This is a genomic window from Hydrococcus rivularis NIES-593 (assembly GCF_001904635.1).
GTDB classification, from domain to species: Bacteria; Cyanobacteriota; Cyanobacteriia; order Cyanobacteriales; family Microcystaceae; genus Hydrococcus; species Hydrococcus rivularis.
The window spans coordinates 1-57,671 of the sequence record NZ_MRCB01000026.1 but is presented as its reverse complement, the minus strand read 5'-3'; the positions used below and the strand labels follow the sequence as shown (position 1 = coordinate 57,671).

At 46.2% G+C, this 57,671-nt stretch carries 43 protein-coding genes and 1 tRNA gene (1 of these 44 running past the window's edge); 24 read left to right on the top strand and 20 right to left on the bottom strand.

The window, feature by feature from the left end; translation table 11 throughout:
* The 4 genes from cdf31 to NIES593_RS17660 all read left to right on the top strand — a co-directional run.
* Positions 1-525, top strand: partial view of a CDF family zinc efflux transporter Cdf31 gene (gene cdf31, locus NIES593_RS17675; RefSeq protein WP_073600831.1) — the 3' portion only. The gene continues 399 nt to the left of window position 1, outside the view; the window shows 525 of its 924 coding nt (coding positions 400-924); the start codon falls outside the window, past its left edge; it ends in the stop codon at positions 523-525.
* A 456-nt stretch (positions 526-981) separates the two neighbouring features.
* Positions 982-1,638, top strand: coding sequence for a GTP cyclohydrolase I FolE (gene folE / locus NIES593_RS17670; protein WP_073600830.1), 657 nt, complete (start codon positions 982-984; stop codon positions 1,636-1,638).
* Between the two features lie 76 nt (positions 1,639-1,714).
* Complete coding sequence (gene hisI, locus NIES593_RS17665) at positions 1,715-2,071, top strand: phosphoribosyl-AMP cyclohydrolase (RefSeq protein WP_073600829.1); 357 nt, start codon at positions 1,715-1,717, stop codon at positions 2,069-2,071.
* A 38-nt stretch (positions 2,072-2,109) separates the two neighbouring features.
* The gene (locus NIES593_RS17660) at positions 2,110-3,123 is read left to right on the top strand and encodes a CobW family GTP-binding protein (RefSeq protein ID WP_073600828.1); all 1,014 of its coding nucleotides are present in this window, start codon (positions 2,110-2,112) and stop codon (positions 3,121-3,123) included.
* Between the two features lie 201 nt (positions 3,124-3,324).
* On the opposite strand, the gene NIES593_RS17655 is transcribed toward NIES593_RS17660, so the two are convergent.
* Positions 3,325-3,396 (bottom strand) — tRNA-Thr (locus NIES593_RS17655).
* Between the two features lie 116 nt (positions 3,397-3,512).
* Between NIES593_RS17655 and NIES593_RS17650 the strand changes: the two genes are divergently transcribed.
* The 3 genes from NIES593_RS17650 (at position 3,513) to NIES593_RS17640 (ending at position 7,553) form a co-directional block, all read left to right on the top strand.
* Positions 3,513-3,800: a DUF3493 domain-containing protein gene (locus NIES593_RS17650; protein WP_073600827.1), complete on the top strand. Its 288-nt coding sequence runs from the start codon at positions 3,513-3,515 to the stop codon at positions 3,798-3,800.
* Positions 3,801-3,849: 49 nt separating this feature from the next.
* A complete protein-coding gene (argS, locus tag NIES593_RS17645) occupies positions 3,850-5,610 on the top strand; it encodes an arginine--tRNA ligase (protein WP_073600826.1) in 1,761 nt (586 codons plus the stop codon).
* 902 nt (positions 5,611-6,512) lie between these two features.
* A complete protein-coding gene (locus tag NIES593_RS17640; RefSeq protein WP_073600825.1) occupies positions 6,513-7,553 on the top strand; it encodes a cysteine hydrolase family protein in 1,041 nt (346 codons plus the stop codon).
* Here NIES593_RS17640 and queA read toward each other — a convergent pair.
* Positions 7,546-8,685 carry a tRNA preQ1(34) S-adenosylmethionine ribosyltransferase-isomerase QueA gene (gene queA / locus NIES593_RS17635; RefSeq protein WP_073600824.1) on the bottom strand — a complete coding sequence of 380 codons (1,140 nt, stop codon included), beginning with the start codon at positions 8,683-8,685 and terminating at the stop codon, positions 7,546-7,548. The two genes, NIES593_RS17640 and queA, sit on opposite strands and share 8 nt — an antisense overlap.
* 169 nt (positions 8,686-8,854) lie before the next feature.
* Here queA and NIES593_RS17630 point away from each other — a divergent pair, with 169 nt between their 5' ends.
* From NIES593_RS17630 to psaC, 4 genes are all read left to right on the top strand, one after another.
* Positions 8,855-9,244, top strand: coding sequence for a hypothetical protein (locus tag NIES593_RS17630; protein WP_073600823.1), 390 nt, complete (start codon positions 8,855-8,857; stop codon positions 9,242-9,244).
* 427 nt (positions 9,245-9,671) lie between these two features.
* Positions 9,672-10,889: an ABC transporter permease gene (locus NIES593_RS17625; protein ID WP_073600844.1), complete on the top strand. Its 1,218-nt coding sequence runs from the start codon at positions 9,672-9,674 to the stop codon at positions 10,887-10,889.
* A 52-nt stretch (positions 10,890-10,941) separates the two neighbouring features.
* On the top strand, positions 10,942-11,322 hold the full coding sequence (locus tag NIES593_RS17620) for a hypothetical protein (protein ID WP_073600822.1): 381 nt from the start codon (positions 10,942-10,944) through the stop codon (positions 11,320-11,322).
* A gap of 360 nt (positions 11,323-11,682) precedes the next feature.
* On the top strand, positions 11,683-11,928 hold the full coding sequence (gene psaC / locus NIES593_RS17615) for a photosystem I iron-sulfur center protein PsaC (RefSeq protein ID WP_012307203.1): 246 nt from the start codon (positions 11,683-11,685) through the stop codon (positions 11,926-11,928).
* A 109-nt stretch (positions 11,929-12,037) separates the two neighbouring features.
* Here psaC and NIES593_RS17610 read toward each other — a convergent pair whose 3' ends face one another.
* Positions 12,038-13,213: a transaldolase gene (locus NIES593_RS17610; protein ID WP_073600821.1), complete on the bottom strand. Its 1,176-nt coding sequence runs from the start codon at positions 13,211-13,213 to the stop codon at positions 12,038-12,040.
* Between the two features lie 35 nt (positions 13,214-13,248).
* The gene (locus tag NIES593_RS17605; protein ID WP_073600843.1) at positions 13,249-14,466 is read right to left on the bottom strand and encodes an acetate kinase; all 1,218 of its coding nucleotides are present in this window, start codon (positions 14,464-14,466) and stop codon (positions 13,249-13,251) included.
* Positions 14,467-14,877: 411 nt separating this feature from the next.
* On the opposite strand from NIES593_RS17605, the gene NIES593_RS17600 reads away from it, so the two are divergent.
* Both NIES593_RS17600 and NIES593_RS17595 read left to right on the top strand, forming a co-directional pair.
* On the top strand, positions 14,878-17,250 hold the full coding sequence (locus tag NIES593_RS17600) for a right-handed parallel beta-helix repeat-containing protein (RefSeq protein WP_073600820.1): 2,373 nt from the start codon (positions 14,878-14,880) through the stop codon (positions 17,248-17,250).
* 99 nt (positions 17,251-17,349) lie between these two features.
* The gene (locus NIES593_RS17595) at positions 17,350-18,108 is read left to right on the top strand and encodes an amino acid ABC transporter ATP-binding protein (RefSeq protein WP_073600819.1); all 759 of its coding nucleotides are present in this window, start codon (positions 17,350-17,352) and stop codon (positions 18,106-18,108) included.
* Between the two features lie 157 nt (positions 18,109-18,265).
* On the opposite strand, the gene NIES593_RS17590 is transcribed toward NIES593_RS17595, so the two are convergent.
* The 7 genes from NIES593_RS17590 to NIES593_RS17560 form a co-directional block, all read right to left on the bottom strand.
* Positions 18,266-18,547 (bottom strand): acylphosphatase, encoded by a 282-nt coding sequence (locus NIES593_RS17590; protein WP_073600818.1) that lies wholly within the window; start codon positions 18,545-18,547, stop codon positions 18,266-18,268.
* Positions 18,548-18,550: 3 nt separating this feature from the next.
* On the bottom strand, positions 18,551-19,444 hold the full coding sequence (locus NIES593_RS17585) for a CoB--CoM heterodisulfide reductase iron-sulfur subunit B family protein (RefSeq protein WP_073600817.1): 894 nt from the start codon (positions 19,442-19,444) through the stop codon (positions 18,551-18,553).
* Between the two features lie 343 nt (positions 19,445-19,787).
* Positions 19,788-20,840 (bottom strand): adenosine deaminase, encoded by a 1,053-nt coding sequence (locus NIES593_RS17580; protein ID WP_073600816.1) that lies wholly within the window; start codon positions 20,838-20,840, stop codon positions 19,788-19,790.
* Between the two features lie 250 nt (positions 20,841-21,090).
* Positions 21,091-24,531 carry a hybrid sensor histidine kinase/response regulator gene (locus tag NIES593_RS17575; RefSeq protein WP_073600815.1) on the bottom strand — a complete coding sequence of 1,147 codons (3,441 nt, stop codon included), beginning with the start codon at positions 24,529-24,531 and terminating at the stop codon, positions 21,091-21,093.
* A 30-nt stretch (positions 24,532-24,561) separates the two neighbouring features.
* Positions 24,562-24,813: a hypothetical protein gene (locus NIES593_RS17570; protein WP_139253737.1), complete on the bottom strand. Its 252-nt coding sequence runs from the start codon at positions 24,811-24,813 to the stop codon at positions 24,562-24,564.
* A 228-nt stretch (positions 24,814-25,041) separates the two neighbouring features.
* Positions 25,042-25,992, bottom strand: coding sequence for a GTPase Era (era, locus tag NIES593_RS17565; protein ID WP_073600813.1), 951 nt, complete (start codon positions 25,990-25,992; stop codon positions 25,042-25,044).
* Positions 25,989-27,128 carry a M14 family zinc carboxypeptidase gene (locus NIES593_RS17560; protein ID WP_073600812.1) on the bottom strand — a complete coding sequence of 380 codons (1,140 nt, stop codon included), beginning with the start codon at positions 27,126-27,128 and terminating at the stop codon, positions 25,989-25,991. Before NIES593_RS17560 ends, era begins: the two co-directional genes overlap by 4 nt.
* Before the next feature lie 407 nt (positions 27,129-27,535).
* On the opposite strand from NIES593_RS17560, the gene NIES593_RS17555 reads away from it, so the two are divergent.
* The gene (locus tag NIES593_RS17555) at positions 27,536-28,159 is read left to right on the top strand and encodes a vWA domain-containing protein (RefSeq protein WP_073600842.1); all 624 of its coding nucleotides are present in this window, start codon (positions 27,536-27,538) and stop codon (positions 28,157-28,159) included.
* Positions 28,160-28,177: 18 nt separating this feature from the next.
* Here the strand turns inward: NIES593_RS17555 and NIES593_RS17550 are convergent, their stop codons facing one another.
* Both NIES593_RS17550 and NIES593_RS17545 read right to left on the bottom strand, forming a co-directional pair.
* Positions 28,178-29,608 (bottom strand): oligosaccharide flippase family protein, encoded by a 1,431-nt coding sequence (locus NIES593_RS17550; RefSeq protein ID WP_073600811.1) that lies wholly within the window; start codon positions 29,606-29,608, stop codon positions 28,178-28,180.
* Positions 29,609-29,727: 119 nt separating this feature from the next.
* Complete coding sequence (locus NIES593_RS17545; protein WP_073600810.1) at positions 29,728-32,298, bottom strand: EAL domain-containing protein; 2,571 nt, start codon at positions 32,296-32,298, stop codon at positions 29,728-29,730.
* Between the two features lie 522 nt (positions 32,299-32,820).
* Here NIES593_RS17545 and NIES593_RS17540 point away from each other — a divergent pair.
* The 3 genes from NIES593_RS17540 (at position 32,821) to NIES593_RS17530 (ending at position 36,723) form a co-directional block, all read left to right on the top strand.
* Entirely contained in the window at positions 32,821-34,434 is a 1,614-nt protein-coding gene (locus NIES593_RS17540) for a hypothetical protein (RefSeq protein ID WP_073600809.1), read from the top strand.
* Between the two features lie 115 nt (positions 34,435-34,549).
* Positions 34,550-35,140 (top strand): DUF3038 domain-containing protein, encoded by a 591-nt coding sequence (locus tag NIES593_RS17535; protein ID WP_073600808.1) that lies wholly within the window; start codon positions 34,550-34,552, stop codon positions 35,138-35,140.
* A gap of 89 nt (positions 35,141-35,229) precedes the next feature.
* A complete protein-coding gene (locus tag NIES593_RS17530) occupies positions 35,230-36,723 on the top strand; it encodes a DUF4335 domain-containing protein (protein ID WP_073600807.1) in 1,494 nt (497 codons plus the stop codon).
* A gap of 13 nt (positions 36,724-36,736) precedes the next feature.
* Here the strand turns inward: NIES593_RS17530 and NIES593_RS17525 are convergent, their stop codons facing one another.
* The 3 genes from NIES593_RS17525 to NIES593_RS17515 all read right to left on the bottom strand — a co-directional run bounded on the left by NIES593_RS17525 (position 36,737) and on the right by NIES593_RS17515 (position 38,502).
* Complete coding sequence (locus NIES593_RS17525) at positions 36,737-37,513, bottom strand: heavy-metal-associated domain-containing protein (RefSeq protein WP_073600806.1); 777 nt, start codon at positions 37,511-37,513, stop codon at positions 36,737-36,739.
* A 122-nt stretch (positions 37,514-37,635) separates the two neighbouring features.
* Positions 37,636-38,166 (bottom strand): tetratricopeptide repeat protein, encoded by a 531-nt coding sequence (locus tag NIES593_RS17520; RefSeq protein ID WP_073600805.1) that lies wholly within the window; start codon positions 38,164-38,166, stop codon positions 37,636-37,638.
* 3 nt (positions 38,167-38,169) lie between these two features.
* The gene (locus NIES593_RS17515; RefSeq protein ID WP_073600804.1) at positions 38,170-38,502 is read right to left on the bottom strand and encodes a tetratricopeptide repeat protein; all 333 of its coding nucleotides are present in this window, start codon (positions 38,500-38,502) and stop codon (positions 38,170-38,172) included.
* Between the two features lie 313 nt (positions 38,503-38,815).
* Between NIES593_RS17515 and NIES593_RS17510 the strand changes: the two genes are divergently transcribed.
* From NIES593_RS17510 to NIES593_RS17495, 4 genes are all read left to right on the top strand, one after another.
* Complete coding sequence (locus NIES593_RS17510) at positions 38,816-44,548, top strand: translocation/assembly module TamB domain-containing protein (protein WP_073600803.1); 5,733 nt, start codon at positions 38,816-38,818, stop codon at positions 44,546-44,548.
* 107 nt (positions 44,549-44,655) lie between these two features.
* Positions 44,656-45,186: a hypothetical protein gene (locus NIES593_RS17505; protein ID WP_073600802.1), complete on the top strand. Its 531-nt coding sequence runs from the start codon at positions 44,656-44,658 to the stop codon at positions 45,184-45,186.
* 89 nt (positions 45,187-45,275) lie between these two features.
* The gene (locus NIES593_RS17500) at positions 45,276-46,265 is read left to right on the top strand and encodes a cysteine synthase A (RefSeq protein WP_073600801.1); all 990 of its coding nucleotides are present in this window, start codon (positions 45,276-45,278) and stop codon (positions 46,263-46,265) included.
* A 269-nt stretch (positions 46,266-46,534) separates the two neighbouring features.
* Positions 46,535-47,512: a glycosyltransferase family 2 protein gene (locus tag NIES593_RS17495; protein ID WP_073600800.1), complete on the top strand. Its 978-nt coding sequence runs from the start codon at positions 46,535-46,537 to the stop codon at positions 47,510-47,512.
* On the opposite strand, the gene NIES593_RS17490 is transcribed toward NIES593_RS17495, so the two are convergent.
* The 3 genes from NIES593_RS17490 to NIES593_RS17480 form a co-directional block, all read right to left on the bottom strand.
* Positions 47,509-48,588, bottom strand: coding sequence for a tetratricopeptide repeat protein (locus NIES593_RS17490; RefSeq protein ID WP_425432545.1), 1,080 nt, complete (start codon positions 48,586-48,588; stop codon positions 47,509-47,511). The genes NIES593_RS17495 and NIES593_RS17490 overlap by 4 nt on opposite strands.
* A gap of 181 nt (positions 48,589-48,769) precedes the next feature.
* The gene (nblB, locus tag NIES593_RS17485) at positions 48,770-49,432 is read right to left on the bottom strand and encodes a phycobilisome degradation protein NblB (RefSeq protein WP_073600799.1); all 663 of its coding nucleotides are present in this window, start codon (positions 49,430-49,432) and stop codon (positions 48,770-48,772) included.
* Between the two features lie 95 nt (positions 49,433-49,527).
* On the bottom strand, positions 49,528-51,618 hold the full coding sequence (locus NIES593_RS17480; protein WP_073600798.1) for an acylase: 2,091 nt from the start codon (positions 51,616-51,618) through the stop codon (positions 49,528-49,530).
* A 327-nt stretch (positions 51,619-51,945) separates the two neighbouring features.
* Here NIES593_RS17480 and NIES593_RS17475 point away from each other — a divergent pair, with 327 nt between their 5' ends.
* Both NIES593_RS17475 and NIES593_RS17470 read left to right on the top strand, forming a co-directional pair.
* Positions 51,946-53,082, top strand: coding sequence for a HetZ-related protein 2 (locus tag NIES593_RS17475; RefSeq protein ID WP_073600840.1), 1,137 nt, complete (start codon positions 51,946-51,948; stop codon positions 53,080-53,082).
* Positions 53,083-53,199: 117 nt separating this feature from the next.
* On the top strand, positions 53,200-54,531 hold the full coding sequence (locus tag NIES593_RS17470) for a PrsW family glutamic-type intramembrane protease (protein ID WP_073600797.1): 1,332 nt from the start codon (positions 53,200-53,202) through the stop codon (positions 54,529-54,531).
* A gap of 202 nt (positions 54,532-54,733) precedes the next feature.
* Here the strand turns inward: NIES593_RS17470 and NIES593_RS17465 are convergent, their stop codons facing one another.
* The gene (locus tag NIES593_RS17465) at positions 54,734-57,421 is read right to left on the bottom strand and encodes a bifunctional acetate--CoA ligase family protein/GNAT family N-acetyltransferase (RefSeq protein ID WP_073600839.1); all 2,688 of its coding nucleotides are present in this window, start codon (positions 57,419-57,421) and stop codon (positions 54,734-54,736) included.
* A 36-nt stretch (positions 57,422-57,457) separates the two neighbouring features.
* Between NIES593_RS17465 and NIES593_RS24660 the strand changes: the two genes are divergently transcribed.
* Positions 57,458-57,671, top strand: a 214-nt coding sequence (locus tag NIES593_RS24660; RefSeq protein ID WP_217651950.1) for a calponin homology domain-containing protein, incomplete at its 3' end; no start/stop codon positions are given.

Genomic DNA, 57,671 nt, shown 5'->3' with positions numbered 1-57,671 from the left:
TTTTACGAACGGAAAGTTGGCAGGAAAGTTGGAAGTCCGATTTTGATTGCCGATGCTTACCACACCATGAGCGACATCTGGGTGACGATTGCGGTTATGGCTGGATTGGTTGGCGTTTGGCAAGGACGGGTGTTAAATTTACCGCAACTGCAATGGCTAGACGTAATTTTGTCTTTCCCCGTTGCTTTGTTGGTATTTTACAGCGGTTGGACGGTATTAAAGGCCAACGTGCCTTGGTTGGTAGATGAAATGGCGATCGCGCCCGAAGCAATCCATCAAATCGTCATGGAGGTTCCCGGCGTTATCAATTGCCATGATATAGCCTCTAGGGGATTGCTGGGACGACAAATATTTATAGAAATGCACTTAGTTGTAGAGGCAACCGATGTGGAAAACGCCCATAAAATTACAGAAGAAGTAGAAATTCGCTTGGCAGAACAATTCAGTCCCGTACGAGTAATCATCCATGTAGAACCTCCCGATTATCAACACGATCGCATTACTTTTGAGTCAGGAGACTCTTAATTGCGCGATCGTTTTTTCCACAGATAAGTGCAATTTTCCACAGATTGCCGCTAAGTTTTCCACAGAAAATCAAGAAACGATTATTACCGAGTTATCTCAATTTAAAATAACGCGTAGGTTCTGGGGTTCAGTGTCTGATTACCTTTGACTATTGGGCAGACGATTGCGATCGCTTCACGCCAGTATGGGATACAGCGATGGAATCGCTTACCTTGGGTTTGTACATCCGCGATCCTCGAACGGGATTCGCCCTGCCCGATTAGTCAGTAGGCTTAAGCCAGCTAACATTCCCAATCGCCCGTCCCAGATAATCTTGTGTCGCACTGTATAATAATGATTATCATTATTATAAAGGGAGTACCGATCGCGTCGGTACAAACCACTTGTCAAAAATTAGCTCTCTAAGCACTTATTGCTCCGTATTCCTACCTGATTTTTTGTTGTTGAGATTCATCTATGACCTTATCTAAGTCCGAACCTACTGCAATCAAATCGACTAAAAGTTCCTTCCCCAATCTGACTACCGAACATCAATCTCTTGTTTCACAAGAGGATATGATCCAGGCGGTACGGACTTTACTGTTAGGATTAGGAGAAGATCCAGATCGCGAAGGGTTAAAAGATACTCCCAAACGAGTTGTTAAAGCCTTACAATTCTTGACGTCAGGGTATCATCAATCTCTCGATGAATTGCTCAACGGGGCAGTTTTTCACGAAGATACCGACGAGATGGTATTGGTGCGAGATATCGATCTTTTCAGTTCCTGCGAACATCATATTTTACCCATTTTAGGCCGCGCTCACGTCGCCTATATTCCTGATGGAAAAGTAATGGGACTCTCAAAAATCGCGCGCATTTGTGAAATGTATGCCAGACGCTTGCAAGTGCAAGAAAGATTAACCGCACAAATTGCCGATGCCATACAAGGATTATTAAAACCAAAAGGCGTGGCGGTTGTTATCGAAGCAACTCATATGTGTATGGTGATGCGGGGAGTACAAAAACCCGGTTCTTGGACTTCTACCAGTGCCGTGAGGGGAGTCTTTGCAGAAGATGCGAAAACTCGTCAAGAATTTATGAGTTTAATTTGTCATAATCCTACCTTTCATTAACTAAATTCCAAGTTAAACAGCGTGCCATAAGTAGAGGTGAGTTATTTCTCATCTCTACTTTTCCGGAGATAGAAACATGAATCAAGATTTTCTTTGGATTGAACAATTAAAATTTAACGAGCAAGGATTAATTCCTGCCATTGCTCAAGATTATCGGGATGGCGCTATCTTGATGATGGCATGGATGAATAGAGAATCAATTCAGCAAACTTTGATGACGGGAGAAGTATATTATTGGAGCCGCTCTCGACAAGAATTATGGCACAAAGGGGCAACTTCCGGACATATTCAGAAAGTAAAAGAATTGTATTATGATTGCGATGCTGATACCTTGTTATTAAAAATCGAACAGGTTGGAGATATTGCCTGTCATACGGGTAAAAGAAGTTGTTTTTTTAATTTTGTTCCTCTCAATTATTTTCATCAGATCTAGGTTAATTTTTATGAGCTAACTTTTTCAAATCTAATAATATGAATTGTCCCAATATTTCTCTTTCCGATTCTCTGCCTACTCTTCCCAAAAGAGGAATGCCAGTAACTATTATCACTGGTTTCTTGGGCAGTGGCAAAACAACTTTGCTCAATCATATTCTAGAGAATCGACAAGGGTTGAAAGTGGCTGTTTTAGTCAATGAATTTGGCGATATCAATATCGATTCCCAACTTCTAGTTTCAACGGAAGAAGATATGTTTGAGTTAAGCAATGGTTGTATCTGCTGTACGATTAATGATAGTTTAATCGAGGCAGTTTATCAGATTTTAGAAAGAGAAGATAAAATCGATTATTTGATTATTGAAACAACAGGATTAGCCGATCCTTTTCCGATTATTTTGACTTTTATAGCTACTGAGTTAAAGTTTTTAACCCATCTGGATTCGATTATTACGTTAGTCGATTCAGAAAATTTTACTCCCGAACATTTTGATAGTGATATCGCTCTTCGTCAGATTAAATATGGCGACATTATAATTCTCAATAAAATAGATAGAGTTGATGAGAGAAAAATCAAAGAGTTAGAAGATTTTATTCAAGGCAATAAAGAAGGGGTGAGGATTTTTCATGGTCAATATGGGAAAGTCCCGCTAACATTACTTTTGGGATTAGGATTAACTCAAGAAGATATTTATATCAGTCAAATTAGAAAATTTCGGCGCGATCGCGAATCTTCTGGTTATCATATAGAAAATGATGGATTTGTGGCTGTTTCTTTTGAGAGCGATCGCCCTTTTGATTTACAGAAATTCGAGAACTTTATTGTCGAGCAAATGCCCTATACTGTCTTTCGAGCTAAGGGAATTCTTTGGTTTGAAGAAAGCAAATTGAGACATATTTTTCAGCTTAGCGGCAATCGTTACGAACTCGAAGCAGATGAATGGCAAACGCAACCTAAAAATCAGCTGGTTTTGATCGGTCGGAATTTAGATACTACGCTCATCCACGAGCAACTAAAAACCTGCTTAATTTCTCATTCTACTGACAATTAAACTTTTTCTGCTCGGAACCTAATACCAATTTTCAGGTTTTCGCGATAGACATTCTTCTCACCTCTCCCTATTTGGGAGAGGGGTTAGGGGTGAGGGCGATCGACTATCTCTCTGTTATTAATGAATGAAAAATGATATAGTCTTTGATTTCGCTTTTTTTTGCTGTTGGAATAAATTTTTTGAATTTTTCGATCTCCAAAAAGCCAGTTGCGGGATTTGAACCCGCGACCCTCGCATTACGAGTGCGATGCTCTACCACTGAGCTAAACTGGCATAGGGCACAGTGAAAATTATAAATTAATGCTCTATCACCGAGCTACTTCGGCACTGCCAAGGTTATAGTATAACGCAGAAGTTAAACAATATACTATTCGGCGAACTAAAAAAACATGAAAAATTCACAGCTAAACCAGCGCAGTAGCAATGGGACAAACTCCCTTAAGCAGCGCGATCCTCAAAAATATGCACGATTGATGGCTGAAGCGCAAGCTCCCTACAAAGGGCTAAGATCGTTTATCTATCTAGCTTTTGGGGCTTCTGGTTCGATCGGCGCTCTAGTTTTTCTCGCTCAGTTAGCAGCAGGAAAGGATGTGACTTCAGCTTTACCTAATTTTGCTTTGCAAGTTGGTTTAGTTGTTTTGATGGTCCGGTTATTTCGCTGGGAAAAAGATAACTGAGGTTTGTTATTCGTCCTTTTAGCTTTGTGTAGTATAATATAGCACTAATATGAATTCTATTATCGAACAGCTAAATAATCGTTTTAGCGAAGCATTGGTCGCGGTTTTTGGTTCTGATTTGGCAGAAGTCGATCCACTGATTTTTCCTGCCAGCAATCCTAAATTTGGCGATTATCAGTCTAATATTGCACTATCTATAGCCAAACAATTAGGTCAACAACCGCGAGCGATCGCGCAACAATTAGTCGATAATTTAAAACTTGCCGATCTCTGCGAAAACCCAACAATTGCAGGTCCTGGTTTTATTAATCTTACCCTCAAACCAGCTTACTTAGAAACTCAGCTTAATTCTCTTCAAAAAGACTTTCGTTTAGGAGTAGAAAAAGCAAAACATTTCCAGCGAGTTATTGTTGATTTCTCCAGTCCAAATATTGCCAAAGAAATGCACGTCGGACACCTGCGTTCTACGATTATTGGAGACTGTATCGCTCGCATTCTCGAATTTCGAGGACATGAGGTATTGCGTCTCAACCATGTAGGCGATTGGGGAACCCAATTTGGCATGTTGATTGCTTATTTAAGAGAAGTTTTTCCCGATGCTTTAACGACGGCAGACGTACTAGATATAGGAGACTTGGTAACGTTTTACAAACAAGCCAAAATTCGCTTTGATGAGGATGAAAATTTTCGGGAAATAGCTAGACAAGAAGTTGTCAAGTTACAAGCAGGCGCAGAAGATAGCCGACATGCATGGCAATTGCTATGCGATCAATCTCGTCGCGAATTTCAAGTTATCTACGATCTCCTAGATATTAAACTAACCGAACGAGGAGAATCTTTTTATAATCCTTTGCTACCTGAAGTTATTGAAGATTTAGACAAGCAAGGTTTGTTAAAAGAAGATGCAGGAGCAAAGTGCGTTTTTCTCGAAGGATTTACTAATAAAGAAGGTCAGCCATTACCTTTAATCGTCCAGAAATCCGATGGTGGTTACAATTATGCAACCACTGATTTAGCAGCCATTAAATATCGCGTGCAACAAGATGGTGCGGAAAGAATTATTTATGTTACCGATGCCGGACAATCCCATCACTTTTCTCAAGTTTTTCAAGTAGCAAAACGTGCTGGATTTCTGCCGGATAATGTAGAAGTCGTTCACGTTCCTTTTGGCTTAGTTTTAGGAGAAGATGGGAGAAAGCTAAAAACTCGTTCCGGAGATACGATCAAATTAAAAGATTTATTAGATGAAGCAGTCGATCGCGCTCGTAAAGATTTGGAACAAAGATTAGAACAAGAAAATCGAAGAGAATCAAAAGAATTTATCGATCGCGTTGCTCGAGTAGTCGGAATTAGTGCGGTAAAATATGCTGATTTAAGCCAGAATCGCACGAGCAATTATATCTTTAGTTATGACAAAATGCTTTCCCTTCAAGGAAATACAGCTCCTTATATGCTTTATGCCTATGCTAGAGTAAAAAGTATCGGTCGCGAGGGAAATATTGATTTTGAAAGCATAGCAGAAGATTCTAAAGCGATCTTAGAACATGAAACCGAGTTAGCTTTAGCCAAAGCAATTCTACAGTTAAGCGAAGTTATTAAGCATGTAGAAAGAGATTTGATGCCCAATCGTCTGTGTGAATATTTGTATGAGGAAGTGAGTAAAAAATTCAACAGATTTTATGAGAATTGTCCCGTTCTCAAAGCAGAAGAACCCCTCCGGACATCTCGATTGATTTTGTGCGATTTAACGGCGCGAACTTTGAAATTAGGGTTATCTTTATTGGGAATTCCAGTATTGGAACGGATGTAACATAAAAATCCTATAAGACGGACTTTAGCATCTTAGCTACTTACAGCTTATCCCAGAAGTATATAATGCCATGTTGAGCGTAGCGATCGCGAAGCGAAACATTTTCTACCAATTCACAATTCACAATTTGCAACAATCGGTTCGCAATTAGTCAGACGTTCTGTGTGTGGCGAGTTTTTGACAATAGAAGTAAGGCATCAAGTAAAAATAAGTAGTGCGAGCGTCTTGCTCGCGCTTCTCATGATGCCCGCACTACGAATTCAAAATTGTTCAACTTATTATTGCAAAACTCCTAAGGGCGCGTTTTTAGATAAACCCGCTTTTACTTCTCAATTCAAAATCCGCCGTTCTCCTTGAAGAGGTTCAAGGAGCGTGCGGCGGCTTTGCCAAAATGGGATTGTATACCAACTCCAATCCTAGATTCTTCGTTACGTTCTCCTGCACTGGGAATCACAAAATGGACTGTTGGAATGCCCTGTTAGCTATAGTTTCGTGAGTAGGTTTACAGACTTACAGACAAAGCTGTTTGCCTTCCCGCAACTTTTGCGAAATGGCATCAGCTCTAGTGTAAGGTAATTAACAGTTTGCTCGGATGGTTTTGAACTAACGGTCGGTCTGCCGATTTGTAATGACAGATAAAGCAAAGCAGTAGACGTAAAAGCAAGTAATAATCTTTCCCACATCTCACACCACCAAAATTAGAAGACTTGCTTAGTTCGCTCTTCGTTGCGTTTCGCCTCTCTTTGAAGAGGGGAATTTAAACTTTAGAATAAATCTAGGTCTGCCAAACGGTAAACGTCTCTGTGACAGTATTTAAATTGGCGCAGATGCGCTCTCCATACTACAAAAAAAACACTTTGTCAAGTGTTCGTAATAGTCTCTTCGGTAAATCTTGTAGACCTATGACGACTACAACTCCCACTCAACTCCCCATCCCTTCTTTTTTCGATCGCAAAAAAGTCGGTGAAGTTTGGCGAGTTCCCTACCAACAGAGGGCAGCAGAAGCTAAAGCTTGGGCAAAACAGCACAATATTAAACCGGCTGCGGAGGATAAAACTCGTGTTGGTTTAGTATTAATTGACGTACAAAATACCTTTTGTATTCCGGAATTCGAACTATTTGTCGGCGGACAATCCGGTAAAGGTGCAGTTGAGGATAATATCCGTTTGTGCGAGTTTATTTATCACAATCTAGATGTCATTACAGAAATTGCTGCGACGATGGATACGCATACCGCTATGCAAATTTTCCATCCGATTTTTTGGATAAATGATGCGGGAGAACATCCGATTCCGGCGGCAACGACGATAAGTCTTGAAGATCTTGAAAAAGGCTTGTGGAAAGTTAATCCAGCTGTCGCGGCTAGTCTTGCTGGCAGCAATTATTCAGCATTACAAAAACACGCACTGCATTATGTTAAAAAACTGAGCGAAGCCGGAAAATATCTCCTGACGGTATGGCCCTACCACTCCATGTTAGGAGGGATCGGTCACGCCTTAGTTTCTGCTGTAGAAGAAGCCATTTTTTTCCACAATATTGCTAGAAACAGTCAAACTATTTTTGAGATCAAAGGAAACAATCCTCTAACAGAAAATTATTCGGTATTGCGTCCAGAAGTTTTAGAAGGTGCAGACGGAGTCGCGATCGCGTTCAAAAATACTCGTTTTCTAGAAAAATTACTCGAATATGAGGCAATTATCATTGCAGGGCAAGCCAAAAGTCACTGCGTCGCTTGGACGATTGACGACCTATTAACGGAAATTTTGGCACGAGATCCCAGCTTAGCTAAAAAAGTTTACTTACTAGAAGATTGTACCTCTCCCGTCGTCGTTCCCGGTGTTATCGATTTTACCGAACAAGCCGATGCTGCCTTCCAACGCTTTGCCAAGGCAGGAATGAAAATTGTCAATTCTACAGACGCGATCGCGAATTTCCTTAATTAATAGCATCAAATGACTGATTACTGATAGTAGCTGCTGGCAAAATTAACATAGCATCGCCAAAGGAATAAAATCGATACCTTTGCTGTACGGCTTCGCGATATAAAGCCAAAACGCGATCGCGGCCGATTAGCGCACTCAGTAAAATTAATAAACTAGAACGAGGCAGATGGAAATTAGTAATCATTCCCTCTACTACTCGCCAGCGATAGCCGGGATAAATAAATAAATCCGTCTTCCCGCGAAATGGACGTAAAAACTCTTCGCCAGCTTTTTCGGTTTCCTGGGCAGCGCCTTCTAACGCTCGTGCTACTGTTGTCCCGACAGCAATAATTCTCCCACCCTTGGCTTTGGTTCCCTTTATCTTCTCCACCGTCGCTTCGGGAACCTCCAGCCATTCCTGATGCATGACGTGTTGGGTAATATCTTCGACTTCTATAGGACGAAACGTGCCAACGCCGACGTGAAGTGTTATATGAGCTTTTTGAATGCCTTTCTCTTCCAGGCGTTGAAACAGTTCTTCAGTAAAATGCAATCCCGCCGTCGGTGCTGCAACCGAACCAGCTTGTTGGGCATAAATTGTTTGATATTGGTCGGGTAGAGCTTGAGAGTGTGTCACGTAGGGAGGAAAAGGAATTTGACCGAATTTATCTAATAAATCCCACAAAGATTGACCGGAGGGCAGCTCAAATTCTAACAATCTTCCGCTCGTCGCTTCATCCCTAGCGATGACCGTTGCCTTGAGAAAAACCCCTTCTGGTAGCTCTCCTGAGGCAGGATGAAACAAAATTTTCGTTCCTATTTTGAACCGCTTGCCCGGTTTGACTAGCGCCAGCCAGCAGTTCTCTTGTTTCTCCTCTAAGAGTAGGATCTCGACAGGAGAGCCAGTCGATTTGTGTCCATAGAGTCGTGCGGGGATGACGCGAGTGTTGTTGAGAACCAGTAAATCTCCGGGTTGCAGCCAGTCTGGTAAATCGCGAAAAATGCTGTGAACGTGGGTTGTAGGGGAGTTAACCACTAACAAGCGCGAATTATCTCTAGGCACTACTGGATTTTGGGCGATTAACTCCGTTGGTAGCTCGTAATCATAGTTTGACAATAACTGATTGGCGGTTTTTTCTGGGGGATCGGTCATTGCTTCTCGTTCATTGTTGACTAACAATCAATAATTAACAATAAATAATCAAATTGGGTAATTTCCCCCATTGTAAATCGAGTAGATCGGGGGCTTTTCCCCTAGAAAGTAGAAGATGTTTCTTGCCACACTAAAAATAAGGCATCTACAAAGGGAACTGGCGGCAAGTATGGATTATGTCTATTTTTTAGCCAATGCTAGCCTGACATTGCGAGTGATAGAGTATCTTCGCATGATGAATTATCAGTCTGCGTGTTCGATGACAGTGATTCATCAGATTAATGGCTGGATTGTCAGAGTTAAGTTCAAGCAACCTCTTTCGCCCTACGAACACGGAAATTTTCGGGCGTTTATGAATGAATTGGGCATTCCCTATCAACCAGAAATTCGGATCCAAATGGTCTTTTGGAGTTTAGATACCGCCCAATCGACCGTTGATGTAATGCGTCGCTATCAAGTCGCGATCGTTTCCCACGGTACTCCAGATACGAGCGATATCGAAGCGTTTCGCGAACAGTTTACCAATGGTTTGGGGTATTGCCCAGAAACATTGGCTTAGGAAGTCAACCCAATTATTAATTTTATCTGCGATCGCGCTGCTAGAGGAGATCTTTCTTTCGGCAATTCCTCTGGCAATAAATTGGTAGGTGGGTTATTAACTACTTGAGGGAAACCGGAGTTACATCGATAGGAAGATGAGAGCTACTGTAGGGCGGTTAGCGAAGGTCTTTGCCATTGTGAGCGATTGCAAGCCATCGCGGCTGATGAGAATCTTATCTGCACCGAAAGAAAGGGACTTGGAGGCGGAAAAACAGTAAAATAAGGAGCGATCGGCGCAATTGTAAACTTTATACGGAGGCGACGTTTCCTAAGCGTCCGATGCCAAGATCGATAGATGCATTTCAGTGCGCGTCCCCACGGTACAGACTAACGTCTGTGCCGTGGCTTTCCATGCCAAAATTAGATGATTAATGACCGGCGCTCAGATGAATATTTTAGAAAGTCTCAAAATGGCATCCTCGACGCTAGTTGCGAATAAACTTCGTAGCGGCTTGACGATGCTTGGAATTGTGATTGGCAACGCTTCGGTTATTGCGATGATAGGCGTGGGACAGGGAGCACAAAAACTGGCAGCCGAACAATTTGAATCGCTCGGACCCAACGTGCTTTTCATCGTTCCAGGTTCCGAACAAGCGCGTCGCACGCAATTTAATTTGCCAAAAACGCTAGTATTGGCGGATGCAGAAGCGATCGCCACTCAAGTGCCGACAGTCAAAGAAGTCGCCCCCCAAATCAATCAGACAGCGGTAATGAGCTATCGAAATCGCAATGCCAACGATACGGTTATTGGCACGACCCCCGAATTTTTAAGCGTCAGAAGCTTCAAAATCGATCGCGGACGATTTATTAATGACATCGATATTAAGCGCAACACTCGCGTCGTTGTTCTGGGTTCGGAATTGTCTGAAAAACTTTTTGGCAATCGCGATCCGATTGGCAAACGGATCAGAATCAGAAATGTTACGTTTGAAGTCATCGGTTTGATGAAAGCCAAAGGATCTTTCATTGGAGACAATCAGGATAGAAAAGCCTTTATTCCTCTCACGACCATGGCAAATCAAATTGTCGGACAGACATCTCCCTACGGCCTAGAAGTGAGTTGGATTAACGTAACGGCTAAAGACGAACAAAGCATTCGCGCAGCTAAGTTTCAGATCGAAAATTTACTGCGATTGCGCCATAAAATTACCGACGAGGACGATTTCGGCGTTCAAACCCAAAAAGATATTTTAACCATCGTCGGTACGATAACGACCGGACTAACGTTCCTGTTGGCAGCGATCGCGGGAATTTCTCTAATCGTCGGCGGCATCGGCGTGATGAATATCATGCTGGTTTCCGTGACGGAACGAACTCAAGAAATCGGACTGCGCAAAGCGATCGGAGCTAGGGAAGGAGATATTCTCGTCCAGTTCCTCATCGAAGCAGTGATTGTCTCGGCAGTTGGAGGAATTTTAGGAATCTTGATTGGCATTGGCGCAGTTACGCTGACAGGAGCCTTATCTCCTCTCAAACCTAGCGTCTCGCCAACCGCTATTTTGCTATCAGTTGGGGTTTCTGGCGGCATTGGTCTATTCTTTGGCGTGGTTCCCGCCCAAAGAGCAGCAAAACTCGATCCCATCGTGGCATTGAGAAGCATTTGATAGATTAGCATAGAAATATTGACGCTAGCGATTAGCGACCCAGGAGACTACCGTGAATGACAATTTTCCAAAACTATTATGGTTAAATGATTCGGGGTTAAGCTGCTTGCTGACTCTACTGCTATTGGGTTTGTTGTTAGGGTCAGTCGGATTGGGCTGGATAGTCAATAGCTTTTTGATTCTGTTAGCCCTGCTGCTGTTTTTGCCCATTGTTGCTTTTTGGGGGTTTCGTTGGTGGGTAAAAAGCAATCTGGTTGAAGACAAATGCCCGGTATGCAATTATGAATTTACTGGATTCAATCGCACCGAATGTCGATGCCCCAACTGCGGCGAACCCCTCAAAGTCGAAGCGGGTCGCTTTCAGCGCTTGACTCCGCCGGGAACGATCGATGTAGAAGCTATAGAAGTCTCGGCGAAGCAGCTAGAAGATTAGGAGAGGGAAAGTCGGAAGTCGGAAGTAGAGGGAGCGTGGGGAGTTGAGGGACAAGGGAGACTGGGGAACTGGGAGACAAGGAAGAGTGGGGAGATGGGGAGACGATTAACGACTAACCACGGTACGGGCGTTTTTTTTTGACTAAATATAGGTAAATCTCTAGGGTTTTTAGATAAACTCGCCCCTACTAACCAATGACCAATCCCCAATCCAAAATCCAAAATAAAATAACTGCTTTCTGTTACAGAATTTGAAGTTCTACTATCTTTTGTATGAGGAAATTCAGTCCCTAGGGTAAACTAGCCCATAATCCGGAATCTTGATAACAAGGAGAACACTCGGTTAAGGAGCCGATATTCAATGTCTCATAGCGTTAAAATTTACGATACCTGCATCGGTTGCACCCAGTGCGTTCGGGCTTGTCCCCTAGACGTTTTGGAGATGGTGCCTTGGGATGGCTGTAAAGCTGGTCAAATTGCCTCTTCTCCGCGTACTGAAGACTGCGTTGGCTGCAAGCGATGCGAAACGGCTTGTCCTACAGACTTTTTGAGCATCCGCGTTTATTTGGGAGCGGAAACCACTCGAAGCATGGGACTGGCTTATTAAGAAAAACGCGGTTTAAGCGTGTAGATTCTCAGTACATTGCAAATGCCTTTAACATCCTAAAAAAAAGAGAGAGCGTTTGGCTCTCTCTTTTGTGTTAGTCAAATCTCTACTAACTGACCAAACAAACTGCCGCACCCAGTCCTGCCATCATTTCTTCTGCGGTGATCTGACCGTCGCGATCGACATCTAACGCATCGAATACGACATCGGTTCCCGCCCATTCTTCGCGGGTGATATATCCATCCCCATCCAAATCGTAGATGCGGAAAAGATCGGCGGTGGTCGTACAAATATCGGCTTGACCTTCAAGGCGGGCTAGGCGATCGGCTAGTAGGGTCTCTAAGACTTCTAACGCCTTGGTAAATCCTGCAATGCCTTCGGTTAGTTTTTCTGATGCCATACGGTCTTCGGCGTGCATCTTGTCAAAGGTTTCTTTGTCCATAGAAATCTTCTCGATGTCTGCTTTCGCCGCCAGTTGGGGGTCTAACTTGCGAGGCAATTCTCCTTGAGTCGATTGCAATTCATTTAATAAAGCTGGAGAAATGGTCAGCAAATCGCAACCGGCTAGTTCGGTAATCTCGCCAAGATTGCGGAAGCTTGCTCCCATGACCTCGGTATGGTAACCGAATTTTTTGTAGTAGTTATAAATTTTGGTGACGGATAGCACGCCGGGATCTTCGGCGGGGGGATAGCTATCGCGTCCCGTTTCTTTTTTGTACCAGTCTAAAATTCGTCCGACAAAGGGAGAGATTAAAGTAACTCCTGCTTCCGCACAAGCGATCGCCTGATGGATGCCGAACAGCAGCGTTAAATTGCAGTGAATTCCCTCTTTTTCTAAGATTTCAGCCGCTTTGATGCCTTCCCAAGTGGAGGCAATTTTAATCAAAACGCGATCGCGCTTGATGCCCGCTGCTTCGTACTGAGAGATGAGGTAGCGAGCCTTGGCGATAGTTGCCTCTGTGTCATAGGATAATCTTGCGTCTACCTCCGTGGATACCCGTCCGGGAATAATCTGCAAAATCTTTAAGCCAAAGGAAATTGCCAGGCGATCGACTGCCAATCTCACCACTTCGGAAGCGTCGGCACCCTTGCCGAGTTCCTTCCTTGCCTTTTTGAGCGTCTCATCGACAATGCCTTGATACTGGGGCATTTGTGCGGCAGCGGTGATGAGAGAGGGATTAGTCGTCGCATCGCGAGGCTTAAATGTTTCGATCGCTTGGATATCCCCCGTATCCGCTACTACGATCGTCATTTCCCGCAGTTGTTCGAGTAAATTCCTTGCCATTGGTTTTCTCCGATCGAATTAACTTTGAGAATTTATCATTCATCATTCATCATTCCCCAACATTGTTGGGCGATCGCCCAATCTTCTTCAGTATGAATGACTAACACCCCCACAGTCGAATCTCGTGTTGCTATATTCGCATCTACCGGGCGATTGTCGTTCTTTTCTTTATCTAACTTTAATCCCAAAAACTCGAAGGCTTGACAGGCTTTTTCCCTCACGCTGGCTGCATTTTCTCCCACGCCTGCGGTAAACACTATGGCATCTAAACCGCCAAGGGAGGCAAGCATCGACCCGATACAGGCTCTCAGTCTATGAATATAAATATCAACAGCAAGTTGGGCGCGTTGATTTCCTTGAGCGATCGCGGCTTCTATTGCCCGCCAATCGGACGAAACTCCCGATACGCCCTTTAAACCCGATTCTTGGTTAAGCATTTCATTGATGCGATCAGCATCAAAATCGTATTCCCGCATCAGGTAAATGAGAATTGCCGGATCGATGGAACCGCTGCGACTTCCCATCATCAACCCCTCTAGGGGCGTAAATCCCATCGTGGTATCGATGCTGATGCCGTTTTTAATGGCAGCCAAGGAACAGCCATTCCCCAAATGACAGGTGATGAGTTTTAGCGATTCTAGCGGTTTGCCGAGGAGTTGGGCTGCTCGTCGGGCACAATATTGATGGCTGATGCCGTGAAAACCATAGCGACGAATTCCCCTCTCAAACCACTCGTAGGGAATGGGATAAACGGCTGCTTGAGGTGGCATTTGACCGTGAAAGGCGGTATCGAAAACGGCGACTTGAGGAATATCGCCCAATACCTGGGCGATCGCGTCAATTCCTTCTAAATGCGCGGGGTTGTGTGCGGGTGCTAGCGGGATGAGGTGAGCGATCGCCGCTTTGACGGCTGGCGTGATTCGGGTGGCTTGAGTATAGTCGATTCCACCGTGTACGACGCGATGACCGACGACATCGATTTCTGACAACTGTTCTATGACTTTAGTTTTTCCCCGCACTAGAGTTTCTAGCATTCGTGCGATTCCTTGGGGGCGATCGCTCGATTCTAATTCGATCTCTATTGTCGATCCCTGAGCTTTTACGCTTAAAACGCCTCCATCTGTCGTTGCCGTCCAATCGATACTCGCTTTCCATAAGGGTTCACTTGCTTGCTCTGGCAAGGTTTCTCCTGCGATTTCGTACAAGCTACTTTTGTGAGTGCTAGAACCCGCATTCAAGATTAAAACTTTCATGAGACTGGGGGGTAAATTGGGGCTATCTACTACTAATTTATTTTTATTAACAGCTTTGTTGGCAGGGGACACAATTTAAAACTTCATTTTCTTTAGCTTGGCAAGAGAAAACCAAGAAAGTACTTCGAGATTTAAAGTCAATAAATTCTTAAATTTTTACAGGATTTACTGAGTAAGCGATCGCAATTAAAGAGAACGCGATCGATCTCAACTCAATCCAATATCTTAAATTGCATAAAAATGCAATGGGTAAATTAATTATTAGTTTAATCCAAAACAAACTCAAATAAGATTGAGATTTTTAAACATCCATGCAATTTAAGTTTCTTGTTTTAATTTTTATGATTTTCTGGCATTCAACTGCTAATATAACGATGAGATAATGGGCATTATAATTACCTTTTTCAATCTATGACCAAGGATCGCCAAGCTCGTGCTGCTTTCAAAGAAAGAATCAGAATTTACGAAAATTCTTATCAATTACCCGTTTTATTTAGCCCATTTTTTTTAGAACTGAAGGAAAATATTAAGGCTAGACAAAAATTAGTTCAACAAGGAATTCGGTCGCAATCTCAGTGGTTTGGGTTAGTCAAAACTGAAGAACTGATCGGCTTTGAAGAACGCTTCGGCGAACTAGAAAAGCTAGTTCGAGACTATGATAGTATCATTCATCTTCTAAAAAAATATCAAGAAGCTTATCAACTCTTCTTCGTACAAGTAGTTGACGAACTTAGAGCGTTTGTAGGCAAACAATGTCAAGAATTAGCCGAGGCAGAACGAGAAAGGTTAGAATTAGAGAGAAGCGTTCAAGACAATGAAAATCTTCTCTCCTTCTTAAAAAGCCAAAAGCTACAAATTCTTAGAAGTGCTTTCCTACTCCATCGAGCCGCTCAATTAGTCTTAAGAAAAGTAGAACTGATTGAAAATAGTATCAAAAAACTCGCCCAAGAGCAAGAAACTCAAAGAGCCTTGCTTGAAAAAATGATGGAACGCCTTAAAAACTACGTCAGAGTTTCTCGGCTTCAGCAAAAAATTAATTGGATAGAAGAAAATATTAGAAACTTAGCAGATGTAGCTATCAATTTTGAAGACTATTTAAAAAATTATTTTGGCGCGTTTCAGAACGTAATCGAACAAGTTATTGAGATCGATAATGAGCTTTCTAGCAAGGTTGATGAAATTAGGATTTTAGTTGAGGACATTCGCAATCAAAACTCTAAATCTTTTATTTTAGATGAATCAGAAAGCTTGTCAGAAAGCCTTTTGAATTTCTTGGTCCAAAGCAATATTAAGCAAGAAAAGTTGAGAGAAACCTTTGAAAAAGTTCGAGAAGAAAATTCCATTAATTTAGATCGATTTGACTTACCCGAAGAGGTATTGAAAAAAATCTCTGTAGTAGCTGCTCTCGACTCGATTCAAGGTCGCGTTAATACTCAGCTCATACAGCGAAGTTGGGCTATACTTTGCCTTGTTGTCTCCAAGGAAAGCAATGGCGACTATCAAACGATTCAAGAAGCTATTAATAATGCGCGATCGGGAATGCGAATTCTAGTCCGTCCCGGTTTATATTTAGAAAGCCTTGTCATTGATAAACCATTAGAAATTCTCGGAGATGGAAAAGCTCAAGATATAATAATTCAAAGTCCCGATCGCGATTGCCTTCTTATGCAAACCGACTACGCAGTAGTCCGAAACTTAACATTACAGGGAAGCTCAAGACATCCAGGCGATAAAGATTTTGTAGTAAATATTCCTCAAGGTCAACTAATTGTTGAGGATTGTTATCTTACCTCTGCTTCTTTATCTTGCGTTGCCATTCATGGTGATAAAGCTAACCCTACTATTCGACGTTGTTTTATTTCTTCTGGAAAAGAAAGTGGTATTTCTGTTTACGAGAATGGTCAAGGAATAATAGAAGATTGTAATATCTTTAGCAATGGTTTAGCAGGAGCGATCATTCAAAATGGCGGGAATCCTATTATTCGTCGCTGTAAGATTTTTAAGGGAGATAGCAATGGGATTTTAGTATATGATAGCGGTCAGGGAATTATCGAAGATTGCGAAATATTTAACAATATTAATACGGGAATAGAAATCAGAGAGAATGGTCATCCAATTATTCGCAACTGTAAGATTTATCAAGGAAAAACAAGTGGAATTTTTGTGCATTCCAACGGTCAAGGTATCATAAAAAATTGTGAGATTTTTGGAAATGGTTTACAGGGAATAGCGATTGAAGAAGGCGGCAATCCAGTTATCTATCAATGTAAAATCTATCAGGAAAAAGAATCTGGAATTCTGATTTATCAAAATGGTAAAGGAATCGTAAAAGATTGTGAGATTTTTGATAATTTCCACACGGGAGTCGAAATTAGAGAAGGAAGCAATCCGTTTATCCATCAATGTAGGATTTACCACAATCACAACTGCGGCATTGTAGTTACCAAAAATGGAAAAGGAATAGTCAAGGGTTGCGATATTTTTGACAATACTTATGCCGGAATAGCAGTAACAGAGGGAAGCAATCCATTGATTCGCAAATGTAAAATTCACCGGAGCGGAAAATATGGCGTTCTCTGTGAGAAAAATAGTAAAGGAATGGTAAAAGATTGTGAAATTTTTGACAATACTTGTGCTGAAATAAAAATTAGAGAGGGTAGTAACCCATCGATTCAGCAGAGTCAGAGCGAATCGCTAAAAGAAAAGAAACTTCCAATTTCATCTCAATTTCATACAACGATAGATGAGATGATGGGAAAATTTATCTACAAAGATAGTTTATGAAAAGACGGGCTTTAGAAGAATAGAGAGCGTCATTATCGGGAAGATATAAAATGTAGTGTCTAGAGCGCTATAACGAAAGAAAAACCAGAGAAAAGACCGATGAGTTCTCAAAATTCTACCGATTCGGAAGCGATTATTGTCGCTGAAGGCGTTGAAAAGTGGTACGACAATAGTTTTCACGTTCTCCAAGGAGTCAGTCTCAGCGTCAACAAACAAGAAGTTGTTGTAATGATGGGACCTTCGGGTTCGGGAAAATCAACATTTATTCGCACGTTTAATGCCCTAGAACCCTATCAGAAAGGAAGTATCGTCATCGATGGCATAAAACTTTCTCACGACCTGAAAAATATCGATGCGATTCGTCGGGAAGTGGGAATGGTTTTTCAACAATTTAATCTTTTTCCTCATCTCACAGTACTCGATAATGTAACGCTAGCCCCCATTTGGGTGCGCCGTTGGAAGAAGCAGAAAGCAGAAGAAGTGGCAATGCAGCTACTCGAGAGAGTAGGAATTTTAGAACAGGCGCACAAGTATCCGGGACAACTGTCGGGGGGTCAGCAACAACGAGTTGCGATCGCGCGCGCTTTAGCAATGCAGCCCAAGATTATGCTATTCGACGAACCCACCTCAGCGCTAGACCCAGAAATGGTTCGGGAAGTCCTAGATGTGATGCGCACCCTAGCTAATTCCGGAATGACTATGGTTTGCGTGACTCATGAAGTCGGTTTTGCCCGCGAAGTCGCCGATCGCGTCGTATTTATGGATAGCGGTAAGATCGTAGAAATCGCCCCGCCTGACGAATTTTTTAACCATCCTAAAGAAGAACGAACCCAAAGATTTCTCTCGCAAATTTTGTAAAGGTTTGAGAGATGATTGATAAAGTAAATATTAAGAAGTCAAATGGCAGATAAACTTCAACTGCATCAATAACAATTCCGTACCAACTTGCTCTTGATTCCAACAGATAATCTTTCGGTTGCTGACCCCACCAAAGGACTGGCAGCATAACCACTTCTTATCTTTTTACTCCAAATCCTCTCAATCCCTCTGGTTGGCCCATCTCGACAGTAACATTTTGAACGACAGCAGCCGACGGTCCCCGACGGCACCAGCGAATCATTTCTTGGACTGCCGCTTTTTCTCCTTCAAAAACAGCTTCCACTCTACCATCGCTCAGATTGCGCACCCAGCCATTAAGTCCTAATTTTTCTGCCCGATCTACGGTTGAGTAGCGATACCCAACCCCTTGAACGAGTCCAGAAACCCAAACATGGGCGCGGATTATCTTCTCCGACATCGGCTAGAATCCTAGTTTTTCCAAAACGGGTTTGGTCGAGACGACGTGGCGATTGAGTCCTAGTTTCTCAGGTTCGATGCCCACTGCTAAAGCCACTAGCTGCGGCAAGTGCAACACTGGCAAACCCAATTTTTTTCCAATGACCTTTTCAACCTCTGGCTGTCGGGAATCGAGATTGAGATGGCATAGAGGACAAGGAGTTACCATGCAATCTGCACCCGCTTCAATCGCTTCTTGAATGTGCGCTCCCGCCATTTTAAAGGCTTGGGTGGTAGCGTAACTAGAAAGGGGCCAACCGCAACACTGAGTCCGTCCTCGGTAGTAAATCGGATTTGCTCCTAGAGTACGGAAGACATTTTCCATCGACTCTGGTTGAAAGGGATTATCGAAGGGAATGGATTTCTGCGCCCGCAACAAATAACAGCCATAAAACGCCGCGCAATTAAGCCCGCTCAACTTTTTGGTCACCCTTTCCTGTAGCCGTTCGAGTCCATAATCGCCCACCAACGCCCAAAGTAGGTGTTTGACTTGGCTGGTTCCTCGGTAGGGAGAACAATGTTCTTTTGCCAAAAACTCGTTGACTTGTTCGAGGTAGGCGGGGTTATTCTCCTTCGCTTCCTTGAGGCGTTCGTCTACGTGACCGATAACTCCTTGGCAGGTGCTGCAATGGGTGAGCAGGGGAAGATTGAGGGATTCGGCTAGGGCAATGTTGCGAGCGTTAACGGTATCTTCTAGAAGCTGAGAGTCTTCTTTGTAGGTTCCAGAACCGCAACAAGCCGCTTTTTTGAGTTCGACCAATTCAATTCCAAGTGCTTGTGTCAAAACAGCTGTGGACATATACAGCTCGCGGCAAGCTCCCTGGGCAACACAGCCAGGAAAATAAGCATATCGAAGCATATTTTAAGGACCCTAACAATAATTTTTGCGATCGCGTCAAACGACTACTTCTATTTTGAGCCTTTAATTCTGGTAAATGCTGAGTAACTCAGAAAAAATTTATTAATTGAAGAGAACTTTAGTGCGATCGTTAAGGCTGTTACTCGTGAGTGTATCCTTTTGAGTGGCAGGGGCTTGATAATTCGTAATTAAAGAAGAAGAGTCGCGAGCGAGATGCTCGCGCTACACTATTATGACTGATTAATCGGCTCCGCTCTAACAAAAAGGTGTAAGGTGGGCACTTTAGTCCTGATGAACTGATGAAAAGTACCCACTCTACCGCTAACACTTTCAAAAAATTGACTTAAAGCGCTAACAAGCTATCCTCTTCATCTTGTGAGTAAGTCTCTTGCAGCAACCCCATTAATAGGGTCGCAGGACGCTGACCGTAGGGCCAAGCAAAAGCGTGACGAAAGGCTGCATCCTGACAAGCTTGTAATTGTTTGAAATCGATTACGTCTTGCGTGAGCAGATTTTCGTACTCGAATGGCAAACGCACGTTATGCAACCCAGCGTTGTCGGTACATATGGCAATATCTACCCCTGCTTCAAAACAGCGATCGAAGACGACTTTGAGTTCGTATAAACTGTCTAAAGTCCCCGTTTTCAGATAGGTCGTCGGGCAGATTTCCAGACATTGATTACACCGAGCAATTTCTTTTAATAACTCTGGATATAGTAAGGGAATTTGAATGCCGTGTCCGATTCGCATTAAATAGGGAAGCAGTTCGGGATAGCAGCCATCGGTTGTTTCATAAAGATGGCCCGTGGTGTTGAGACCGAGCGATCGCGCGTACTCATACAATCCGACAAATTCGTCTAATCTTTGGGCATAGTGAGCATCTCCGCCTGCCACGTCAATCGCGCAGACATAATCTCTCATGTCGGCTGCTAGATCGACGATTGCTTTATTGACCTCATAGGGTAGCCGCGAGTGCATGCAGAGAATCTGACTGGTAACAATGGGATACTCTTTTACCTGACTTGCCTTCCCGACAATCTCAACAATGGTTTGCATTTGTTCGATGCGCTCAAATTGGCTGAATTTCTCGGAAGTGCGCAGATAAGGAGTATAACGCAATTCTAGATACGCCAAATTCTCAAAGATATAGGCTCCCCGAATCAGGCGATAGATAAAGTAAGGCAGAGTTTGTTCGGTTTGAACGCTTTCTACTAGAGTATGCAATTCTAAATACTCATCTAGAGTATTGCGTTCGCGGGTGTAAAATTCTTCAAACTCTCGATATTGGGGAAATCGCTGTGCTAGGTCGGGACTATGGCGTTGAAAATATCGCCAGAGAATGCGCGGAACGACAGATCCCCCCAAATGACGGTGTAGATCGGCATATAGAGCCACAGAAACCTCCCTCTGTTATTGATTCAATCTCAGCTAATGGTTTCAATAGATGGGAACTGCAAAAATTGACTTTGAAACCAGTACTTTGGCGATCGCAGAAACTTCCGAGTCATAACCCGGAACCAGGATCTTGAGTACTAAACATCCAGATTTATTAAATCTTAACAAGAATTTGGCGATCGCTAAGAGTGAGATTAAAAGAAGCCAGCACTGGCAATTGCCAGTGCTGGCTTCTATCTTTATTTTCCAATTATTCTTCTACGGCACTGCTTTTCCTGAGCAAGACTTCCCCAGCAATCAAGCGCTTGGCTGCATCTAGCAAAACTTCTTCAATATAAGGCTTGACAAAATATCCTTTAGCACCTTTCTCGGCAGCTATGTTTTGCATTTTTTGGGCGCCGCGAGACGTGATCATTGCCATGGGGATAGCAGAGAGCTTTTCGTCTTCCTGAAGGCGCGATAGCAGTTCCAAGCCATTCATCCTCGGCATTTCGATATCGCACAAAATCAGGTCGCAAGACAAACCCCCGCGAAGTTTTTCCCACGCTTCCTGACCGTCGCGGGCGGGTTCGACTCGGTATCCAGCTTTATTAAAGGTCATTGAGAGCATCTCGCGCACCATTACCGAATCGTCCACAATCAAGACTAAATTTTCAGATTTAGCAGGACGAGTCTCTACGGTCGAAAGTCCGGGCGAAAAAACTTCTGCCTCAGAGAAATCGTCCACTGCTGGATTGCTTGCCCTGGAGGTTTTAGTACTGCCGGGGAGCAAAACTTCTCCTTTGAGCATTCTGGCTGCTGCATCGAGCAAGTCTTTTTCGGTGTAAGGTTTGGTAAAGTAGCCGCTAGCTCCCAATTTGGCTGCCACCGTTCGATGTCGCTGAGCGCCGCGAGAGGTGAGCAGGGCAATAGGAATCTCTGAGAGTCTCGCATCTTGCTGGAGGTGAGACAGTAGCTCCAAGCCGTTCATTCTCGGCATTTCGATATCGCAGAAGACGATATCGCAAGGCAAACCGGATTGCAGTTTTTCTAGAGCTTCCTGACCGTCGCGGGCTTGCTCTACCCGATAGCCGGCTTTACTGAAGCTGAGCGATAGTAACTGGCGAACGGTAATCGAGTCGTCCACGATGAGTACGGTGGGTTCGCTTCTGACGTCTTCTTCTTCCTGAATCGGGACGTAGGTTTTCTTCCACAGACTGCCGCTGCTGTCTGTCCGCATCCGTCCTTGAGCGATTTCGATCAGTTCGAGAACGTCGCCGATGGGCATGACGCTTCCATCCCCCAATACGGTAGCTCCAGCGATGCCAGCGGGTTTGGGAATAGGACCTTCGATTTGTTTAATAACGATTTCTTGCTCTCCGATGGTCCGATCGATTTGCAGGGCTAGCAAGTTACCTGCGCTGCGAAGCACGACAATCGAAATCAGCTCTTCTGGCGGCTTGTTGGCGTAGGAAGCTCGGCGACTGACTTGACGATTGTAATTGAGCAGCTCGCTCAGGCGATAGATCGGCAGTTCCATCTCGCGCCAGCGAATGCATTTGCGTCCTTCTTCATCTGCAAACAGCTCGCTGGGCGAGTAATCTTTTGTGTCTTCTATCCCATCGATGGGGAAGGCAATTCGCGATCGCTCGCTCTCACAACACAGTGCCTTACAAATACTCAGCGTCAATGGCAAGCGAATGGTAAAGGTAGTTCCCTTGCCGATGGCAGAGTCAATGCTGACGGTTCCGCGAATTTCGCTGAGGCTGGTGTAAACCACGTCTAGACCGACACCTCTGCCCGCAAAGTCATCGGCTTTGTCTTTGGTACTAAAGCCGGGGTGGAAGAGAAAATCGTAGACTTCTTGCTTAGATAAAGTTCTCGCCTGCGCCTGGGTAATCAGACCTTTTTCAATCGCTTTGAATTTGACTCTTTCTGGATTGATGCCCGCGCCGTCGTCGGAGACGGTGATTACGGTTTGGTTTCCTTGAATGAAGGCGCGAACGGTGACGCGACCTTCGGGGGGTTTGCCATTTTTGAGCCGTTCTTCTGGGGTTTCGATCCCGTGGGCGATCGCGTTATTGACCAGGTGCGTCATCGGGTTATACAGTTGCTCGAGGATCATCTTATCGATCAAGACATCCTTGCCCTCGACGTATAACTTCGCCTGTTTATTAAGCCGCATGGAAACTTCCCGAATGGCACGAGGCAAGCGATCTGCCGTTTGAGCAAAGGGCACCATTCTGGATTTGGTCATTCCTTCTTGCAGTTGGGTCGTGACTTGCCGCAGCGTTCGCGTTACTTGGTCGGTATCGTCTACGAGAAACTGAATGTCCGAGGTGGATTCTCTGATGCGGACGATTAGCTCGATCATCTCCTGCGAGAGGAGGTGGAAGCCCGTGAAACGATCGATCTCCAGTGCATCTAACTCGCGCTCGATTGGGTAGCTCGCGTTGCCGCTAGACGCATCTGCGTTAGCGGTTGGGAGGGCGTTAGATTCTGAGCCGGCAAAGGAGTTATTTTGATTGCGGCTGGCCAGCAGAGCGCCCTCTAGGAGAGTTCGCTCGTAAAGATCGTGCATTCTCGCGCCCATCTCGCTCAGCGTCTGCACCTGATTGAGCAAATTATCCAAAGATTGCCGCAAGCGTTCCTGGTCGTCTTCTAGGGCGTTTCGTTTGACAACCAATTCCCCGATGAGGTTGCTGAGATTGTCCAGTTGCTTGACGGGCACCCGCATGGTCTGATCGAAGAGTTTTGCCTTGGGTACGCGGGTGCGGGCTTGTAGGCGCGGGGCTATGCTAGCCGGTTGAGCCGCAGAGGATGAGCTTATCGTTCCCTCTGCTTTTTCTAGCAGTTTTTCTAAATCTTGGAATTCATCGTCCGAGCTATTGTTCTTGTTGCTTGCCAAAGGAACGTTCATAGCAGCCGGAGAATCGCCGAGTAGCGCTTCTAAATCCTCAAAAATATTTGGTTCTGGGGTTCTGCTAGCAGGCGCAGTCGTCGGTTCTTCTAGCATTGCTGCTAAGTCATCAAGATCGGATTCGCCAAACGCTAGCAATTCTTCCTCCGTAACTGGCGTTGGTGCGGGTATGGCAGGCGAATTCCAAGCGGTCGGAGAGTAAGCTTCTTCGAGATCGTCTCCAGCCAATAACTGCTTAAGTTCGTCCCAATCGCTCGATTGCGGAGTTGTGCTTGTTCCATCGGCGACATTGCCGTCGGCGGCTTCTTCGAAAAGGAAGGTGGCTAGCTCGTCGTCTAAGGAAGCCGCCTCGGCGATTGGTTGGGCGGAACTTCCGTCGAAGGATTCTTCGGAAAGGAAAGTAGCTAGCTCGTCGTCTAGAAAATCCGATGCAGAAGTTGTTGTATTTTCCTGACTCTGAATTTCTGTATCGGAGAAGTCAAGCCATCGATCGCGCTCTGGCAAAGACGAGCGATCTTCTTTCCAGGACAAGTCTTCGCTAAAGATCTCGCTGATTTCATCGTCCGATGGCAGCTCTGAGAAAGTGATTCGGTCTGGGAGGTTGTCCGATAGCATGCCAGAATCAGTTGAGTCTGTTGAGAAATCTTCATTAAACAAACTCCCAAACTCATCAAAGCTGTCGTTGGCAGATGCTGAAGTCGGGCTATCTTCTAAGTTGTCGAGAAGTTCGGCAATTTCTCGATCGCCTAGAAAGTTGTCAGCTCGATCGTTTTGTTTTGGGTCGCGGCTCATAGGTCTTTGTCCTGGCAAGTTGGCTGAAGGTCAACTAATAGTAAAAGATGAATAAGATGTAAAGATTTCGTTTACTTGTTTTTGTATAGTTTGGATTATTGGTTCGGCAAAAGCTCGATGGAAAGCGTCGCGGTTAGCGATCGCGAGTTTAATTTTTTTGAATCCTAATAACTTAATGCGATCGGACGGTTTGGCCTTTTTCCCCATCTGCCGAGCGATGGACAGAGGATAGCCATTGTCGCCCCGATAGCTGGCGCTGGCTGAAAAACTTGCAGAAGCCAATTTTCCCTCCAAGCTTGAGATTTTGGCTCGACGATAGAGCTAAAAATGTTACGGTTAGGGAAGTCTTCGCGTTTCACTCCTTAATATACTCTTGCCTTTGACAGTTATCTACTATCTACAGTCAATGTACCCAATATTTGTCTCAGAAATACAATCTTGAATATATTTCTAGTACATTTTGGCAACTAATTTCATGAAAAAAGAGTCAGGAGCATGGAGTTTTTTCGATCATTCTTCGACGCGATAGCCAAATTCTGCCAGTTGTAAGCGGGATTGCCGCCATTTGGGTTCTACTTTAACAAATAGTTTTAGGTAAACATCGCCTGCAATTAACTTTTGGATTTGCTCGCGGGCAGCGACTCCTATTGCCTTGAGCATAGCGCCACCCTTGCCGATTAAAATTCCTTTTTGAGATTCTCGTTCGACATTGATAGCTGCGAGAACGCGGGTAATTTTTGGCGTTTCTTCGACTTGTTCGATAACGACGGCAACTGAGTGAGGAACTTCTTGGCGAGTTAGCAGCAAAATTTGCTCGCGAATCAATTCTCCCATGATGAAGCGTTCGGGGCGATCGGTAATTAAATCGGGCGGATAATAGTAAGGCCCGGGTTCTAAACAATCGACTAAGAGAGTTTGCAGCGTTTCTAGTCCTGCCCCCGTCAGTGCAGAAAATTTAGCGATTTTCCAGTTGTGGGGTTCGGCAAGGCACGTGTAACTCTCATCGATCGCTCGATAATCTGAAGGTTGTAAGTCGGCTTTGTTGAGTCCTAAAATGACTGACGTTTTCGTTTTTTCTAGTAGTTCGACGATGTAGCGATCGCCGCCTCCCGCCTCGACGGAACTATCTACGACAAATAGTACGACATCAACAGAATTAATGGCATTGATAGCATTTTTGACGAGGACTTTTCCGAGTTCGTGATGGGGTTTATGGATTCCGGGGGTATCGACAAAAATAATTTGCGCTTTCTCGGTGGTGAGAATTCCCTGAAGGCGATTGCGAGTCGTTTGCGCGACGGGCGAAACAATGGCAACTTTGTGCCCGACTAGGTGATTCATTAGAGTCGATTTGCCCACGTTGGGACGACCGATGATGCCGACAAATCCAGATTTAAATCCCGGCGGCGGCGTTGGAATGGCTAAAGGGGTTGATTGTTGGTCAAATTCTTCAGAATTCATAATTCAAAGTTCAGAATTCCTAAAACGTATTCGCCTTGATTGACCGATTGATTGGTGGAAATATCGAAGACTAATCCATCGGTTTCTGCGCAAATATCGATCGCGGTTGGCAGGTCTCCACTTTTATTAAAACTTAAGAGTTGATAGAGGCGATCGCCTGCTTTAACAGAAGTTTTTAAGGGAACCCTTTTTTGAATCATGCCTCCTGCGATCGCGTAATAATTTTTAATTCGATCTCTTCTAACTAATTGAATCTCAGTCGAGGCTGGATAGTTAACGGAGTACTCTGCTAGAGTCAGAATCCCTTTGTAGGCAAGGTAGTTTTTAATTCCCCTTACCCCCACTTCAACAGATTCTGGATTCATTTGCATTCCCGAACCGAGTTCTAACGTCCATGCTTCTAAATCAAATTTAATCGCTTTTCCCAATTTTGTCAGTTGTTTTTCTAAAGCCAACCAAGGTTTCATAAACGCTTCATCAAAAGCATTTCCGTCGTATTCAGTCATTAAGATGCCGTATTCTAAGAGAAAATATTTGGCACTTTCTTCTCGTCCGTGAAAACAGTATAAGTAATCAATTCCCTGGTTGCTCGAACTATGAATGTCGATAACAAAGTCAGCGTCCAAGCACAAAGATTGTAATTGATATCGATATCGATCTCTGTAGGGAACGCTACTGGGTTTTTGGATTCGCTCTAATTGTTTGGCAAAAGCAGCTTTTTGTTTCTCTAAAAAATTTTTTCTGACTTCTTTGATGCCCAGATTTTTTTGCGTTTTTACAAAAGTTGCTAAATCTTCACAGTCTTTTTCATAATCCCAGAAAATGCGATTCCAATCTCTGCCATCGTAACTATTAAATCTTCCAGATGAAAAAAAGTGACTTCTTTGATTCGTTCCCAAAGGATTGCAGACAGGAACCAACCAAATTTCTCCAGTTATTCGATCTTCATCTAGCTCTCTCAAAAATTCAATAAGTTGATGAATCACTGCATTGCCAACAATTTCAGATCCATGGAGATTGGATTGTATATAAACTTTTTTCCCCGGCTGTTTGCCAATAAATTTATAAACTTGAATAGATAAATTATCGCCCGAAGCGAGTTGCAGCAAATCGATTTGAGAAGTAATAGGAATCATGCTCAAAAGAAAGAAGTAAAATTAAATGCAATTTTTTTTGAGGGGCGAGCCAGCACCGATATAATAAAAACTATTGTAAGATCGATAGTTACTTAAATAATTATCAATAACTATTATTTAATTTCGTAAATAGTTGAGAAGACTTAAGTATAAAGAAAATGGCTTCTCCACTCAGCCTACTGTCTTTATCGACACTTTTTTCTATTTTCCTTCACTTCGATCGGCGATCGCGTCTTCGGAATACCAGAATCATTAGCGCAGCAAAACATTAGAGTCAATACCGTTCGATCGTTGCCAGTACTTGGCGATGATTTCTACTAATCGATGCTGTTATTTCCAGAGAATTTCGGGGAATCCTAAGTTTGTAGCTTCCCTCTTCCCTAGTAAATTATAGGATTCAAATGCAAATGAAGTTTGACAGCGCTTCTCTGGCAGCGCGAGATTATACGCTGATTATCGATAAAAGCGGCAGTATGTCTACTGTAGAGCAAGCGGGAGGTCAAACGCGATGGGAGGCAGTTCGAGAATCTACTTTAGCTTTAGCGAGAAAATGCGAGCAGTTCGATGCCGATGGGATGACAGTTTATGTGTTTTCTAGTCGATTCAAACGCTACGATAACGTAACATCGAGCGACGTAGAACGAATTTTTCAAGAAAATGAGCCAAGCGGCGGTACTAACTTGGTAGCTGTCCTGCAAGATGCAATTAATAACTACTTTCAGCGCAAGGCAACGGGGAAAACAAAACCGTTAGGAGAGATATTTTTAGTCGTTAGCGATGGCGAACCCGACGATCGCATTGCAGTCAGCGAAGTAATTCTCAATGCCACTCGCAAGATGGATCGAGATGAAGAACTCGGTATCTCTTTGATTCAAGTAGGTTGCGATCCTGGAGTCGCTAAATATCTCAAGTCATTGGACGATCTCCTGCAAGGATTGGGAGCAAAATTTGATATTGTCGATACCGTCAGCTTTGATGAAATGGAAAATCTGACGCTGACAGAAGTTTTAATGAACGCGATCGCTGATTGAAGTGAGTGAGTATAGAGTTTATTTGCGCGACAGTTTTGCCCAGATCGCGCTTGGTTTGCCAAGGGCATGAATGCCAAGAAGACTGGCAAATACGCAATACGCGCAAATAGCAGCGATCGCCTCAGGGAGAAAATCTAGCTTGATTTTTTGTAGAATGGCAAATACGGCTAGCATCAACAAACCGAGCAGAAGCGGACGGCGCGAGATCTGCCACGGTCGCAGCGAAAAAAGACGATGATTTGTCGCCCAGACATATTGACCGCAAGCAAGGACTTGCATCAAGAGTAAGGAAAGAGCTGCACCGAGTAACTGATACTGAGAAATTAGCATTATGCTAGCAAAACCGCCCGCGATTGTCGTCACGATTACCTCGCGCAAGTTAACCCGTTCGCATCCATTAGCGACCAACGAATAGCTTAAGGGTCGAATAATCCCAGAGGCAATCAACCCGAAAGAAACGATATTTAGCGCTATAGTTGCTTCGAGAAAGCTAGCGTTTCCGTAAAGAAAAACGAGTAAATTTCCGCCAACAAATAAAAGTCCGACAATCAAGGGAAACGCCACGCCTAATAAAATTTCCACCAGACCTTCAACCAATTGACGCTGTTTTTGTTGACCCGATGCAACCGTCTGCGACATTCTTGGAAAAGCGCTCGTGACAATACTTTGGGAAATAATTTCAAACGGTTGCATCAATTGTATAACACCGCCATACAGACCGACGACCACTTCCCCGCCCAGAAGCGACAAAATAAACGTCAGCATTCTTTCTCTAAAAACCGCGATTCCTTCGATCGCTAAAAATACGCGGACCGCATTGCAAGTCTTCCAGATGAAGTTCCAATCAATTCGCCACTGAAGTTTGACCGTTCGTGCGAGCAAGCCCCATTGCAGGATGAGGATAGCTGCTTCCGAGAAGACCATAATTGCTGCAATGGCGTTAATATCGTAGTCTAGCCTCATTGCCCAAATTGCAGCTAGTACTCGCAAAATATAAACTGGCACCGTACTAAATGCAATAAGGTGCATCCTTTCCTGTGCTTGAAATATAGCTTCTGTAATATTGGAGAGCGAAAAGGGAGCGATCGCCGCTCCGAGAATATAACAAACCATTGCTGTATCTGACTTGTAGGGAAGAGCGCAAACGACGAGAACCAGCAGCCCATAGGCAACGAGACTAAAAAAAAGCTGCAATAAAGTGCCACTGGTCAAATAAATAGGCGTTTCTTGGGGATAGCGCGATAGTTCTCGCGTAAACAGGGTTTTAAACCCTTGCGAAGCCAGGGACATAAAGAAAAAATAGTAGCTGAAGGCTAGCGTATACTGCCCCAACTGATAGGGACCCAACAAACGCGCGATAAAGGCAAATAAGACAAAAGTCGTGATGCTTTGTGCCAAGCGATTGGATACTATGGCGAGCGAATTACTAAAGAATTTTCTTTTTCCCATTATCAAAGAGAGCAGCGAAGCTAAACTTTGTTTGATTAAAAGGGAAAATGAAAGAAAAATAAAGTATTGGGCTTGTCATTAGAGTTGACTGACACATAGAGAAATGACTGCGCAGCCTCTCAAACTTCCCATTGCGGATCGCTTGCCAAAAGTTTCGTTGCCGCTTCCTTCGAGAGCGGTTTTGAGAAGAAATATCCCTGTCCGTATTCGCAATTTAAGGATTGAAGCGCCCTAACTTGATGGGCGGTTTCTATTCCTTCGGCGATTACGTCCAACTCTAAATTGTGACCGAGCATAACGATCGTACGAACGATTTGAGCGTACTTATGACTTTCCCGCTCCTCATTGAGACGATTGACAAAAGACCGATCGATTTTTAGGGTATCGATGGGAAAGGTATGCAGATTGCTTAGAGATGAATATCCCGTGCCAAAATCATCCAAACTCAATCTGAGTCCGAGTGCTTTTAGCCGCCCAAGCAGCGCCAGTCCTTCTTCAAAATCGTTCATCATCAGACTTTCGGTAATTTCTAACTTCAAGCAATCGCGATCGATGGGAACGTCCGCTAAAATCGTCTCAATTTGTTCGACTAAATCGACTTGAGAAAACTGTCGGCGAGAAAGATTGACGCTCATGATTAAAGAAGAATGTTGGGGAAATTGCTCCCGCCAGCAATTCATCTGAAGGCAAGCTTCTCGTAAAATCCACTGACCGATGGGAATAATCAACCCGCTTTCTTCGGCGACTGGCACGAACAGTCCGGGAGATACAAAACCTCGCTGAGGAGACTGCCAGCGAATTAGGGCTTCAAAACCGCTAATTTTGAGCGTTTTAAGCGAGACGATCGGTTGATAGTAGAGCTGAAACTCCCGACGGGCGAGCGCTCTCCTCATCTCGGTTTCTAATTGCCAGCGCGTCTCTGCCTGAGCGCGCATTCCAGCAGCAAAGATCTGATGACGAGCTTGACCTAATTCTTTTGCCTGATACATGGCAATATCGGCTTCTCGTAACAGTTCTTCGGCATCGAAATCGCTACCCGTCCGGTTGTAGGCAATGCCGATGCTGACGGTGGTATAAATATCCTGTCCTTGCCATTGAAAGGGATGGGTTAGTTCTTTTTGCAGGCGGTCGGCGAGTTGCGTTGCTTCATGTTCGTCGTCGATCGCGCTCAAATAAATGGCAAATTCGTCTCCGCCGACGCGAGCGAGTTGTTGTCCTTTGCCATCGAGCTGTTTTTGCAGTCGCTTGGCTGTATTGCGCAATAGCCAATCGCCAGCTTCTCTTCCTAAACCGTCGTTGATTCGCTTGAAGCGATCGAGATCGAGAAAGAGAATCGCGATCGTGGCATTCTGATACCTTTTCTGACGGTTAATTTGCTGAAGCTGTTGGAGAAAGGCGCGACGATTGTGCAAACCCGTTAGAGCATCGCGAGAGTTGCTGTAGAAAAGTTGATAGGCGAGTACGCTAGCACTGGCCGCAATGGCTGCGATCGCGGGGGGAACGACTGGAATCCAGCCCGATTGAACGAAGGCAAGATAGCCAATGACCCACAATCCGCCTGTAGAGATTGCGACAGCTGCGCCAAGATGAAGGGGGTGGTGCAATCGCAAGCCCAAAAGTCCTCCTACTAATGACCAGAGCCAGATCCACAGCCATTCTCCCCACTGTGCCCAGAACCAAAACTGGCGTTGATTGTCTAGCACGGTAGCGAGAATTTGACTGACCATTTGCGCGTGGATAACTACCCCCGGCATGAAGTTGTTATTTCTTGCTCCGGTGCTATAGGGGGTAGCGAATTGGTTTTTACCACTCGGCGCTACCGTCCCGACGAGAACGACCTTATTCTCGATCCAAGTGGGATCTACCTTGTTGTTGAGGACATCGGTTAGCGTGACTTGTCGCACGGCTTGCTTAGCCGAACGGTATTTGAGCAAGATTTGCCAACCCGATACCTCGGCGGCAGGCATCTGATATCCGCCAGAATTCTCTCGCAGGCGAGGCAAGGATGTTTTGCCTATTTGCAGCGCTTCGGGCGTGGCTCTAAAGCTTAAATGGCCATCTTTGAGATAGTTTAGGCTTAGCTGCAAGGCAAATGAGTAGAATTTCTCTTGGTTTGATTCGGCATACATTAAATTACGGCGCAACACGTTATCGCTATCGAGAACGAAGTTGCTAAAACCAACGCGATCGCGACTAACCCCAGGAGGAGACGAAATCCTTTGACCGTCCCCGTCTTCTAGTTTGGTGACGACAATAACGTTATTGGCTTTTAGTTCCTCAAGGAGTTTCTCGTGACCGGGCGGGTAGGAGATGTCGCGGTAGATATCGAGACCGATCGCTTTCGGTCGCTCTTTTTGCAGCGCACTCAGGAGTCGCGCAATTATTCGATCCGACAGCGGTCTTCTGTTCTGGGAGCGAAGGTCGTCTTCGGTAATACCCACGACTAAAAGGCGTGGGTCGGGAGGCAATGGCGGCGATAGCTGCATCATCGCGTCGAACGCGACCAGTTCCGTTCTTTGCAGGATGCCGGCTTGCCTGATTCCTATGACTAAACCCGCGATCGATAAACTTGCCAATAGCGCAGAGGAAATGGGAATGACAGACGAACTGGCGAGTTTACGAGCGTTTCGCCGAGACTTTTCAGCAGTAGATAGCAAAAAATGAATTGTCCGAAAGAGTTTAGCTATCACAAATTTAAGTTATAAAATACAAATCCAAAAAACTTTATTTATAAAGATTATAAGTTCATGAAAATGCAAATTAAATGAGTAAATAGAAAATGAGCGAGGAAGGAAACGAGATTGAAATGAATTTATGCAAGCAAGTAATCGATTAAATCGACCTCTTTTATCAAGCATTAAATACATACATAACTAGATTAATAGATGAGGTAACTCGAATATGTTAAGGCGGATGCACCTCAACAAATTTCTCCACTGGTTCGTTGATGAGGCTGTCTGTAAACCAGCCTAGAGGCTCGGAGTAGCTAAGCGAACAGCTTAGCTACTATGCTTCAGGGCTGCTGAAAACTCCCAGCGCGTAAACGGCGGAGAGTAGTTTACATTTCCCTATGTGTCGAGATCGGGGGGAGAAAAAGCTTGATTTTTCGTAGCCACGAGACAAAATATGAAACTTTAATATTTGCTATACAGTCAATAACCTCTAAAATCAGAGTTTTTTGATAATAGCAAAAAATATATTATGCTGTTTTCATGATTAGAACAGCCGACGGTCAAGTTAATTTAAAGGCGCTGGAGGAGCTACTGCAAAAACGTCTGAACTCAGAGTCTTCAGCTAACCCTCCCCTACAGATTCACTGCGTCCTGAGGGAGGAAACCCCCATCGTTCTTATTCGCTGCCCGGAGTCCATTATTCCCTATCCCAAGCAAATTTTTTCGCTGCTAAGACAAGCTCTGCAAGAGGAACAAATCTGGGAAAATTCCCCCATCTCGATGTATCTGATCTGGCAAGACCAAGAACGATCTGATATTTTTAATCATTGGCTAGCCGATTGGCAACCGAGAAAGGCAATTGGCGATCGCGACGAGTCTTCTTTGGAGTCGAAGGACTCGCAAAAAAGAGAAACGAGAAGAAAATCTGGGTTGCTAGCAGGAATTGGCATCGGGATCGCTTTGCTGCTTGGCGGTTGGTATGCCTTGACTCGTCCTTGCGCGATCGGCGACTGTCCGGCAATCGATCGCGCGGCTTTGAGTGAGGTCAAGCTTTCCGCCTCAAACCAAGATCTCTTAGAGGCGCGACAGCAATTGGAACGAACCATCGAAACATTACAAGCAATTCCTGGGTGGTCGAAGCATCGCACGCAAGCAGAAATATTGCTGGCAGATTACCACAAACAATGGGAAAGTTTGACGAAAATTACAGCAGCGATCGCGACAATAGAGCAAGCCACTTCTCTAGCACAAAATTTTTCTTACCCTAACTGGGAAGAAATCCGACAGCTTTGCCAAAAAGCAATCGCCTCCCTGCAACAAGTGCCGCCAGAGAGTCAATGGTACGCGATCGCGCAAGCCAGAAAGCGAGATTATCACAAAAAACTCGCCGGAATCGAACAGAGACAGCAAGCACAATCCCTAGCTAATACCAGTTTGAGAATGGCTCAAGAAACTGCAAAATTGGCGCGAATACGTCAAAAAAACGCTCAATCCCCAACAGACTGGCAGCTAGTTCTCGCCACTTGGCAAACCTCAATACGGAATCTGCGAGAAATTTCTCCCCAAACCAACACCTATCAACAGGCACAAAGACTTCTAGCTATTTATACCCCGCAACTGATAGCAGTCCAAACCCGCTACAAGCAGGAGCAGTCTGCGGCGAGTTCCTATCAAAAAGCAATAGAACAAGCCAAACTGGCGACAGACGCCGAAGCGAATGCTCGTTGGTCGGCTGCCGCATCCAACTGGCGCAGTGCTCTAATTTACATTAAACAAGTTCCGCGCAATACCTTTCAATATCGCCAAGCCGAACCCTTAATTGCTATCTATACCCTAGCGTTCGATCGCGCGGCTCGCCTCCAACAAACCAATAGCATTCTCCAGCAAATTTGCCAGCCCGACAACGAGATCTGTAACTGGGCAATCGCCGATAGCGCTATCAAAATTAACCTAACTTCTAGCTACATACAGAGAGTCCGGGAGACGGCGATTCAGGCACAAGCTAGCGCCAGTTGGCAAGTGCAAGTCGAGTTGCTCGATCGCATTGCCACCCTAGAGAAAAGTTTACAAAGCTTGAGCAATCATATCGGCAAACGAGTGGAAGTTTATAATGCAGATGGAAGGTTAATGATAGTCTATCAACCGAGCGAGTAAGCGAATATTTAACCAATTATCGCTAAAATAGAAGGCTTTAAAGTAGCCATTCCCATCTTGTTTCCAAATTAGTAACCGCCAAGCCACAACAGTTTCGCCGTATTAAGCTATAGTTATGGGTCCGAGCGCGAACGCACCTCTATCGACTCCCAAACGGGAGGATTTGCCACTTTCACAAGAGCCAGATGCCCAACAGTTGGACAATATTAAAGCTCATTTAGACATTATATTAATGGCTCTAGAAGCTCTGACTAAGATCGGCTCGGAGGAAGTACTCAAAACAGCCCAAGAGCTAAAATTGGAATCAATTATCGCCGATCGCGTCGGACTGTGGCGCTTGCGCCAGTCGAATCCATTGCGCAAGAGTTCGGGCGGGCGAAAAAAACTGGATGTAGAAGAAGCGCGATCGCTCGTTCTGATTATCTGCTACCTCGCTAGGGGACACCACGAATTAATTCGTCGCGCGGTAACGTTACTAGAGCAAATCACCGAACAAAATAAAGCTCCCCATCAAACCGCCCTGCTAGGAGATTATTTAGATGCCTTTACCAATAGCTATCAGGAACGTATGGAAGATGGAGAAAAAATCTCAACCGAACAACTGTCTCGCCTAGCCCTCAAACTGCTAATCGATTTACTCTTCTATAGTGCCGTCAACGGTCATCGCCGTCTGTGGCTAGCTTTGCTCGATTCGGCACGCCAATGAAATTTAAATTTTAGATTTTTGAAAATTAAAGTCTAGATTAGGAAACACAGAAACCTAATTTTGCCGTTCCCCAGACTCGTCAGTCAATCATGAAAGTACTTTCCGATTCTCTCATCCGACGATATACGCCTCCAACTTGTACGCTAGAGATTTGGGCAAAACGTTCTCCCCTCTCTTTTTGGAGCGAGCGTCAGTTAGTCAAAGAATTGCGCTTTGAACTGCGCTTTGACGATCCGAGATTGCCACAAGAGGAGCAGATTTCGACTCGTGGCGATCGCGCTCAACTTCAACAGCTTTGCGATGTCGTTGGCAACTACGTGCAAAACTTTCTCCGGCAGACATCTTTTCAAATTCCCGTAGCGGTGGAGACGCTAACGCTTCCCTCTACTTATTTGCCAGAAGCGCGTGCCAAAGAGCCGATGGCTTTGCCCGATCGCTCTGAGGACGAGCGTAACGCATCAGTCTCTTTTCCTTCCTCACCCGCGCTCAAGCCCAAAGGACTGCTCTGGCACGAACTTTCTTTCGGTTCGCTAGCGGGAAATTCCTCAAAACCCGTCATTGAACTGAGCGCCTCTCAATTATTCGACCTCGCCGAAGCCCTAGAACAATTCAGCGCGGAAATAGATACTTTACCCGCGCTCGACAAAATTAAAAGGCGAAAAAAAACTGTTATCTGGGCAAGTACGGCAGCGGTAGCCTTGTTGGCTGTTGGCACAGCAATCGTCGGTACGAGGGTTTTTCAAGCCTCCAAGCGACAAGCCGCCGATATCGCAGCTTCTCAAAGAGAGGCAGATTCAAAGCGAGATCCTCAATCAAACCTGGGAGAGGCTATCCCTCCCGTTCCTGTGGCACCGACGGACGGGCCAGTTCCCTCTCCAACCATGCCCCCATCGCTAAAAAATCGCGAAAGTCTACCGCCACCTCCATCGGTTAGCAAACCAACAAATTCTTCTCGCCGGACTTCCGTACCTCCAGTCCTGTCTCCCCCTCCCCAATCTCCCTCACCTCCTGCCAACGCTAAGCCAGCTTCGCCCAAACAATCGACGATTGCAGTTAGTCCCGAATCTCCCAAGAAAGCACAACCTAGCTCTAGCGCTCCATCCGAGTCTCCCAAATCGGAGAGTGCCGCCCCAAATGGAGAGCTTACTCTACCGACATTACCATCGCTGCAATCCGAGCCTTTCTCTGCCAATGGGCAAACCCAGTCAGTTGCTCCTTCAAAACCGGAAGCAGACAATACCGCACCTGCTAGCACGCCAAATCCAACCGCCTATGCCCCCCAAGCTACGCAGAACCTGCTCGATACCATCCCCCAAGTTGCAGAAGTCAGACGGTATTTTCAAGAGCGCTGGAAAGCTCCAGAGGGCTTAAATCAAAGGTTAGAGTATCGCTTGATGCTCGATCGCGAAGGCGCGATCGCTCGTATCGTTCCTCTCGGACGCGCTGCCAATATCTATCTCGACCGCACTCAGATGCCACTGATGGGAACTCCCTTTGTCTCCCCGCTGGAGACGAACGAACGAGCAACGATTCGTCTGGTTCTCAATCCCGACGGAAGCGTAAAAACATTTTTAGAGGAGTAGAATTTTCCTTATCTCAAAGGATACGAGGATATTTCTCGATAACTGCATAGAATTTATTCAATGGTTTGATATATACCCAGCCAATTTGTTCTGGATCTTTAGTCATGCTCCATTGAGTGAAATTAGGCTTGGATCGCCAAATCGCGATCGCTCTTGAAGATATCCCCAAACGCCTAGCTAGTTCTCTATGACTTATCCCGATCCCCTTACAAGCCGGAGTAAAATTAGGCTTAATCGAATCGTTTTCCTCTGATTTTACAGAGGATACAATTGAAACTGATTCCTCCTCAGACGCAGCTACGGAAACTTCTGCGGGTTCAGGAGTTGGTTCGGCAGCCATCGAACTGGTTATTTCATCTGGCAAAGATTCTATTTGTTCGCTATGGTTTAAGGAGTCTATTTCATGTAGATCGAACTGGCTCGGCGACTCAGACGCGGTTTCTAAAGCGATTTCTTCAGAGTGCAACTCTTGCTGTTGTAAGTCTAACTTCTGCAAGACTGAGTTCTCTGGAACAGATTTAGCCTCAAGCAAGGTTGATGGCTCATTTTGGGGACGATCTAAACAAGCGATCGCTGCTAAGAGCCGGCTTTTTGCTTCGCTTGCGGCTATACTCGTCTTTGCATAGGTAACTACTAGGGAACTAGCGATAGGATTGACCCGAACGCTAGTGATGAAATTTAATTCCTTTACCTTGTTTTCAATTTTACTAGCATAAGTCGGGTCATTTCTCAGACGTGGAATGCGCAACCGCAAACGCCCGGCAAAGGCGTTGATTACCTGAATTTCCATCTGCACTAAGACTTTTAATTCCTATTTACGAGTATATCTGAAGCTAAGTTCGATCTAAGCGCAAGGTTAACTTCTCCAGACGATGTTTTCTTGCACTCAACAGTCAGTAGCTTAATGTCGATTTAGCGATCGCGATTTTCTACTTTTGCAACTCTTGTTAACAACTCCAAGACATTTTGATAGCCAGCAAGATCTCCTTGCCGTTGGCAGAGTTGGGCAGATGTTTGTAAATCTTGAATCGCTGCCTGCCTATCTCCTCGTCGATAGCACAGAAGACCTCGATTGCCATAAGCCATAGCATAATTGGGATCGAGGGAAATGACTCGATCGAAATCCGCTTCGGCTAACTCCCACTGTTGTCGGTCGGCGTAAAGAAGACCTCGATTATTATAAGCCCCATCATAATTGGGATTGAGGGCAATAGCTTGGGTATAATCCGCCTCGGCCAACTCCCACTGTTGCTGGTTGTGGTACAGATTGCCTCGATTGTTGTAAGCCTCGGCATAATTGGGATTGAGGGCAATAGCTTGGGTGTAATCCGCCTCGGCCAACTCCCATTTTCCCTGCTTGCAATAAATAGCTCCCCGATTGTTGTAAGTCGTGGCATGATTGGGATCGATGGCAATAGCTTGGGTATAATCTGCCTCGGCCAACTCCTACTGTTGCTGGTTGGTATAAAGAAAACCGCGATGAATGTAAGCCAAAGCCGAATTGGGATTGAGTTCTATGGCTCGATTATAATCGGCTAGCGCTAGATCCCCTTTTTGTCGATCTTTGTAAAGATTGCCTCGATTGTAATAAGCCAGTGCCAAATTGGGATTGAGTTCTATGGCTCGATTATAATCGGCTAGCGCTAAATCCCATTTTTGTAGGTTGTAGTAGACAAAACCCCGATTATTGTAAGCTAAAGCTGAATTGGAATTGAAGGCAATGGCTTGGCTAACACGGTCTAGAGTCGATTCCCACCGTTGCTGGTTATCGTCAGACATTTTGAATTTATCTCCAACCCTAACGTCAGTTTAAGTTTGCTCTCTCGGCGATCGCAACTCAGACAAATCTTTATAAACTATTCTGCCGAAAGTATTGACTCTCTACTGCGCGATCGCTAACTTTATATACTATTAAGTTAATGCGATCGCTCGCAGCCAATTATTGACAAGGCGGCATTTAGCACTAAAAACGTCAGCTTCTCACACCAAGTTACAGTCAAAAATCTAACTTTAGTTAGTAGCAGTTGACTAACAGCTTTCTTTAAGGTTCTACCCAGACGAAAGCAATCCCAGCATTGGCGAGATAGCAAAGATGACTAATTCTTCCCAAAACCCTCCGCCAGAGCCAAACCAGCGCCGAAATCTTTGGGCTAGCATGCTTCGCCTAACCAGACATCCGGCTACGCTGGTCATCGGGGTCTCGGCGATCGCGATCGCAGCCATTGGTTATGCTGCGGCTAGATATTTTATCGATCGGCAATTATCTCCGTTCCTGGAGGCAGAACTCAGTAAGTTGCTCAAACGTCCCGTCGATGTCGGCGAGGTGGAAAGCCTAGCTTGGACGCTCAATCGCGTTCGCATTGGCGCTTCTTCTCTTCCTGCCACCGCAAGCGATCGCGATCGCCTCTCGCTACAATCGATAGAAGTTGGCTTCAATCCTTTTCCCTTACTACTGAGACAGCCTCTCCCAATCGAAATCGAGATCGACGATCCGAATATCTATCTCGACCAAGATAAAACGGGAAGGTGGATCGACCTTGAATTAGAGCAAAGAGAAGCCCAAGAACTGCCCATCGATCTCGATATCAACGTTCGCATTCGAGATGGCGATATTGCCCTTCGTCCCTACGGAACGACTCGCCCGGTTCCCATTCAACTCAATGGTGGCGGAAGATATATCGACGGTGAAAAACGTGAGATTAGCTATGATGTGGATGCTACCGTCCTCAACAGCCAAGTCAACGCAAAAGGCAAAACAGTCATTGAGACGGGAAAAACTCAAGTCGAACTTGCTGTCGAAAAATTAGCCCTAGCTGAATTAGTCTCTCTTATCCCCAACTCGCCCGTCAAACTCAACAGAGGGAATTTTGATACCAACTTAAACGTCAGTTTGCCATCCTTTGATAGGGTAGAAAAGACTCGCGGACAAGGCAATCTTAACCTCCAACAAATCGAAGCCAAGATCGAATCGTTCGAAGCTCCCGTTCGAGCTAATCTCGCTCTTAGCCTGCAAGGACAAAAAGTCTTCATCGAACAAGCTAGCGCTAGGATCGGACAGGTCGTCGATACTCGTATCGACGGCGAAGTCGATTGGGAAAAAGGCTTGAATCTTAATGTCAGAGTCAACCCCTTCGATCTTTCCAATCTCTTGAGGACGATCTCGGTTACTTCGCCAGTGAGAGTGGATGGAGAATTGCAAGCCGATTTACAACTGAGGGGAGCAGTCGAAAACCCCTTAGTGACGGGGACGATTAGCAATACTAAATCGCTTCGGATCGATAAAACTCGAATCAGGCAGATCGATACAAATTTTCAAGCCGATTTAGACAAAATTGTGCTTCAGAGTTTGCAAATTCGACCCAGCGCAGGCGGACAAATTAGTGCGAATGGCACAATTGAAACCAGCATTCGCAAAGCATTAGAAGACAACCAACCCATCGATATTGCCAAGATGCCCTTGAGCTTGAATCTTAGGGCACAATTACCAACACAAGAAGTCTTGGCTCCCTACTATCGCTTGCCCAAGAATACGACCATCGGCAGGCTGACTGCCCAAGCTCAAGTGCGCGGAACTTATGATAAGCCAACCGCCTTTCTCAAATGGCAAGTTCCCAGGGCAACCACTCCTAACGTTGACGTAGCTGGAAGGGGAGAAGTCCTTCTCGTCGGAAAAAATATCTTGGTTCGCAATACCGTCCTTCAGACTGATGAAGGACAGGCTGTTGTCAGGGGCAGGGGTAATCTCGACAGCAAGAAATGGCAAGCTGTCGCCAGGGCGAACGCTATCTCGCTAGCCCCTTTCCTCTCGCCAATTTGTGCCGAAAATCCTTCTGCCTACTGCTCTTATGCCGTCTCGACGAACCCGAATTTAGAAACTGCCAATGTCTTGTTGTCAGGGCGCTTAGATTCTTTCGATCCCGCTACACTAGAAGGAGTTGCCGCTCTGACAGTACGAGCCGAAAAGGGCTTAGTTGCCCTCAGAAGCGAATTATCAAAAGGCGCGATCGCGGCTTCTGTCGTTGCGTCTCAAATTTCTCTCAATCCTTTTCTTCCCAATCTAGCCGCCCCTGTTAATATAAGACAAACGAGAGTAAATCTCTCCGGTTCGCTCAAAGATTTATTACAAGGTTCGACCGTTGCGGCGAGAAATTTTCAAGCCGATCTTGATGCCTTACTCGACGTTGCCGATGGCGAAGTAGTCGCTTCGGGCAAGCTAGAAAACGGTCTTTTAGAAGCCGTCGCGACAATGGGGCAAGTCTCCCTGACGAAATTACTTCCCAATTTGGGGTTTCCGACTCAAGTCAGAAGAGGTCAAATTAATTTGACGGGAAACTTAGCTGCTTTAGTAGCTTCGTTAGATTCTACCCCCGATGTTAGTAGCTTCAAGGCAACGGCAGATGCTCGCTTAGCCGTCGCCAATGGGAGCGTCACGGCTGCCGCTCAGTTGAATAATAATCTGTGGCAAACCGACATTCTGGCTAACAATCTCAATACGTCGCAACTTCTCGATCGCATCCAACCCAATCTAAAACAACAAAAACTTGCCAATCTCGATGGTCTAGTAAGCCTCTTTGGTAGTATTGCACCTCTTTTCCAAGATCGGGCATCTCTCCCCGTCAAAGCTGAAACCATTGCGCTGCGCCTGCGAGATCGAACCCTCAATCTCAATGCCGACGGCACGATTCTCGTCTCCAATCCTTTCTTTGCCCCAGATATTGCCAGCAACTTAAATGTCAAAGCCAATTCCGACTTCGATCGCCTGCCGCTGACGGAATTAATCGCCCTCGTTCCCGTCAGACGGTCGCTCTTACCGCAGAGATTGGATGTAACCGGAGACGGTCAATTTCAAGGTCGTCTGGTGGGCAAAAACTTACTGAGCGCACCGACAGCACCGGGCAATTTTCTCCTCGCGGGCAATTTAAGACTAGAAGACTTTACCCTCAACGACAGACCCTTCGACCCCGTTTTAAGCGGACCCGTTACCGTTGCCCCAGGACGGGAAATCGCCCTCAATTTACGAGGCGAAGACGATATTATCGCTGCGAACCTAGATCCTTGCACTCGTCGCAACTGTCCCGCTCCTTATTTGGTATCTTTCTGGGAAGTGCGACAAACTACGGAAGGCTTGCCTGAAATTATTGCCCAAGGGAGACGAGTTGGCGATCGCTTGGTCGCTCAAGTGGAAAACTTCCCCCTCGAACTCTTAAATATTGCGCCTGTCGAGGAATACGGAATTCTGGGAACGCTTGAGGGACAATTGAGCGCCAATCTCGACATCAATCTCTTGACGCTGACTGGTAGAGGCGATATCGCGATCGACCGACCCCGCATCGGCAACCGCAAAGGCAGAGCCTTCAATGCCAGCTTTATCTATGAAAATAACATCGCCCAACTCAATAGCGCCGTCTTGCAGCTCGACAAAAGCCGCTACGAGGGACAAGGAGCCATCAACCTCGCGTCGGGAGCCATTAGAGGAAGACTGGAAGCCGAAGAAGGCTACATGGAAGATGTTCTGGGTGCCCTACAAATTTATGACGTTCCGACCCTAGTTAGCTTCCTGCAATTCCAGAAACCTTACTACGCGGCAGCCGAGCAAGTTCAACCCGAATCTAGGGGCAATGCCAATGCTTCGATAGCCGAGCAAGTCAATCGGCTGTGGGCGATCGATAAGAAGATTCGAGAACTCGTCGCCCAAAGAGAAGCAGGCGGAGTTCCCACCGAGTTAGATATTCGCGGAGCCTTTGACACGACGATTACCGTAGCCGGAACGCTCCAGAATCCCCAAGTCAACTTTCAGTTCCAGGGAAATAACTGGGAATGGCATCCCCAACCGACCTTTGCCACGATAGTCGAACCCTTGGGATTAGTTACGGCAGATACGCAGATAATTCCCATCGATAACATCGTCCTTCAGGGCAGCCTGCAAAATGGCGTAGTTCGGGTAGAACCAGCACGAGTCAAAATCAGAGACTCGATCGCGTCTTTTGCAGGAGGGTTTATCCCTGCCACGCAAAGCCTACAACCGTCAGAATTGGTCGTCGAAAATTTATCGGTCGATACGGTTAATAGTTTCATTCAGCTTCCCGTAGATATCGCGGGCAACCTCAAGGCAAGAGCAGCTTTGTCGGGTAACTTGCTCGCTCCGAAGATTCAGGGAGAGTATCGCTTCACCGATGCTTCGTTTGGCGGTCGGCTTATCGATCGCACTCTGGCAGGCAATTTTAACTATGTCAATTCCCGCTTAGAATTCCGCACCACCGATGACTCGGCAATCCAGCTCTATGCCAGCGTTCCCTATCCAACCGCACCAGAAACCGACGATCGCGTCGCGATCGATCTCAAGCTGGGTACGGCAGCCCTTTCATTAATAGAAGTCTTCACCCAAGGACAGGTATCCTGGTTGGGTGGCGAAGGAGAAGTGGCGCTACAAGCCAGCGGACGACTGGATTTGAGCGAAGGATTCAGGATGTACGACTTGACGGCTAACGGTCGAGCGCTTCTCCAAGATGCCACGCTCAGGAGTGCGGCTTTGCCAGAGCCGCTAAATGTCAATGCTCAGATCGCGCTTGATAACCAACTCCTGAGAGTCGAGCAGTTAGAAGGAACCTTTGCCCAAAGCAGGCTGACGGCGGCTGGCGTTCTGCCCCTCTTTACTCCCCTCAGTCGCCAAGATCCCAATGCAGTCAATCCCCTGACGATTGCGATCGAGCAAGGACAAATCGATTTAGACAATCTCTACCGAGGGGGAATCGATGGCAAAGTAACGGTAACGGGTGCAGCGATTGTGCCCGCAATTTCAGGACAAGTGCGCTTGAGCGACGGTCAAGTCTTCGTTCCGCAACAACAGGCGGCAAACAATGCTCCAGCCATTCCCATCGTCAGGCAACCCGCTTCCCCTCCTCGCAGGAACGATGTCGCGCTTTTTGTGCCGAGACTCGACAATTTGCAAGTTGCTCTAGAAAGATTGTCGGTGGATGCGCCCTTGTATCGGTTTGATTTTGGCGGTGCTTTAGCGCTGAGCGGTCCTGTTAACGATCTCAACAACTTGCAGCCCCAGGGAACGATTACCTTAAACCGAGGAAGGGTTAGTTTTTTGGAAACTCGCTTTCTCTTGGATCGCCGCTATCGGAATGTTATCGTCTTCAATAGACGACAAGGTTTGCTCGACCCAGACCTCGATTTGAGAATGAGAACCATCGTCTCCGATTTTCCCAACGCCAGGCAACAGCGCACCGATTTTAGCAACGAGATTCCCGACGATAATCTCAGCAGAGTCAGAAGAATTGACATCACTCTAAGCGTAGAAGGGCAGCTCAGTCAGTTGGTGCCCGGTTTGGGCAGAAATATCGCTGAAGTTTGCCAAATCCAACCCGCTTCCCTGCCGTCGATTCCTGGGCAGAGAACCCTCTCCCAACAAGAGTTACAACGCCTACAAACCTGCCTCCAAGCGATCGCTGCCAGAGGTCAGTCGAACGCGCAGTTGCTTAGCAATCCTGCCGTAGATTTGTCTAGCAATCCTAGCCGAACTGATGGGGAAATTGTCCGTCTCTTGGGCGAACAGTTCTTTTCCGTGGCGGAGGTTCTACAAAACCTAAACACCGATCAGCTTTTGGAGTACGGTTTAATTCAACTCGCATTGCCTATGGCATTACAGGGAGTTGTTTACGATGTCGAAAATACCGTAGGAAACCTAGTGGGTTCCTCAGATCTGCGCCTTTTCCCCCTCATACAAACCAGTTATCGAGTAGGCGAAGATTCATTTGTCGGCGTTTCCTACGATTATACGTTCAATGAGTTTAAAGTCGAGTATCAAACGCGATTTTAGAATTGGGCTACTAACTTTTCTCTATCTGGTAGGCTAACTATTATCATCCCAATCTTTTTTGTCATGGTTTTGGGAATCCTATCAATTTTCCAGCGTGCCTAGTAGCTATGTTAATCCATACAACTCCCCGCCTTTCTTTTCCCCGTCCCCTAGTCTATGCCACTTACCGAGACAAGTTAATCGAGCTGGTGCCTTACCTGCCTAACGTGCGTTTTCTCAAAATCAAGTCCCGCTCTGAAGCAGAAGGGCAAGTTTACAGCGTCAACGAGTGGCACGCTGGCGGGCAGATTCCTCCGTTATTAAGGGCTTGGCTGGGTGAAGAGCTTCTCTCATGGACAGAATACGATATCTGGAATGAGTCTGACTTTACTGTAGAGTGGCGGATTGAAACCCATGCTTTCACTGAAGCCGTTCGCTGTTCGGGGAAAAATCGCTTTCTCGAAGAGAACGGCACGACGCTTATTGAAAGCCGGGGCGAACTGAAGATCGACCCAGAAAAACTTAAGGCAGTGCCAAAGATCTTCAGAGGTCAAGTGACGCGAGCTGTCGAAAAGTTCTTAGCCAGTAAGATCGAACCTAACTTGTTGCAGATGGCTGAGGGAGTGAGTCACTATCTAGCACAACAATCTTTGGGCTAGATCTAGATGAGGTTTGAGCAATGCCCACCTTCTAGTTTTTTAAACAGGTTTATTCGCTAATCTGGAAATTAGCAAGTCATTCGAGGAATATGGACATCAAAGACGGTTTCGTCGGCACGGTTGGCAATACACCCCTGATTCGGTTAAACAGCTTCAGCGAAGAAACTGGCTGTGAAATCTTAGGAAAAGCAGAATTTCTCAATCCAGGTGGCTCGGTGAAGGATAGAGCTGCTTTGTACATTATCAAGGATGCGGAAGAAAAAGGGAAGCTAAAACCGGGAGGGACAGTTGTAGAAGGAACGGCTGGCAATACGGGGATTGGATTAGCTCATATTTGCAACGCCAAGGGCTATAAATGCCTCATTATTATTCCCGATACCCAGTCGCAAGAGAAAATCGACCTGTTGAGAACCCTGGGGGCAGAGGTTCGCACCGTACCAGCCGTTCCCTACCGAGATCCTAATAATTATGTCAAACTGTCGGGACGCTTGGCGCAGGAGATGGAAAATGCGATCTGGGCAAATCAATTCGACAATCTAGCCAATCGACGAGCGCACTACGAAACGACCGGACCGGAAATTTGGGCGCAAACCGATGGCAAAATCGATGCCTGGGTGGCTGCGACGGGAACTGGCGGCACTTATGCGGGGGTTTCTCTGTTTTTAAAGGAGAAAAACCCCGATATTAAATGCATCGTAGCCGATCCGATGGGCAGCGGTCTTTACAGTTACGTCAAGACTGGAGAAATTCATGTTGAAGGGAGTTCGATTACAGAAGGCATTGGCAATAGTCGCATCACTGCTAATATGGAAGGCGCTCCCATTGACGATGCAATTCAAATAGACGATAAAGAAGCGGTACGGGTAATTTACCAACTTCTGTACGAAGATGGTTTATTTATGGGCGGTTCCGTAGGGATTAACGTGGGAGCAGCGGTAGCCTTAGCCAAACAGATGGGATCCGGACATACGATCGTTACCGTTCTGTGCGATGGTGGGGCGCGGTATCAGTCTCGCTTGTTTAACCAAGAGTGGCTAGCGGCTAAGGGACTTTGGCCGGAACATTGGCAAGTTAAATAATAGCGATCGCGCTTGATATCCAATCGGTTTAATTAGTCATAGTATGTATAGACCTCTTGGGCGTTGCTGAATTTAGGCAATACTTGCTCCAGCAACGAATCGAATGGACAAAATAGTTGTTGAAACAGTTTCGGCAGCTTACAGGCATGATGCCAAAAGCTACAGGGCAAATTAAACAACCATGCTTTTATAGCCTACACAGGTATAACATATAGACTGATAGACTGAATGCCGCCCGGTCGGAACGATACCGAATCACAACTCTATCTATGCCAGCACCTCTCCCCCAATACTCCCTAGTTATTCCCATTTATAACGAACAAGAAAACATCTCCGAATTATACCGTCGAGTGAGTGCTGTCATGGATCGGTTAGATAGTCCAACCGAGTTAATCTTGATTAATGACGGCAGCCGGGACAAGTCGCTAGAAATGATGAGAGACTTGCATCAGCGGGATAAACGGGTGTGTTATCTGAGCTTGGCGAGAAACTTCGGACATCAAGTGGCAGTGACCGCTGGTCTTAATTTTGCTAGAGGTCGGGTTGTTATCGTTCTCGATGCCGACCTACAAGATCCGCCAGAGTTGATTCCAGATATGATTGAAATGTGGCGGCAGGGGTATCAAGTCGTTTACGCTCAACGGATAAAACGCCATCAAGAGAGTTGGTTCAAGCGCTTTACCGCCTATACTTTTTATCGCCTGCTGAAATCTCTCGCCGATGTTAATATTCCAACCGATACGGGAGATTTTTGTCTAATGGATCGGCGGGTAGTAGATTTGCTCAATCGGATGCCGGAACGCAATCGCTATATTCGGGGACTCCGGTCTTGGGTTGGTTTTCGACAAACGGCGGTAAAGTTTGAGCGCGATCCTCGATTTGCTGGAGAGGTCAAATACACCTTTCGCAAATCCCTGTCATTAGCCATTAACAGTTTAGTTTCCTTTTCCAGAATTCCTTTGCGCTTGGCGAGTTATTTAGGGTTAATCTCGGCTGTTTTTTCGATTTTGATGGCATGTTTGATTCTCTATTGGCGCTTGCTCGAACCGAATTCTCCCGTAACTGGATTTGCTACGATCGCGATCGCCGTCTTTTTTATCGGTTCGGTTCAGCTTATTTGTATCGGTATTTTAGGCGAATATATCGGACGGATCTATGAAGAGGTCAAAGGCAGACCGCTCTATACTTTAGCGGAAGTCGAGGGATTTGACGAGCCGTTCGAGAAAACAAGCAGGTCGAATTCTTAAAACTCCTGCAATAATTTTTCTACTTTTGCTATGCCTTCACTATTGCCCTGACTCTGGTAAATTTGTTTGGCACTATTGAGGGCTTCTTTAGCCTCTGCGTTTCGCCCTCTGGCTTTTAAGGCTACTCCGAGATTGTAATAGGCATCGGCATTTTGCGGATCGAGTTCGATCGCATCCTTGTATGTCACTACCGCACCTAAATAATCCTGTTGTGCCAGCATAACGCGACCGATTGCCATCCGCGCTTCTATCGATTTGGGTTCTAGCGAGGAAACTCGTTGATAGGCTCTTAGAGCACCATTGAGATCTTGCTGTTTTTCTAGAATGCTGCCAATTCTCATTTGTACCGCCATATTGCTAGGATCTAGCCGTTCTGCTTCCTGCAAAAGATTTAAGCTGGCTTGTGTATCTCCCTTAGCTAAGGTTGCAGTTGCTAGTTGCACTCGCAACTCGCTGCTATTAGAAAATCGCCGTAACGAGCTTTCCAGAAATTGAATGGCTTCGTCAGTTTTATTCTGCCGTACTAATGCAGCGCCCATGATTTCATGAGCTTGCTGATTGTTCGGATCGAGGGCGATTACTCGTTGATAGGCTTCGGTTGCTCGCGCGTAATCTCCCTGACGTAAAAATACTACGCCCAAGCCGATATAGTTTTTCACATCTTTGGGAGAGAGTTTTGCTGCATAGTAGTAGGCAACTGCCGCATTCGCATAATCACCAGCATTGGCAAGGCTATAGCCCAAAGCATAGTAGAACTCCGGGTTATTCGGATCGAGGGATAGGGCTTGTTGATAGGCTTTGGCTGCGGCGGTATAATTTCCCTGACGAGCCTGCAAATAGCCAATTCCAGAAAAAATTTTGGGGTTTTGTCCGTCGAGATAGGCGGCTCGTTCGTAAATCGCGATCGCGTTAGCGTAATCTCCTGCATCGACATATTCGCGTCCCAAACGCAGTAGCTCGGAAAGCTGTTCTTTTTGTTGCTGGCTCGATGGTAAAGGACGTTCGACTTGTGCCGCTAAGGGAGCGATCGCGGTTAATCCACTCGCTAAACAAGCAATTGCCAGGGGCAGCATCATTTGAGAGAGAAATTGCCCGAATGCCGTTTTGGTCTGGTTGCGATCGCTTTGAACGTTGCCCATCATAACGCTTTCATCCCATTTTGAATTTTGGATTGCAAAGACGGTTCTCATTAGGGTTTAAACCATCTATTTATCGCAATCATTTTTTAAATTGGCATCGATATCTGACTGCTAATGACTATTGAGCGAGGTTATTTGTTGCTTCTCGCGCAACCAGTTCGACGCTATCTGTTGCCAACTGTTGTAGGGTTGCACGCGCTTGGTCTCCTCCCAAGCGACCCAATGCTTGTGCCAAACGATGCCGTACTTGCCAATCTTCATCCGTGGCAAACGGAGTTAAAAGTGCGACGGCACGAGAATCCCCTAATTCTCCTAAAGAACTGATTGCGGCTGTTACTAGCAGATTGTTGCCGCTTTCTAATGCTTCTTTGAGCAAGTCGAATCCGCGCGGATCGCCCAACTCCCCCAACGCTGCGATAATACTGAATTGAAGCAACCAATCAGGAGTTTGGTGATAACTCCTGTCCAAGTCTTCATAAGCTATCGTTAGTTTCAATCCTCCAATTGCATCGGCAGCAGCAGCTTTGACATCGATTTCCGGGTCGTTATACAAGCGATCGCGCAACAACTCCAAAGAAGTTTCTAAATCGTGTTTGCCCAAGGTATCTAACTGGCTTACTGCTGCGTAGCGAATGCGGGCGTTGTTGTCGTTTACCAAAGGTTTGATCATCTCAAATGCTACTTCGGAATCTAGCTGACGCAATTGATTGATTCCTCTGATGCGATCGCCATAATCCTCTGAATTGAGTAATTTTTGAACGGATTCAGGAGTAATACTCATAAAACAAAATCTTAAAGCCTTTGTTCGATCGATCGGTTGAAAAAAGTGGTTTTTCAAAATAGCTTTCTAAGAATTTACCACTATTGTGCCCGCTATTAAAAAACCTGCCGCGATTCCAGATGTGCCTCGACTTCCTTGCGAGTTCGCCAGACAGGGCGCAATTCGCCGCCAGCGTATAAAGAGAGCTGGTCGCCCACGTGGGAAGAATTCGGTTGCGTGGCATTGCCATAGACAGTCAACGCTTTAGCTTTAATCGGATTGCCAAACTCGATCGCGGCAATATAGCTATCGCCTGCCACGACAGAAAAGCGTTCGTCTTTAGTCGTCGCGATGTCGAGAACTCGGAAACTGCCTAACTCTCCGGGCGCGCCGCTAGCGGGTAAATCTTGCTTGCCGTATCGTAGCCTTACTACCTCGCCCCAGGATACATCCAGCGAACCGTAGAGGAGTTGGACTTGGGCGGCAACTCCTTCGAGGATCGCCAAGGCGTTATTCACGTCAGCCAATCCCGTCGGGGTGCTTAAAGCCTCGTTTTCGTTCCAGGGCTTAGAAAACAACTGGGAAGGGTTCGCCGTAAGTGCCCACAAAGTAAAGAGAACTGCCCCTTTACTATCGGCATTAGTTTGCCGATCCCAGGTTTCCAGCACCTTTGCCGCTTCCTGTCCGAGCGGATTTGAAAGCAACCGCGCGGCGGGAATTAGATATTCTAAGATGCGATCGGCGAGTTCCAGGCGAGAAGAGAATTTGCGAGCGAGCATTTCCTCAAAGCTGAGCTTATCGGCTTCCTCGATCAGTTGAATGGAGCGCTGGGAACGCAAAAGATTACTCGCTTCTGCTAGAGACGAAGGGGCGAGATAGGATGGATAATTCTTCGGATCGAGTAGAGTAGGAAAAGTACTCGTCCAGGGCGGATCGTTGGTATTCTGCAACCAGCCGTTAGGTGGGTTGAGAAGACGGGGTAAGTCTTTGTAGTCGTGATATTTTGACCATAATGTCTTGGACGTGTCGCCTGGGATAATTCCCTGCCAGTAGTTCCAATCTCCAGTGGCACGGACGGGAACTTCGCCGTTGAAGAGATAGAGGATTTGTCCTTGGCGATCGGCATAGAGAATATTGAATAACGGTAGCTGTAATTGCTCTAATGCTCCCTCAAACTGTTTGAGGTTAGTTGCCTTTGCCATCTGCAGGAGCTGCTCAAGACCGTTGGGGCGATCGAGTCCCGCAACTCGCAGGGCAAAGGCTTTGTCTCCTTGTCTGGCAACGATGACTCCCTGAATCGATCGCTCGATTTTGAGTTGCTCTTCTAGAAACTTGCCATTCTTTTGCTTAATTGTGATAGTTTGGGTTTCGCTTTCAAAAGGACGTACTTTGCCATCGAAAAGATAGCCGCCATCTTTTAACGTGAGTTGATAGATATCCGCCCCATCGATGGGGTTAACCGTCACCGTCCAGCCGAGATTGTCGTTAAAAGCGATCGCCAGAACGGGCATTCCTACCAAGGTCGCGCCATAGGCATTCATTCCTGGCGCAGATAATTGGGCTTCGTACCACAGATAAAAATCTGACCAAGGAAGGTGGGGATTTGCCAACAGCATTGCCTTGCCGCTAGCGGAACGTTCCGGCGCGATCGCCCAAGCATTAGACCCTCCCCGCATGGGAACGGTTTTGAGCGAAGCGACTTGCTGCGGATTGGCGAGAAAATGGAAATGAATCACCCGTTGGAGGTGGGCAAGGATATCGACTCCACTGACGGGCAAGACGACTTTTACGGTCTCGTCAATTTCTTGGGGATGTTTTTGAGCATAATCGTTGATTCCAGCGGCAAAAGCGTCCAAATAGCGCCGTATTTCTGTATTTTGTCCTTCGTACCATTGCTGCGCTCTAGCTGGGATTCCCATCGTTTTGACATAGCGATCCGAAGAGAGGTACGACGCTCCCCAGTATTCGGCTGCTCGTCCCCGCGCTTGTCCGTACAATCGTAGAATCGAATTCCCGTGACTTTGGGTTTGCGCCCAACCAAACGCTTTAAAAAGACTTTCAAAATCTCTTCCATAAATGTGAGGCACTCCCCAACTATCCCAGAGAATTTCGGTTTGACTGATGCCGCGAACGGGTGCTTTGACGATGATACAGACAGCTAACGTCAAGCTGATGAGTAAAAGAAAAGCCAATCGCTTTAAAAGCATTCGATTCGGTCTTGATTAATTGCTCAACCAATAATGATAGACCCGATCGATCGCATTAGACTTTGAACAAAATCAAATCAAAAATTATTTTCTCTATCTCGATCGAGAACTCTTGAGATGCCGCAGGCAAAGAAGAGAGCTAAAAAAAAGAAAGATAAATAAAAAAGAGGGTATAATGGCTGTTTTATGCTCCGTACATACTTGTTTTTGACGTCTATAGCAACTCAGGAGCAAAATGGTTGCGATTATTGATATTGAGGGAGCTATTGCTTATTATCATGCCCCATGCCCTATCTTAAAGAATGTGACCCAGCAGCAGTAAATCTCATGAATAAGGTCGCAGAAGAATTAGAACGGTTTTGGCACTCTCGCTTGTTAAAAGACCAACCCGAACAACCCCAACGAGAGCGAGACAGTATTATTAACTGGTTACTGGGAGAAGATCGGGCACGAGTTGAAGACTTTGCGCCAGAGCGATTGGCGATCGCGCGGCAAGGGATGGACTATCGCTATCGAATTTTGTGCCAACGCTATCTAAACGTTCACCCGACAAAAGCCTATCGCAACCTCATCAATCGTTTGGGTTCGATCGTCATGCTGCGCAATAAAATTCGCACCTGGGTTGCCCTCAGTCGCGATCGCCAACGGGCGGTTAATGACGTTCTCCAAGAAGTGATTCAAGAGATGCTCAATAGCGATCGCTACATTCAAGGACAAATTGCCTGGATTGCTCGATGTACGAAGAACGAAAGGTTACGCAACAGTTTACTCCTGACTAGCATTGAAGAATATTGCCTGCGCCCCGTTCGCAACCAGCCTTTGTTAGTCTATCGCTTTGTCAATTATCTGCGCCGCACCCAAAGGGGAGGAATGACCCAAGTCCCTCAAAAAGAGATGGTGCGCTTGATTTCTGAAGAAATTAATTCTGATGAATCGGATGCTTCCGTCAGCTTGCTAGATGCGAGAGCGATCGCCGAGTACCAAGAAACCCAAACCTGGGAAGAAAAGCAAGTTTTGCGCCACAGAGTCCAACAAGAATTTGAAGCCCATTTAGCCGAAAAAGTCGGTCAGGAGGCGGTGCAGTGGCTGAGGCTCTATCTTCAGGGACGTTCCCAAGAAGCGATCGCCCAGAGTTTAAATCTGCCTATCAAGCAAGTTTATCGCTTGCGCGAAAAAATCGGCTATCATGCCATTCGCGTCTTTGCCATGAAGGGAAATCCCGAATTGGTTGCTAATTGGCTCGAAATCTCTCCTAGAGAGCATAATCTGGGACTAACGCCCAAACAGTGGGAAATGTTTTGGCAGCAATTAACTCCTATCCAGCGCCAGATCGTCGAACAGATGAAAGTAGGACAAGGTCTGGACGCGATCGCCCAAGAATTAGGCTGGAAAAAAAGTCAATTGTTCGGCGAATGGAGCAAGCTTTATCTGATGGCTCAAGAGTTACGCGGCGATTCTTCTTAAGATTTTTCTCAAAGAGGATAGCTATTGTACAAAAGTCAAGACAAGTAGGGCGCTAGAGCGATCGCTAATATACAATCGATAGCATAACAATATTTTGTATTCCTCCCTATCTGTCAGATGATGGAAGAGTCCAGCCATCAGCCCTTTCTCAAACAGGTCTCTCAAATCGTTCCAGGTACTAGACCGATTTTCTATCAACTCTCTGGCAGTCAATCCATCGTTATCGGCAGAGAATCAGATTGTCAGGTGATCCTGGATTCTACCCACTATCAAGGAGTTTCTCGACGGCACGCCAAGATTAGCCCGGTAGGATTGAGTAATAGCTGGCAGATTTGTGACTTAGGAAGTTCTAACGGCACTTACATAAACGGTCAACGCCTCTATCAGTGTCAGACTCTCAAAGCCGGCGATCTCATCAAACTCGGTCACCAAGGACCGGAATTTCTCTTCGAGTCTCAAACCCATTCGGCAAAGACGACTACTGGCATACCGATTCGAGGGCGATTCGGCACCGAGCTTAGTTTAACTCAACTGATCCCGATCGTTTCCACTCAAAGCGATCTGCGCTGGCGAGAGCTGATGATTCCGGGTGCGGTCACAGTTTTTTTTGTCGTTCTGATGTTCAATTATGTCGGAACGAATCCTGCTGCATTTATGTGGTTGTTGGGAGTGTTTTTGGCTAGTGCCTGTTACTATGTCATCGATCGGCTTTGCGGTCGTCACAAAGCTTGGTGGGCGATCGTCGCTACGGCGATCGCCACGATGATTTTTAATCTAACCCTGTTTAATTTATTTGCCCACGTCTTCCGCTATATTCTGCCGGGAAATATCGAAGAGTTATCTGCGCTGCGCCAACAAGGTGCAGCCATCAATCCGATTGATTGGTTCGTCAGAATGTTTTTTGGGGCGGGATTGCTAGAGGAATTCACCAAATCTTTGCCCGTGTTTGCCTTTTATCTCATCGGTCGTCAGTTGCGCTCTCCGCTGCGAGAGCGGGTTGGCGTGTGGGAACCGCTCGATGGGATTTTATTAGGAGCTGCCTCTGGCATTGGTTTTACTCTCGATGAAACCCTCGGACAATACGTACAAATGGCAATACAACGGGGAGGGGAATTAGCCGGACTGCAACTGCTCATTCCGCGAATCTTGGGAGCGATCGCGGTTCACGTCGCCTATAGCGGCTATTTCGGCTATTTTATCGGCTTGAGCGCCCTTAAGCCAAGCAAGCGCTGGCAACTTCTCGCCATCGGCTATCTGAGTTCATCCTTTCTCCACACGCTCTGGAACTCAGCCGATATCCTCAGTCAAAATGCCCTCATGGATAGCGTTCTACAATGTGCGGCAGGGGTCCTCGCCTATGCTTTTCTCATCTCAGCTATCCTCAAAGCCCGCCAAATTTCTGCCACTCGCGCCCAGGATTTACCCACTCGTTTGGGTTCGTCTAATTAAGCGGACAGAAGATCGAAATACTGCGCTTGACTTTAGTTTGGATAGTCGCCTTCGTTATATCATTTTTCATTCATTAATGACACAGATAGTCGATCGCCCTCACCCCCAACCCCTCTCCCAATTGGGGAGAGGGGAGAAGAATGTCGATCGCGAAAACCTGAAAATTGGTATGACAACTGACAAATGACAAAGGACAAATTGGTCAATCTTCCCACAATCGCAGTCGCACTGCAACTAGATCTGGATCTTCTGTGGGATGACGCTCAAAGCCCAGGCTTTTAGCCAGAGCAAGCATGGCAACATTATCAGCCAAGATTTCTCCTACCAGCTCTTTTATGCCCTTGTCGCGGCAGTAACGAATCATTTTTTCGAGTAGAGCGCGTCCCATTCCCTGACGCTTCAGATCGGATCGCACGATAATGGCAAACTCGGCGGATTGGTTATCGGGATCGGCGATCGCGCGTACTACGCCCAGCGTTTCTGGATGGTTTTGGTCGTCGGCATTTGTAGCAATAAACGCCATCTCGCGATCGTAGTCAATTTGGGTAAAACGAGCCATCTCCGAATGAGGAAATGGCTTCACCATTCTGAAGAAGCGGAAGCGGATATCTTCGGGGCTAAAGTGCTCAAAGAGTTCGTAATGGGCTGGTTCGTCTTCGGGACGGATTGGGCGAATCAACAGCTTGCGACCCGACCGGAGAGCGACGTATTCTTCTAACTCGCGCGGGTAAGGACGGATGGCGAGACGAGCCGAACCCGGCAGTGTTGCAGATTCGATGGCAATGCGGGCATCTAGGGCGATAACTCCTCGCTCGTCCGCTAGGAGCGGATTGATATCTAGCTCGACAATTTCAGGAAGATCGACGATGAGCTGAGAGATCTCAATCAGCGTCAGGCGAATAGCATCGAGATTGGCTGTTGCGCGATCGCGATTTTCTCGCAGCAACCGCGCGATGCGAGTCCGGGAGAGCAACTCGTCGGCTAAGGTCGCGTTCAAGGGCGGCAATCCTACCGCGCGATCGTTGAGTGCCTCTGCCGCTTTACCCCCTTGACCGAACAAGATGACCGGACCAAAGATAATATCTGTGCTAACGCCGACAGTCAGCTCGTAAGCATTGGGACGGCGAATCATCGATTGCACGGCAAAGCCAGCGATGCTAGCTCCCGGACGCAGTTCTGCCACGCGCGATCGCATGGTTTCGGCAGCTAGCCGTAGTACTTCGGGATTGTCTAAATTCAATGCCACGCCCCCTACCTCAGATTTATGGGCAATCTCAGGCGAGATAATTTTGAGCGCTACCGGATAGCCGATTGCCTCCGCCATGCGCAGCGCCTCTTCGACAGTCGCTGCTACCCGCGTCTCGACAATCGGAATCCCATAGGCTGCCAGTACGGCTTTTGATTCGGGTTCGCTCAGCATTCTGCGCCCCTCAGCCAAGGCTTGCCGAACGATGCGCCGTGCAGTTGCCGTTATGGGGGTAAACTCAGTTGGAATCGATGGCGGCGTTTCCATAAGCATTTCTTGATTGTGGCGATGGCGAACCAGATGCAAGAAAGCTCGCACCCCTTCATCGGGGGTGTCATAGGTCGGAATGCCTGCTACGATGCAATGAACGCGAGCTATCATAGCGGATTCCGCGCCCATCCAAACGGTGAGTACCTGAGATTTTTTCGAGCGAATCGCTTCTACTATCGCTTTTGCTGTTTCTTCGCTGGGGGCGATCGCAGTCGGCACGTGGTGCATCGCCAAAATCGCATCGATTTCGGGAGCTTGCATGAGAATGTCGAGCGCCTTAGCGTAGCGATCGCTATCCACCTCTGCACTTAGATCGACTGGATGGCCGGGAGACCACGCGACAGGTAGCTCTGCCTTGAGTTTCTCGACAGTCTCCTCAGACAGCTCGGCTAGTTGCCCGCCTCCTAAGATTAAAGAATCCGTCGCCATGACTCCCGGTCCTCTACCATTACTTAAGATTGCCAAGCGATCTCCCCTAAAAGATCGCAGACGGGCTAGTGTTTCTACCGCTTCAAACAGTTCTTTAATATCAAATACTCGCAGCATTCCAGCTCGGCGAATAGCTGCATCGTAAACGGCATCAACGTCTGCCATCGTTCCCGCATGGGGAGTGGCGGCTCGCGCTGGTTCTGCCAACCGTCCTGCCTTGAGTACCAGCACGGGCTTATTGCGGGCTGCACCTCTGGCTGCCGACATGAAGCGCCGTGCCGAGCGGATAGCTTCGACATACAAAAGGATTGCTCGCGTGCCAGGGTCGCTGCCCAGGTAATCCAGTACATCTGCGCAGTTAACGTCTACACTATCTCCCAGAGAGATAAAGTGAGAAAAGCCAATCCGCCGAAATTTTGCCCAGTCCAGCACAGCTGTGCAAATTGCTCTCGACTGAGACACAAAGGCAATTTCTCCAGCTAGCGCGTTTAGGTGAGCCATGCTAGCATTGAGACCGATCTTGGGCACGAGAAGACCGAGGCTGTGAAAACCGAGTAAGCGCAAATTATAGGGTCGTGCCGCAGCGAGTATTGCCTGCTTGAGAGAATCCCCTGCTGAGTCGGCTTGTCTGTCGCTTCCATCTGTAATGACTACTGCTGCCTTGGTTCCGCGATCGCCCAGTTCTGATATGATTTCGGGGACTGTTGCTGAGGGCGTGCAGATGAGTGCCAACTCTGGAGTCAGGGGAAGGCTGGCAATGTTGGGATAGCAAAGTACTCCTGCTACGGCGTTGTATTCTGGATTGACTGGCAAGATTGGACCGCAGAAGCCTCCGCTTAAAAGGTTTTGCATCACCAGCGCCCCAAGACTGCGAGGGCGAGGCGAGGCTCCGATTACAGCCACCGACTCCGGCTCGAAAAGATACTCTAGGTTTTTCAGGCTCACTGCTTTAGCCTCTACCAACGAGAACCGATTGTCATCGTGAATTACCCACACTATAGCGTCAGCTTAGTGTGGGCTTCTGAGTTCACAGGGAAATGCCTCAAAACAGACTTACGTCCACCCTTCGGTCTTACTTCCTCTCCCTCATCAGCAGTTCTGATTCCCAAGACCGATAGCTGTCTGATGCCTTCTGTCCTTATGATTAAAGTCAGTGAAGAGGTCGCCCCCTCCACTGCTCTCCAAAACCGTGCTT

Excerpts from the sequence above, each read along its gene's own strand:
- era (WP_073600813.1), bottom strand. The coding sequence starts at position 25,992 with ATGAATTCTGAAGAATTTGACCAACAATCAACCCCTTTAGCCATTCCA.
- NIES593_RS17530 (WP_073600807.1), top strand. The coding sequence starts at position 35,230 with ATGAAAGTACTTTCCGATTCTCTCATCCGACGATATACGCCTCCAACT.
- NIES593_RS17560 (WP_073600812.1), bottom strand. The coding sequence starts at position 27,128 with ATGATTCCTATTACTTCTCAAATCGATTTGCTGCAACTCGCTTCGGGC.
- NIES593_RS17515 (WP_073600804.1), bottom strand. The coding sequence starts at position 38,502 with ATGTCTGACGATAACCAGCAACGGTGGGAATCGACTCTAGACCGTGTT.
- hisI (WP_073600829.1), top strand. The coding sequence starts at position 1,715 with ATGAATCAAGATTTTCTTTGGATTGAACAATTAAAATTTAACGAGCAA.
- nblB (WP_073600799.1), bottom strand. The coding sequence starts at position 49,432 with ATGAGTATTACTCCTGAATCCGTTCAAAAATTACTCAATTCAGAGGAT.
- NIES593_RS17505 (WP_073600802.1), top strand. The coding sequence starts at position 44,656 with ATGTTAATCCATACAACTCCCCGCCTTTCTTTTCCCCGTCCCCTAGTC.
- NIES593_RS17500 (WP_073600801.1), top strand. The coding sequence starts at position 45,276 with ATGGACATCAAAGACGGTTTCGTCGGCACGGTTGGCAATACACCCCTG.
- NIES593_RS17590 (WP_073600818.1), bottom strand. The coding sequence starts at position 18,547 with ATGTCGGAGAAGATAATCCGCGCCCATGTTTGGGTTTCTGGACTCGTT.
- NIES593_RS17595 (WP_073600819.1), top strand. The coding sequence starts at position 17,350 with ATGAGTTCTCAAAATTCTACCGATTCGGAAGCGATTATTGTCGCTGAA.
- psaC (WP_012307203.1), top strand. The coding sequence starts at position 11,683 with ATGTCTCATAGCGTTAAAATTTACGATACCTGCATCGGTTGCACCCAG.
- NIES593_RS17605 (WP_073600843.1), bottom strand. The coding sequence starts at position 14,466 with ATGAAAGTTTTAATCTTGAATGCGGGTTCTAGCACTCACAAAAGTAGC.
- NIES593_RS17510 (WP_073600803.1), top strand. The coding sequence starts at position 38,816 with ATGACTAATTCTTCCCAAAACCCTCCGCCAGAGCCAAACCAGCGCCGA.
- queA (WP_073600824.1), bottom strand. The coding sequence starts at position 8,685 with ATGACCGATCCCCCAGAAAAAACCGCCAATCAGTTATTGTCAAACTAT.
- NIES593_RS17660 (WP_073600828.1), top strand. The coding sequence starts at position 2,110 with ATGAATTGTCCCAATATTTCTCTTTCCGATTCTCTGCCTACTCTTCCC.
- folE (WP_073600830.1), top strand. The coding sequence starts at position 982 with ATGACCTTATCTAAGTCCGAACCTACTGCAATCAAATCGACTAAAAGT.
- NIES593_RS17540 (WP_073600809.1), top strand. The coding sequence starts at position 32,821 with ATGATTAGAACAGCCGACGGTCAAGTTAATTTAAAGGCGCTGGAGGAG.
- NIES593_RS17535 (WP_073600808.1), top strand. The coding sequence starts at position 34,550 with ATGGGTCCGAGCGCGAACGCACCTCTATCGACTCCCAAACGGGAGGAT.
- NIES593_RS17600 (WP_073600820.1), top strand. The coding sequence starts at position 14,878 with ATGACCAAGGATCGCCAAGCTCGTGCTGCTTTCAAAGAAAGAATCAGA.
- NIES593_RS17470 (WP_073600797.1), top strand. The coding sequence starts at position 53,200 with ATGATGGAAGAGTCCAGCCATCAGCCCTTTCTCAAACAGGTCTCTCAA.
- NIES593_RS17490 (WP_425432545.1), bottom strand. The coding sequence starts at position 48,588 with ATGATGCTGCCCCTGGCAATTGCTTGTTTAGCGAGTGGATTAACCGCG.
- NIES593_RS17625 (WP_073600844.1), top strand. The coding sequence starts at position 9,672 with ATGAATATTTTAGAAAGTCTCAAAATGGCATCCTCGACGCTAGTTGCG.
- NIES593_RS17575 (WP_073600815.1), bottom strand. The coding sequence starts at position 24,531 with ATGAGCCGCGACCCAAAACAAAACGATCGAGCTGACAACTTTCTAGGC.
- NIES593_RS17585 (WP_073600817.1), bottom strand. The coding sequence starts at position 19,444 with ATGCTTCGATATGCTTATTTTCCTGGCTGTGTTGCCCAGGGAGCTTGC.
- NIES593_RS17555 (WP_073600842.1), top strand. The coding sequence starts at position 27,536 with ATGAAGTTTGACAGCGCTTCTCTGGCAGCGCGAGATTATACGCTGATT.
- NIES593_RS17525 (WP_073600806.1), bottom strand. The coding sequence starts at position 37,513 with ATGGAAATTCAGGTAATCAACGCCTTTGCCGGGCGTTTGCGGTTGCGC.
- NIES593_RS17475 (WP_073600840.1), top strand. The coding sequence starts at position 51,946 with ATGAATAAGGTCGCAGAAGAATTAGAACGGTTTTGGCACTCTCGCTTG.
- NIES593_RS17480 (WP_073600798.1), bottom strand. The coding sequence starts at position 51,618 with ATGCTTTTAAAGCGATTGGCTTTTCTTTTACTCATCAGCTTGACGTTA.
- NIES593_RS17630 (WP_073600823.1), top strand. The coding sequence starts at position 8,855 with ATGGATTATGTCTATTTTTTAGCCAATGCTAGCCTGACATTGCGAGTG.
- NIES593_RS17610 (WP_073600821.1), bottom strand. The coding sequence starts at position 13,213 with ATGGCAAGGAATTTACTCGAACAACTGCGGGAAATGACGATCGTAGTA.
- NIES593_RS17640 (WP_073600825.1), top strand. The coding sequence starts at position 6,513 with ATGACGACTACAACTCCCACTCAACTCCCCATCCCTTCTTTTTTCGAT.
- NIES593_RS17495 (WP_073600800.1), top strand. The coding sequence starts at position 46,535 with ATGCCAGCACCTCTCCCCCAATACTCCCTAGTTATTCCCATTTATAAC.
- argS (WP_073600826.1), top strand. The coding sequence starts at position 3,850 with ATGAATTCTATTATCGAACAGCTAAATAATCGTTTTAGCGAAGCATTG.
- NIES593_RS17550 (WP_073600811.1), bottom strand. The coding sequence starts at position 29,608 with ATGGGAAAAAGAAAATTCTTTAGTAATTCGCTCGCCATAGTATCCAAT.
- NIES593_RS17650 (WP_073600827.1), top strand. The coding sequence starts at position 3,513 with ATGAAAAATTCACAGCTAAACCAGCGCAGTAGCAATGGGACAAACTCC.